Source organism: Nocardiopsis kunsanensis DSM 44524, from assembly GCF_000340965.1.
Lineage (GTDB): Bacteria > Actinomycetota > Actinomycetes > Streptosporangiales > Streptosporangiaceae > Nocardiopsis > Nocardiopsis kunsanensis.
The window spans coordinates 57,672-101,945 of the sequence record NZ_ANAY01000022.1 but is presented as its reverse complement, the minus strand read 5'-3'; the positions used below and the strand labels follow the sequence as shown (position 1 = coordinate 101,945).

Genomic DNA, 44,274 nt, shown 5'->3' with positions numbered 1-44,274 from the left:
CCGCACAGCTTGACCTGTACTCACACAGAGTCACCGATCATTACTCGGAAAGGCTCAGTAAGTGGCCGTACACTGCCCCTTTCCTGGAGTTGAGGAGCATCTGGAGGGAGAGGGCAAGCCATTCGAGTTGGCGCGCTCCGAACTCGTCGACGTACTCGTCGGGGATCTGGTACTCGAGGACGCCCTCATCGCCCGCGGCGTCCCCGTCGACGAGGACGTCGGCGCACCGGAAGTACTCGCGGACCCCGGCCAGGGCACGGACGCGGTCCGCGGTGGCGCGGGCGTTCAGCTCCGCCGCGACGAACTCGGCGAACCTGCTGCCTCCCCCGTCAGGGAGTACGGGGCACTCGTCGACAGGAACGTTCCTGCTGAGGTCGATCAGCGCGTCGACGCAGGTGTCCAGGAGCGTCTCGCGCAGCACGGCCACCCCGAGCGGCCGCTCCGCCGGTCCCGGGCAGGGCCGACTCGCAAGCAGGTACCGGTGCCCGTCCGAGCGCAGACCGCAACGGGCCGACAGTCCGTTGGCGTCCTCGACGAGGTCGAGTTCGAGCAGGCTCCGTCCCGTGTCGGTCACGGCGGCCCCTCCGGGCACGATTTCGTGGTCGCAGACGACTGGCGGGGACTCCCCGGGGCCGATGACGAGGAGGTCGTCGTCGCGAATGTCCAGGGCTCGCCACGCGCCGCCCTGGACGCACACGACGTGTCCGGCGTCGAGAAGGTATTCGACAATCGAGACGGAGAGCGGGCAGAAATCAACTCTGAAAAATAAAGAAAGCCGCCGCACGGCCACCCCTAGCGCAATGATTGCACATACTGAATTAATGCGCCCACGCCTGGGCACATTCGGGCGACAAACCCAGAGCATCAGAAGCTGATTGCCACTGAATCACATGGAACTTATTTCCCACAACCCTCGAGCATTTAATGCTAAAGATGCAGTCAAAGTTCGTGAATGAAGCTAACATGGGGAATGTCATGCGTCAAGGGTGAATTTGTTGCTTGTCTGGCATGGTTCGGATGCCCCTACGGCGTCCCGCCGGTTAGCCCGTTACGATAAGCACAAATTGATACGGTAATGAGCAAAAGGGCAGGTGGCGTCATATCGACGTGGCAATACCACAGGTCACGGCTTCGGCCATGGGGGCGTGCCGGACGCCCACCGCCGCCGAACACGGAGAGGCCGCGCTCGTACCCGCACGTGCAGAAAGGGGCGTGCCATAGACCAGGTACGGGTGCCGCCGTCCGCCGTTGGTCATTGATCGTTGGTCGGCATTCGGCGTCACGGTCGGACAGTGGTCGGGCGCGTCGAAGGTCACGTACCGGATGTTTCTGGTGCATGTCCTGAACTGACCACATGAACTGACCGAAAATGGTGCGGACCCCCCGAACGGGATGCGCGCGCGATCCGGTTGACCGAACCGATGGTGCCAGGGTGGTCTCGTGAAGCTCGCCCCCGGAGCCCGCCCAGCCCACGCACCCGGAGCCCCGACCAGCCCGAACTCCCTGATCAGGATCCTTTGTGCACCGGACCTGTACCAGATCGGCCCAACTCAGCTCGAAGCCCGACGCGCCTGTGAGGCCGCACGCAGACCAGCGCCGGCTTCGTCCGGCGGGTCCTGGTGGACTGCCGTCTCCCCTGCGGGCACCGCACGGGCCTCGTCCGGACACGGCTGTGCCTGTCGCCGCGCACCGGCGTTCGGTCACAGAACGGGAGTGAGGTCCAGAGCGGCCGGCAGGCGGAGCAGGAGCTCCGGTTCGGCACCGCGGTGACCGGCCTCGACGCGGGCCAACCAGGAACGGGCGCCCTTGGCCCGGGTCGCCGGAGCCGCCTGGCCGAGACCCTTGGAGAGCCGGATGCCGCGGACCGGCCCACCGGGCTTCGACCACCCTGTCAGGGTGGATTCTTCCGGCATCACACCTTCTCCGTCCTCGTCCGAGGACAAACGAAAACGGAATCCGGCTGGCAGAGACCGGATCCGGTCGCCCACGGATGGCTGCGGCGCATACGTGGTCGAGAGCTCAGCGCCCGGGGACCAGAGGGGGCGGTGCCGAGCCCACCCCTCGTGTCTCGTTCCGGGCAGGGGACGACCGGGGTCGAGGGCGGCCCCTGCCAGGCGCCAGGTCTGGCAGGGCGCACGCCGGCCGCTCTTCGTCCTCACCACAGACCACGTGCGATCGCCTCGTCCGCCACGGGGCGGAGCACGGGTCAGGGCTACCTCCCGGGCGGGAACGCATCCCGTGGCCGCACGCCCGCATGCGCCTCACCCCGGCTGTTCCCTCTGTGTCAGGCCAGTCCGGCGGTGACCCACACGGTTCCGTCACCGCCCGTTCGCCGTACCTGCACTTCCATCTCCGCGGCGCCGTACGGATCCACGGCCAGGCGCAGGCGTGCGGGGATGTCACCGAGCGAGAGCTCCGGTCCCACCGGCGCTCCGTCGACCACCACACGGGCCAGCCCCGTGGTATCAGCACTGGCACTCCCTGTGAGCAGTACCTCAGCATGGCCGCTCCCCTCCTCCCACCAGGTGTGCCCGACCGTCTCCCGGGTGTCGGAGGTGCTGCTCCACTGGTCGCGTCCACGGGCGGGGAGGATCGGACCGCCGACGGGCGGTGCGGCCCTCGGCCCGGCAGACCCGCGGAACAGCGCTGCGGCCTCACCCGGCTGGTGTCGGGACGCCTCCAGACGGGCCAACCGGCGACGCATGTCGCGTAGCTGGTCGAGGAGCGAGTCCGGACGGTTGACGCGGCTCACGGCGTCTCCTCCGTCGGTGTGACGGTGAGCCGGACCAGCTCCTCCTCGGCGTCGTCCCCCGGGGAGACCTCGTACTCCACGATGCGCGTCGTCACGTCGACCAGATCGGCGAAGAAGGGGGCGTCGATGATGAAGCGCGCGCGATCACCGACCCTGTAGGCGCCCAGGTGCGGCGGGTGGTCAGCCCGCACGGTCAGCTCCGGAAGGGTCACGGGACGTTCCAGGTTGCGTCGGCGCTGCTCGGCGAGTGCGCCCAGCAGGCTCCGATCGCTGATGTCGAGCGCGGACACAGCGCTCTCCAACAGGGGAACGGGCCGCGGACCGTGTGTGGTCATCGCCGAGAACTCAATCAACTGTTCGGCTCCGCTGCCCGCGCCCCGGGCGAACACCCGGCTCGCCGCGTCCGCGGCATCCATTGGCCAGTCGAAGTCGACCAGTCCGGCTCCGTACTCCCACAGGTGCGCGGCTCCCGACTGGTCCAGCAGGGGAGCGCCGAAGAGGACCGACCTCTCGGGAACGCCCCGCGCATAGCGGACGTCGGAGATGAAGTCGAAGCCGTCGACCGCGTCGGACAGGTCCGACAGGTCCGACAGCGCCTCCAGGACCGGCTTGAGGTCGAAGGGGTGGTAGGTGACGTCCCTCGGCGTGTGCGGGGCGCTGCCGCTGCGACGCACCCGGACACCCAGATCGCCGCCCGGGGGGCTCTGGGCGAGGTTGATCAGGGACTCGGCGATGGAGAGCTGGTCGACGTCCTCCTCCCCCTCGGCGGGAAAGCGCACTGGCGGTTGCTCCGCGACCGGAACCCCGGGCAGCAGCGGATAGCGCAGGACGAACCGGTGTTCGAAATAGGAGAGGAAGTCGGCGGCGCTCACCTCCAGCATGCCGTCCTCGGCCGTGTAACGGGTCGTCCAGATGCTCCCGCCCCACACCAGGACGCCGTCGCGGTCCACGTACAGCGCGGTCCGGCCCGGCTCGGTGAGCCGCCGGAGCGCCAGCGCCCGCACACGCGGATCACGGGTGAGCAGGTTGCCCCTGAAGGTGCCCGGGGCGTTGAGGACCCGGGTGAAACCCACCCCGGTCAGCGGGAGGTCACCGATGATCCTCCCGCTGAGCAGGTCGGTGACGTAGTAGGTGTAGGTGCCGCTCACGGTATCGCGGGCGGTTCATCGGGAAGGGTGCCCTCCCAGGGTGCGTCGGTGTGCCAGGACTCGTTCAGGTAGACCCACTCGCCTTCGGGTAGTGACCCGCTGTCGACACGCGGCAGCGAATCGAGCCACAGGAAGCCGTTGACGACGGCGAATCGCCTGATACCGAGATCCGTGCGCACGAGGGAGTGGAAGACACCGGAGGAGGGGAGGAAGGCCCGGTGGTCGGCCATGGAGGCCCGCCGCGGCCGACCCTCCCCCGTCGTCTTGGCGACGCGCCCGGCCAGGTGGACGGTGTCGTCGACCCGCCGGATACGCAGTGAGGACACCCCCGAACCGCCCCCGGCTGCACTGGTCGGTTCCCGACCCGGTGCGCACCGGCGCCGAGGAGGCGTTCGAGGACGCCTTCGCCCAGATCAGCGACCGCGTGGAGCGGCTCGCGCCCGCCTTGCACCCGGAAGGAACACCATGACCGTTCGGCCCCGCCAGTTCACCGTCGACCAGCAGTACTCCCTCAAGGTCGCCTCCGGCAACCTCGCCAAGGACTTCGCGGGGGTGTTCAACACCGAGACCATCGAGCGGTTCCTGCACTCCAGCTACGACCAGTTCGCGGCGCGCGCCACCATCGCCCAATTCTTACCGCTGCTGGCCGAGCGCTTCGCCCGCCAGCGGCTCAGCGCCCTGGCGCGGATCGAGAACAAGGTGGACGACGGCCGTCCCGTCGTGCTGTTCCTGTGCACGCACAACGCCGGGCGCAGCCAGATGGCGCTGGGCTTCTTCCAACACCTGGTCGGCGAGCGGGCGATCGCCTGATCCGGCGGTTCCGAGCCTAGCCAGGAGGTCAACCTGGCCGCGGTGGCGGCCATGAAGGAGATCGGCATCGACATCTCGACCGAGTTCCCCAAGCCCTGGACGGACGAGGTGGTTCGCGCCGCTGACGTCGTGGTGAGCATGGGCTGCGGGGACGCCTGCCCGGTCTTCCCCGGTAAGCGCTACGAGGAATGGACCCTGGAGGACCCCGACGGCCAGGACCTGGTCGCCGTGCGGTCGATCCGCGACGCCATCGCGGAGCGGGTACGCGCTCTGCTGGCAGAGCTGGAGATCGCCGTGTGAACGCGCTCGCGGGGCCCGTCCGGCCGCCAACGCGCTTCCAGGGGTCGCCGAAAGATCCGGTGGCGGCTGGGCGGTCCCGCCTCGGACCCATCGTCTTGGGGACTACCTCGGCGGCAGGGAATGCCATTGACCTCTTCGTGGAACCTGGAAGTCTGCCCCAGCGCGCGGAGCGCTGATCCTGGTTCGGGCGGTACCGCCCGTGTGCGCTACACCCATCCGACCTCGTGGGCGAGGACGGCCTCCTGGACCCTGTCGCCGCCGAGCTTTCCGGGGATGGGGCTGACGTGCGCCCTCACCGTCCCTCCCTGCATGTTCAACGCGGCGGCCGCTTCCGCGTTGGACATTCCGACGGCCCCCAGAGCCACCGCCCCGCTCGGTGAGCACTTCCGGGCGGCGGGTGATGCTGGCTGGGGGCGCGTGGGGCGTCCCCGTGGTCCATGGCGCGGACCGCGTTCATCGACTCACGTACCGGAGTGTCCTTGCGAGAGAATCCGCGTGCTCCCGCGCGCAGCGCCTGGTGAACGTACTCCTCCATGGCGAAGGTGGTCAGGACCACCACCACCGGCGCGCGGAAGAGGTACGGCGATTTCCGAGCCCGCGGCGAGCCCCATCCGTTCCGGGTACCCGGAGGTCAGGCGGGAGGACGTCGGGTCCCAGCTCCTGGGAGAGTTCGACGGCCTCGCGTCCGTCGCCGCCCCGAGCGGTCCCGGTCGGTGTCGAGCGGAAGCCGTGGTGGAAGGTCTCGCTGTACGCCCTGATCGGGTGCCTCGCCCGCATCGGTCGGTTGACAACCGGTGGCACCCGGGTTGGAATGACTCCTGTGTCGCGTGACGTCGGCCAAGTGGACGGCGACGGGTGGGCGGCACCGTACCCGGGATGATGCCGTGATCTCACACCGCACAGGCGCCGCCTGACTCCAGCGCGCTCGCGCCGCCCCGTACCGCTCACTCCCACGCGCTGCCGCGACGGTCCTTCCGCGAACCGGACCGGGCATGGCCGTTGTGCCGTGCCCCGGGCCGTCCGTGCCAGGCCGCGATGGGAGCCGAACGGGTGCGTGGCGCCCAAGCCGGCGAGCCTCCGCGTTCTTCGAACGCGCCATCGCCGTGCCGACCTTTCCGGAGACCGCCCGTACACGGCCGACACGTTCCTGGAGCGGGTCGCGGCCTGGACCGCCCGCGTGGACGGGGGCGCGGACCGGCGGGGCCGCCGGAGGCCGTAGCCGGCCAGGCGGGACAAGCCCCATGCGCGACTGCCGGGTGTCCGTGGGATGCGGTGGCGAACGATGATCCGGCCACGGTGCACGACTACGAGGAGGCCCCGTTCGTGAAAACACTCCCATGAGCCGTTGGTCGTGGCCGCGCCGGCGATGCGAGTGATCGGGCTACTGCGCCACGGGAGTGCCTCTCAGAGCCGCCGGCAGGGGTTCGGCATTGATGATGTGCAGGTGGCTGACCGCGCGGGTGAGGGCCACGTAGAGGCTGTGGAGTCCACGCGGCTCCGCGGCGACGATACGGGCGGGTTCCGCGACCACGACGATATCGAACCCCACTCCCTTGGGGCCAGAGCACTCCGTACGGTTCCACCGACGACAACCCCGACCAGGCCCGAGCGATGGCCTCGGGCATCTTCGAGCTACTGGCCGAACGCGAAGAAGACCTGTCCCTCCTCCTCGACGGGCTGCTCCAGCAAGGACGGGTCGCCCACATCGACGACAACTCCTGCCCCACCATCGTCTTGGAGGACAGGGCGGGCCGCGACATCCTGATCAAGGTCTTCTGCCGTGATCGACGCAGGACGGAGAAACCACTGCCCGGCTTCCCGGACGACGATCCCCCGGTTCGGCGACCTTCGCCTGGGGGCTCCTGGAGCTGCTGAGCGAGGAGATATCGGAGCTGGACGAGGTCTTCGAGGGGGCCTGGTCCCAACAGGCCTCGCGGTGACCGCAGGCTCGGTCCTGCTCCTGCCCGACGCCACCGGGTTCGACCTGCTGTTGGCCGTGGCGGTCCAGGAGCACACGCCCGAGAGGTCAGCGTCGGTCGACACGGCCCGTGCCTCCTGGCTGGAGTACAAGCGGGAACTCGAGGAGGACTACGCCACCTGGGAAGCAGACGACGGCCAGGACTGATCGGGACCCTGTCAGCCGTCAGCCCTGGCGAGGCGTTCGCCGATGATCTTTCTCGACCTCATCGCGGGTTCCGCCTCCAGCGTGCGAGCCAAGTCGAGTCCAGGCAACAAACACTCCGAACTGAGGTTTCGCCCGCAGAGCCGCGTGGGAGCCAACCGTTTCAGAAGGTTGGCCGCCTTTCACTGGATAGCGATGTCGGCCTCCACACCCGGCCACCACCCCGTCAGGCCGGGAGCGACGCGGACGTCGAAACCCTGTCGGCTCCACGTCCGCAGGCCCGCGTACCATCGCTGTACCGCGGTGGACCATTCCGGTTCAGGAGCGTTCCACCGTGTACCAGGGGTGAGCCAGGGTCCTGTTATCCGGCCAGCCCACGCAATCGCGGCGGGGCGCCTCTCGGGACGGCCATCCGGTGTTGGCCGGTGGGAGCAAGGGCTCGATCAGGGCCCACTGGTCATCGGTCAGGTCAGAGGGGTGGGTAGGGCATCGCGGTGTGGGGGTCATGCTCGCGGCCTGCCGGTATGCCAGAACTCAGATAGCCCGGATCCTCGCCGAGACACGGATCAACGTGTGATGAGGACGTGTCGAGGCACCTGACACATCCCGGGAACATGTTAGGTTCCTCCAGGATTCTTAACATGTGGTGCGGATATGTCGAAGGAGTTGACGCGTGTCCTGGAGTCCCGACGTTCCCTTCAACGATCTGCCCCCGTTGCCGCCGGCAGGCCTCGACCTGGAGCCCAAACCCGTGCTCAAGTCGACCGTCGAAGCCCGAACAGCACTTGCGACACTCGCCCAGGCCGGCCAGCTGCTGCCGAACCCCAACATCCTGATCCACGCTGTCCCGCTGCTCGAGGCGCAAGCCAGCTCCGAGATCGAGAACATCGTGACCACGGCCGATGAACTGTTCAAGCACGCCGACTCCGGCGGGGGAGACCACGCCACCAAGGAGGCGCTGCGCTACCGGAGCGCGCTGTTCGCCGGATTCGAATCGATCAGGAACCGGCCGCTCACGTCTGCGACAGCTGTCCGAATCTGCTCCGAGTTGCAGGGCCGGGAAATGGCCATTCGTGCAGTGGCCGGCACGCGCATCGCGAACCCGACCACACGGCAGGTTGTGTACACCCCGCCCGAGGGCGCCGACCTCATTCGCGAGAAGCTCTCGGCCTGGGAGCGATTCGTTCACGCTGAAGACGATCTTGATCCGCTGGTGCGCATGGCGGTGGCCCATTACCAGTTCGAGGCGATCCACCCCTTCCACGGTGGCAACGGACGCACCGGCCGCGTCATCAACATCCTGATGCTGATCGAGGCCGGTCTACTGCGCGACCCGATCCTCTATCTCTCACGCGCCATCATCGCCCGCAAGAACGACTACTACCGACTCCTGCGAGCCGTGACAGCTGACGGCGCCTGGATCGAATGGGTCCTCTACATGCTCGACGTTGTTCGCGACTCTGCAGTGTCGACGACTCGAAAGATCGAAGCCATCCGCACGTGTCAGGAGGACATTGCCGAGCGAGCTCGCGCTGCCACTACGGGAGGACGGGACGCACAGTTCTTGGCCGTCCTGTTCGAGCAGCCCTACTGCCGCATCAACCTCGTGGCCGACCGATGCGATGTCTCGCGCCAGACTGCGTCGTCCTGGCTGCACGCACTGGTCAAGGCGGGGCTCCTCCGCGACGTCAAGGTCGGTCGAGAACGCCTCTTCGTGAACCACGAGTTCCTGGACGTGTTGACGCGCCCCGAGTGAGCTGACACATCCACGATCGGCGATCTCGATCGAGCAAGTTGTCCGCGAACGCCTGTTTGTTGAGCCCGGCGAGGAGTCTCGCTGCCCGTTGGAGGGGCAGGCGCGCGGAGGGGGCCGCCTCAGCGGTCTGCACGTACTCGGCCGCATAGGAGAACGTGGGGTCCTCGTCGGGCGCTGCGCGTTCCAGGTGGCCCACGATCTCACCTGACAGCAGGACGGCCACACGCTCAGTCAGCGTCGGTCTCCTGGCGCTGGTGTTCGGCAGGCCCCAGGAAGCCCGACGCTCTTGCGAAGCCGTCCTCAGCTCGGCGCCGACGTCGTCCGTCGAGTCCTGCCGGGTACCCGACATCCGTGCGGGTACGGCAGGGGACATCCGTGCGGGTACGGCAGGGGCCTAATCAAGACTCGGCTGCCCCGGTGCCACGTCGCGGTTCGATCGCAGGGTGGGTGTGAGGTCCAGGGCGGCGAGGAGTCGCAGCAAGGGCTCCAGTTCGACACCGCGGTGTCCGGCCTCGACGCGGGCCAGCCAGGAGCGGGCGACACCCACCCGGTCGGCCAGGGCCGCCTGACTGAAACCCTGAGAGAGCCGCGTCTCGCGGACCAGAGCGCCCAGTTTGGACCACCCCGTCAGGGCGAACTCTTCCGGCATCGCGTGCTCTCCGTCCTCGTTCGAGAACATTGTAAGCATGTCCTCGAACAGGGACAGTAGAACCGACAGACAATGGACACCTTCAGGTGGGCCGATGAGCATGCGGGGTACGCCCACACGAAACCCTGCCTGGCCCTACCCGCGAGATTTTGTGGTTCGCATGCGACAAGACCAACGCAGCGGCGCAAGCCCATCCGACGTCCACCGTCTGACGCCGGTCATGGGACCCGAACCGGCCCCCATGGCCTGAGGGAGCTCAATGCCCGCAGAAGCCTCGGGAGCCGCCCTGGAGAGAGATTCTGGCGGCGTGGCGCATACGTGGATTTGTACAGCGAGGAGGCGCCACCACATGGACTCTGACCTGCGATTATTCATCGCATCATCCGATGACTACGGATCAGAAGGTTGGGGGTTCGAGTCCTCCCGAGTGCGCCACCTTGAGACAGTGGAGAGAGAACCGGTCCCGGACACCACACGGGCCCGGTTCTCTTTTTTGTGCGCGCCGACCCGCCGGGTCGGAAACCAGCGCGTGACGGGAGGGAACCCGTACCCCCTCCCGTGCGCACGGCCATCACTCCGCCTCGATGACCAGGGGCCCTTCCGAGGATCCGGTGTCCTCGATCTCGACACTGTCGAGCCCGGTTCCTTCCGGGACATCGACCACGACGGTCCCCGAGACCTCGTTCCCGGGGTTGATCTGTTCCAGGAACAGCGAGTCGTCCGTGAGCGTCGTGCTGGACGAATGGCGGTTCCCGTCCTCTCCTACGAGGTAGACACCCGACTCGTCGAAGTACGTCGCCTCATCACCGATGTTCTCGACCGTGAGCGCAATGAGTTTGAATTCGCCCTGGGCCTCCTCCATGGAGAATTCGTCACCGTGGGTGGAGGAGGTGTCGATGTTGTCCACCATGGCCTCCCACTGCCCGATCGTTCCGGGTTCTCCCATGCCGACCGTCTCGTCGGCCTCACCGGCACCGCCGTCCGTCCCCTCCCCGGACTCCGTCCCGGAGGTCCCTTCGGTTCCTCCCGAGAGCACCGCGACCGTACAACCGATGCCGAGCAGGAGCACGATCAGGGCGGACACACCGCAGCCCAGCAGCACCCACGGCCAGGCCTTCCTCTCCTGCGGCGGCTGCCGACCCCATCCCTGAGGCGGGTACGGCCCGCCCTGTTGCGGTTCCTGGCCGCTCGGATCCTGTGGGTACACAGGGCACCACTCCCGGCAAGAACCCGCCCCCGGTAACGCCCCGCACTTCCACCTCAAGTCTCTCTCCCCTGTACCGGAGGAGGGGGAAATACGGGGCAAGGGCTCGTTGAAATACCGTCTCGGCTCGACCGAGCCATGGGCACTCTCCAACGGTCGCCTGCGTGGGCGGTGTCCTCCAGCGGCTCAGAACAGCCGCTCGGGCCGGCGTGCCAGGAGATGGAGGTCCCCGCCGACGGCGGGGACCTCGCGCACCGACTCGAACCCCTGGTCCTGGTAGTAGCGCGCCAGTTCGGGGCCGAAACAGCTGAGCCGGACCCAGTCGCGTTCCTGGCGGGCGGCCTGGTCGACGGCCCAACGGGAGATGGTGGTGCCCGGACGCAGTCCCCGGTACTCGGGGTGCGTGACCGTGGAGAAGAGGTAGAGGGCGTCGTCCGCACGTTCTTCGGCGGTCCACCCTTCTGACGTGCCGCGGTCGAGCACCGTCGTGCAGCCGACGATCTCCTCCGCCGTGGAAGAGGTCCCGGGGTCGGTGCACAGCAGCCACATGAAACCGTGCTCGGCCTGGCCGGCGAGGTCGTCGGCGTCCTCCCGCAGGGAAGGCAGCCCGCGGTCCTCCAGCCAGGAGCAGCGCGCGCGGATCATGTCGGCCACGGCGGGGATGTCGGCGGCGGTCGCCTTGCGCATGCGGAACATGTCCTGCTCTCCAGGCGGTCTCCCTGGGGGCGGGAAGGTGCCGCCGTGTGTGGTCGTGCGCCTCACACCCGTTGGTTCCCGGGATCCGGGGGTTCATTCCCCGTGCCCTGTCGGCGCTTGACCCTCACGCGACGTGAAGCCCGACGCTGTTCCCATTCCATGCAGATGCTCATCGGGCGCACCTACGTCGAAGACCCGGGGTTCCGGAAGAACCACAAAGCCCTGGCACCGGGCCTGGAACAGTGGATGCACGAGGTGATCGACGCCAACGCCCGCCGTCACGGCGTCGATCCGGCCACCGCCACCTGGGCATGATCGTCCCCACCGACCCCACTGCGAAGGAGCCGCTCCATGGACGCCCCGAAGCGGTCCACACCCCCCGTATCCCCGCGCCGGACATCCCCGGCTGCCACGCGCGATCATCCTGTGCCTGCTCGCGAGTGTGCTGCTCGGTGCGCTCACGGAGTGGCCGGTCTGTGCCTGCGTCGCGGTCGCGGTGCCCGCGAGCGTTCTGCTGTCCGGGCTCGTGACCGGGTCTCTGCGGGGCGGCCGGCCCGCGGAACCCGGGACCTGAGCTTCACTCCGAACGCAGACCGTCCGGCCGCATCACTACGATTTCCACCGGCGCCGCACCTCGACACCGATCCGGTCCCGACCTCGTCGAATTCGTGTGCGACAGCACCCCGCCAAGCAGGGTCGGCTCACGCCGACCGTGCACGCCCCGGTCCGGGAGGCAGCGGCATTCTCCTCTCCCTACCCCGGCTACGCACTCTTCTTCGCCTGGAACCACGCCGAGGAGATCATGGCCAAGGAGCAGGGGTTCCGTGAGGCCGGGGCCAGTGGATCCTCTGCGTCCCCGGCGTCAGAACCGTGTGACCCGGCCGAAGGCAAGGGATCGTGTCAGATGTGGGATCGCCTCGACCACTCCCCTCCGGCAGCGGATCGGCGGGGCTCTTCAACGCGACGGTCACGGGCTTCGCGATCGCAACCGCGTGAGAGGTCGATGGTCTCGACATCCTGCGCGAGCAGGGACGGGGCTCTGCCTCGGACTTCGCCGCCCGGCACAACCTCCACCTTTTCGACCACGTCGCCCAGAACGAGCAGGGGTGGACCGACCACGTACACACCCGGGTACGACCACGTCGACCCCTCGGGCGACCTGCTCACCGACTGCACGGGCTTCTGCGGGCTGCTCGTCAACCAGTCCCTCGGCCTGGAGTTCGAGTCCTTCCAGAAGCTACTACCCAAAAACCGCACCGTCGTCCTGCGCGTCCTGCGGGAGGGACGTCAACGGCAGTGGCCCCTGTACCACCACCGCTATGAACACGGGTCGGCAGCGACCCGCATCGACCCGTCCGACGTCCAGCAGGAGTTCAAGAACCTCCGGGCGGGATCGAGGAGTCGGCGTCCCACCTCCCGGGCGGCCGCGAGCATCCGGGAACCTCCGTGAGTGAGCACTGCCCCTTCCCCGGCCCACGGCGCTGCAGCCATGGCGGCGGAAGAGTTCCATTCCTTCATGAGCTGCCCCTACGTCGGCATCGCAGTGGCGACATCGGCGACCCTGGCGGGATCCCGCTGATCTCTCCCGTGCACGGGGGTCAACTCTCCTCCTGGCCCCCGGCCTCGTTCCGGTCGTCAGCGGAGTCCCCGGCACCGGACCGTCCGGGTTCCGCCGAATCGTTCTCCTGCGTGACCGTCCCGGGCTGAACCGGGTGGGCCCTCTCCGGTCCGTGCCGGTCTCCCCCGGAGACTTCACCGGCCTCTTCCTGTTCGGAAGTGCCCTCCTGCGGGGCGGGTTCGGCAGCCGTGCCGGCGCTCTCGGGCTCTCGTTCGCCGGTCCTGCGGATCCGCCGCTCACGCCGGCTCTGTTTGGTCTCCTCCAGCATCATGTAGAGGGTCGGGACCACGATGAGCGTCAGCAGGGTCGAGCTCGCCAGACCGCCGATGACCACGATCGACAGGGCCTGGGCGATGAACACGCTCCCGCTGCCCACTCCGATGGCCATCGGGACCAGAGCACCCATCGTCGCCAGAGAGGTCATGAGGATCGGCCGCAGCCTGTGTCGCGTCCCCTCGACGACTGCCTCGGCCAGCGGCGTCCCCCCGGACCGATACTGGTTGATGAGGTCGATGAGCATGATCGCGTTGGTGACCACGATGCCGACCAGCATGAGCATCCCGATACCTGCGGACATACTCATCGCGGTGTCGGTCACGACCAGGCCGACCACGGAACCGGTCACTGACAGCGGCACGGACACCATGAGGATCAGCGGCTGGGCCAGGCTCCGGAGTGTGGCGACCATGATGACGAACACGATGGCGATCGAGGCGAGCAGTACGATCCCCAGGTCGCTCCGGGCCTCCTCCTGCGTCTCCGCATCACCCACGACCGTGTAGGAGACGCCGTCGGGCAGTCCGAGGTCCTCCATCTCGGCGGTCACCTCGTCCGAGATGAGCGGAAGGTCCATCGTGGAGCCCTCGACCCCCACCAGCGCACTGCGCTCGCCCTCGGTATGTGTCACGGCGGCCGGGCGCTCGACCTGTTCGACGTCGGCCACCTCCTCCAGGCGGACCGTGCCGCGTTCGCCCTCCAGTTCGAGGTCGCGCAGTTCGTCGAGGTCGGCAGGCGCGTCGCCCAGATCGATCATGATGTCGCGCTCGGTCCCGCCGAGCATGATTCGGCCCAGGTTCATACCGTTCATGGCGCTCTCGATGGACCAGGAGAGCTGTTCGTCGTCGAAGCCGTTCTCGGCGGCGCGCGCGGGGATGGGCGTCACGTCGATACCCGGGACGACCGTGTCCAACTCGTTGGTCACGTCGCCGGCGTTGTCGACGTCCTCCATCATATCGGCGACGTCGGCGGCGGCCTCCTCCAGGTCGTCGGCGTCGTCGGAGCGCAGTTCCACCTCGACCTGGTTGCCGCTGGACTCACCCGACTGGAACATGGTCCCGACCGTCAGGGTCCCCGCGTCGTCCAGACCGTCCAACTGCTCCTGGACGTCGCTACGTACCTCGGTCACGTCGCTCTCGGGGTCGACGGTCACCCAGAAATTGGCGGAGTGGGATTCGGTGGTGGCGCCGTCGCTGCCGACCGTGGCCTCGTAGGAGTCGACGCCGTTGACGTCGGCGAGCAGCTCTTCGACCTCCCGCGCGGCCTCGTCCGTGACTTCCAGGGCTGTACCGGGCGGGAGTTCCTGCTGGATGCTGAGCTGGTTCTGTCCGCTGTCCTCCAGGAAGACGAACCGCAGCCCCGTGGCCAGGACGATACTGGCGATGAAGAGCACGAACGCCGTGGTGAGGATGCCCCAACGGCGCCAGGTCCGCCATCCGCCGTTCCCGCGGTGGACCGCTCCCTTGATGAGGGGCAGGTAGGCGCGCTGGATCCAGCTCTTGCGTTCACGCTCCTGAGCCTGCCGGACGGCTTCCTCACGCTCCTCCTCGGGCACGGCTTCGTCCTTGAGGAACCAGTGGGCCAGGAGCGGGACGACGGTGAAGGCGACGACGAGGGAGGACAACAGAGCCACCGACATCGCGATACCGAACGGCTGGAAGAGCAGTCCCAGCTCGCCCCCGATGAACGCCAGTGGCAGGAACACCGCCGCCGTGGCCAGCGTCGAGGAGGTGACCGCGCCGGCCACCTCTCTCACTGCCGTGACGATGGAGCGCAACCGTTCCCCGCCGTAGGACAGATGTCGCTTGATATTCTCCAGGACCACGATGGAGTCGTCCACCACGCGACCGATCGCCGCCGTGAGCCCGGCGAGGGTGAGGATGTTGAGCGTGTTCCCGGTCAACCAGAGCACGACGAGGCCGGCCAGCAGGGAGAGGGGGATCGAGACCAGGGTGACCAGAGTCGTGCGCACAGACATCAGGAACAGCATGATGAGTGCGATGACGGCGACCAGACCGATGAGGCCCTCGTTCACGAGGCCGTCGATGGAGTCCTCGATGAAGGGCGCTGTCTCGACGGTGGCGAACAGCTCGCCTTCGGACCCGAGGTCCTCGGACAGGGCCGGCAGAGCCGAGTGCACCTGCTGAGAGACCTCGATGATGTTGGCGGCCCGCTCCTTGTACACGGTCAGGCTGACCGCGTCGGAGCCGTTGCCCCGGGTGTAGGACTCCTCCTCCTGCACAGCCCACTCGACGTCGGCCACGGTGTCGAGCCGCACGGTGTCGACAGAGGCGTCCGGGTCCGCGGGATCGGGTTCGGGGAGCATGTGGAGGGCCTCCAGGTCCTCCAGGGTGGCGTTGTCGCTGCCGACCGTGATCGCCAGGGTCTGCTCGTCCACCGTGAGGTCGCCTCCGGGCCGCAGGAGCCCGCTGCCCTCCAGCACGGAGGTGATGCTCTCCATACTCAGACCGCGATCCTCGAGCTCGTCCTCGTCCGGCGTGATCTCGATGTATTGGCTCTGATCGCCCCAGACGTCCACCTGGCGGACGCCCCCGATCTCCTCCAGGGCCGGTACGACGTGCTCGTCGAGGTTGGACGAGAGCGTCCCGGCGCTCTCGTCGGCGCCGGCGGACAAGGTGAGTACGAAGTCGTCGTCCTCACCGCCCCCCTGGTCCATGACCTCGACCTCGGTGTTCTCCGGGGTATTGGCCTGGGCCTCGTTGACGCGCTGCCGGACACCGTCGATCGACTGCTCGGCGTCGGCGTCCACCTCGAAGTCGGCCTCGATGACCGTCAGGCCCTGGGTGGAGGTGGAGGCGAGCTCGTCCAGACCGTCCAGTGACTCCAGGCTCGACTCGATCGGCTCTGCGATCTCCTGGCCCATCACCTCGGGTGAAGCTCCGGGGTAGGAGGCGTAGATGTGTGCGCTGGGCGGGTCCAGCGAAGGGAACAGCTCGACCTTCATCGCACTGATGGAAATGAACCCGAAAACAACGACAACGATACTGAGCAGGACCACCAGGATGCGGTTCACGATACTGAATCGGGTGAGCCCTACCATGGCTTTCTCCATCTACTTCGCGGCGAATGGATCAACATGATCCGTGCTTCCTCCTTGTTTCCTCGTGGGTTGCCCGGGGTGATATCTCTGGTTCCGAGCACCGTTCGGGAAGTTCGTGCTCCCTACTTGTCCGACCGGTTCGGGTCGAGCCGGTCGGACACGATCAGGACCGTCACCGCCAGGGCAGCGATGAACAAGTTCGCGTAGAGCTCGTAACCCTCCAGGAAGGGGATTCCAGGGATAACGAAACGGTTGAAGAAATTCAGGACCTGACTCAGGAAAGGCTGGACGAACAAATGGTCGATGGCTCCGCTGACACCCATGACCGCGACCACGAAAGCTACTGTCTGAATTGCTTTGATCATGACTCGACGCTATCGGTGGCGCCGCTTCGGCGAATCGCTCGTGGGTGCCGGCCCATCAGCTCATGGTCGCTCTCCGAGCGACCGTGGCGGCACGAAAGTACGAGAGCCCCGGACGCCCTCACGACTTTCGTACCGGTCCGTCCGACAGTCGATGGTCAGAGGGGGCTGTCCCGGGTAGTTTGAATGCGATGAAGCACACCGACAGCACGGATCCGCCCCGTCGCACCCCCAGGGACTGGGTCGTCGACACAGGGCTGTTCATCGCTGCCGCCGCGTACGGTGTGCTGGTCTCCGGGCTCCGGGTGGAGGATCCCCACACCGCCAGCACCATCCCCGTCTGGCTGTTCAACCTCGACCAGGCCGTCGGACTGCTTGCCTGCATCGCGCTGTGGTTCCGCCGCCGATGGCCGCTCGGCCTGGCGCTGGTCCTCATCGGGCTCTCGGTCTACCTGGAGATGGTCGTCGGAGCCATGCTGGTGGCGATGTTCACCGTCGGCACACGCCGCACGCCCCAGATCTGCCTGACCCTGCTCTGTTGCGGTGTCGTCGCCTCTTTCACCCACTCTCTCCTGCGCCCGGAGCTCCGCATCGGTTACTCCGTGGCCGAGACCGTCTTCCAGAATGCGATCCTGCTGGCCGCCACAGTCGGCTGGGGCCTGTACCTGCAGCACCGCAGGCAGCTCGTGGTATCGCTACGCGAGCGCGCTGAGCAGGCCGAGGCCGAGACGCGTCGTAGTGCCGAACTGGCCAAGCGCCAGTCCAGGGACGAGATGGCCCGCGAGATCCACGACATTCTGGGCCACCGCCTGTCCCTGCTCAGCCTGCACGCCGGTGCACTGTCCTACCGGCCGGACATGCCCCGCGAGGACCTGGTCAGCGCCACGACGGTGCTCCGTGAAGGCGCCCATCAGGCTCTCCAGGACCTGCGCGAGGTCGTCGGTGTCCTACGTGCACCGGTCAGCGAGCTGCCTCAGCCCACGCTGGAGGACCTGCCCGTCCTGATCGAGGAGACTCGCCAGGCCGGGATACCGGTGTCCCTGGAGACCGACATCCCGCAGGCCCCGCCGGACCGGGTGGCACGCGCCGCCTACCGGATCACCCAGGAAGCACTGACCAATGCACGCAAGCACGCGCCCGGCACCGAGGTGTTTGTGGCGGTGTCCGGTTCACCCGAGGAAGGACTGAGCGTCGACGTGACCAACACGCCCCCTGATCGCACAACGGCCGGGGAAGCACCCCAGAGCTCGAAGCAGGGCCTCTTGGGCCTCTCCGAGCGTGTGTCGCTGCTGCGCGGCCACCTGGAGCACGGCCCGACGGACGAGGGGGGCTGGCGCGTGAGCGCACGGCTGCCGTGGTCGCCATGAACAGCACCACGCCTGAGACGATCCAGGTCCTCATCGTGGACGACGATCCCCTTGTGCGTTCCGGGTTGCGCATCATGCTCGGCGGCGCACCGGACCTGTTGATGGTGGCGGAGGCCGCTGACGGCAGCGAGGTCCTCGATCAGATCGATCTGCACGAACCCGACATCGTACTCATGGACATCCGGATGCGCCGGCTCGACGGCCTCGCCGCGACCCGGGCTCTGCGGGCCCGGCCCGACCCGCCTCAGGTCATCGTGCTCACCACATTCGACGCCGACCACTACGTCCTGGGCGCACTGAGGGCAGGGGCCGCGGGGTTCCTGCTCAAGGACACCCCTCCCGAGGAGATCGTCACCGCGGTCCGGCAAGCCGCCCGCGGCCTGCCGGTCCTGTCTCCGGAGGTGACGCGGCGCCTGATCGCGCGCGTCACCGAACCCGAGGAGGACGAGCGCCGGACGGATGCGCTCGACCGGCTGGCCGGGCTCAGCGAGCGCGAGCAGGAGGTCGCACTCGCCGTGGCCCGGGGGCTGTCGAACGCCGAGATCGCCCAGCGGCTCCACTTCAGTGTGTCCACGGTCAAGACGCACACCTCCCGCCTCCTTGCCGCACTGGGCTTCAACAACCGCGTCCAGATCGCGATCCTCGTCCACGAAGCCGGCCTTCTGGAGGACTGAAGCGCAGTCGGTCTCCCTCCTCTGCACCACGGCCCTGCCACGGTCCTTACTCCGAACGCAGGCCGTCCGGGCGCATCGTGCGCAGCAGTACGGGCAGCGTGAGCAGGGTCGTCAGGGCGATCGCGCCGGCGCCCGCAGCCGTGATGGCCACGATCTCGGCGGTGTCGAAGGCCAGCGGCAGGTCCACCGCGTGCAGCAGGACCGCGCCCAGCGCGGTACCGAACACGAACGCGATCGCGGTACCGAGCGCCACCGGTACCGTCGTCTGCCACAGCACCGCTCCCACGAGGGTCGTGCGCCGTGTCCCGAACGCGGTGAGCACGGCGTGGACCCTGCGGCGTTCCCTGATCTGTTCGACCGTCCCGACCGTCACCCCTGCCACGACCATGGCCAGGCAGGCGATCGCACCCGCGAGCAGCATGAGCTTCATGGTGTCGAGTGCGGTGTGGTCGGCGTGGGCGGGGGTCGGCTCAACGAGTGCGGTGGGGTCGGTCTCGGCGGCGGCAGCCAGGATCTGTTCGCGGGCCTCGGGGGTCTTCTCGTTCACGCGGACGAGGACGACCCGCCGCATCTCCTCGACGGCCTCGGCCCCCGCCGCGGCCTCGGGTGTGATCAGGAGGCTGTTCTCGCCGTAGCGCGTCCCGGCCACGCCGGACGGCAGCTCCGTGTATTCGGGGATCGTCCAGGTCGAGGGGGGCTCGGTACTCGTCACCCCGGTCACATCCCCCGGTTCTACTTCGGTTTCCCGGGTGGCGAAGGCGTCTCCGGGCGCACAGTGGGGCAGATCGGCGATCCGTGCCAGTGCAGCACAGTCGGCGATATGCACCTGTGTACCGCCGTTGTCACCGGCCGTCGCATACATCCGGCGGACGACGACGGCCTCGTCGATCGCCGGTTCGCTCTCGAAGAGGGTCACGGGGTCCTCCACCCGGGGTTCCCTACGCAGATCCACCCGCTGATAGGGGTCGTCGTCCGTGCGCGCCCCGACGGACAGGGCCCCCTGTTCGGGAGCGCCGTCACGGTCGTGTGCCTCGGCCCCGTTCAACAGGGTCATGAGCGCGATCGCTCCCGCCACGGTCACGACGATCCCGTTCACGGCTCTGGTCGGCCCGTCCCCATCGGCGGCCAGCCGCCGTCCGGCTATCTGGAGGGAGAGCGGGACCGACGGCAGCACCCGCACGGTCCTGTCGAGCAGCCACGGGAGCACGGCCGTGGTTCCGAAGAGCACAGCGAGAAGGCCGGTCGCGACCAGCACCGTCCAGTTGACCGCTCCGGTCACGAGCATGTAAGGGCCGAGACCGGCGTAGAGCAGGACGGCCCCGAGCGCCGGCAGGAGGAGCCGCCACCACGAGCGGGGCCGACGGCGCTCGGTACGGCGCACCACACCCAGGGGTTCCGCGGCCGCACCGCGCACGGCGACCAGTATCACCCAGAGAGCGAGCAGGGGAACGACGAACACCACCAGGGCGGCCAGGGCCGGCGAGGGCACCACGTCGGAAGCGAACACCCCGTCGTCGATGGGGACCGTCTCGACGATCGGCCGCCCCACGACGAAGAACCCTGCCCCGAGCAACATCCCGAGCAGCACACCGGCCAGGCTCTCCCCGGCGGCGATCCTCCGTGTGGCCGCGCGGTCGGCGCCCACGAGCCGCACGGCCGCCAACCTGCGGTCCCGTGCCTGGCCACCGAAACGTACGGCGGCGCTGAGGAAGACCACCACGGGGGTGACCATCACGACGGTGCCGACCAGGCCCAGGAGCAGAATGACGGGATCGTCCGGGCGGTAGGGCTCGCCGTCGACGAATGCGTCCATCCGAACGGTGTCGGCTCTGTCGGCCTCCATGTCCTCCTGGCCGAGGTAATAGACGAGCTCGTGGGGCCCGCTCAGACCTTCTTCCCCGATCTGGCCCGTCACCGGGTGGTCGAGCCGACGTCGGAGGAGGTCGTTGTCCGGATCGGCGAGGCGTTCGGCCAGGGCCGGGGAGACCACCATCTCTCCGGGGTCGGGAAAACCCGCGACACCGGGCGGCAGGGGGGCCTGGTCCCCCTCGGGTTCGATCACCCAGCCCGTCACCGGTGTGCCCCGGTGGTCGGCGTTGGCCAGAGCGGAGCCGAGCAACACGGTCTCCTCACCGGGCGGGGGTGGCGGGTGCTCGGCGTTCCTGAAGAAGGAGAGGCCGCTGGAACGCTCCCCGGCCTCGTCCAGAATCGTCGGCAACGACGCAGCCAGAAGCAGCATCGCCGTTGCGGTCCCCACGCCGACAGCGGTCAACAGCGTACGCGCAGCGCTCTCCCTGCCCCCGGACACGGAAAGGCGGGCCCCGATCATCAACTCGTTCCACCACGACGACCGGGAGCGCGCACTCCCTTCGTGCGGCGGGGTGTCCCGGAAGCTCTTCACCGGCCGCCCCCGATCTCGGGGGTGCGTCCGTCGCGGACGACGACCTCTCGGTCGGAGTAGGCGGCCACACGCGGCTCGTGTGTCACCAGCAGTACGGAGGCCCCGCTCTCGCGTGCGGTGTCGGTGAGCAGGCGCAGCACCTTCTCACCGTTGAGCGAGTCGAGGGATCCGGTGGGTTCGTCAGCGAAGATCACGCGGGGCCGGGTGACGAGCGCTCGTGCCGCGGCGACCCTCTGTCCTTGTCCACCGGAGCACTCCCCCGGGCGTTTGCGTGCCACATCGCCCACGTCCAGGCGTTCCATCAACCGGGCGGCCTCGCGTTCGGCCGTGCGCCTCCGTCGGCCGTTCAACCGGAGCGGGAGCGCGACGTTCTCCAGGCAGGAGAGTTCCGGTACGAGCTGCCCGAACTGGAAGAGGAAGCCGAACTCGGTGCGGCGTAGCGCGCTGAGCCTGGCGTCGGGGGCGCGGGCGAGGTCGGTCCCTGCGTAGTCGACCCGTCCGGCGTCCGGTCGGACCACACCGGCGAGGCAGTGCAGGAAGGTCGATTTCCCGGAGCCGGAGGGCCCCATGAGCGCGACGATCTCGCCCTCTTCCATGCTCAAGGATGCCGTGCTCAGAGCCTGTGTGAGTCCGAAGGACTTTCTGAGCCCGTACGCCGCGAGCAGGGGCGTCCGCTGCTCCGGGGTGGCGGGGTCCGTACTGGGTGTGGGCCGTGTCATCGGTCGCGGACCTCCCCGGAGAGCTCGTCGAGGCGTGCGGCGGTGAGGTCGAGCCAGCGCAGGTCGGCCTCGAGATGGAAGAGCGCGTGGTCGCAGATCAGCTGGTCCCCGAGGTCGCCGTCAGCCTTGCGACGGGTGAGTGCGCGCATCTGCTGCAGGTGTTCGGCCCGCTGCACGTCGAGGATCTCCTCGGCGGGACGGCCGGTGAGCAGGGCGAGCACGACCTTGGTGTAGAGGGTGCTCTGGAGATAGGGCTCGGGGCTCTCAGGGCGGCCGAGCCATTGTTCGACATCGGTGACGCCGGCGTCGGTGACGGCGTAGCGCTTGCGTTCGGGACCGCTGCCGGTTTCGGTGGCGGCGACCTCGACGAGTCCGTTCTTGAGGAGCCGGGACAGGGTCGCGTACACCTGTCCATAGGCGAGCGGGCTCTTGGTGGCGAAATGTTCGTCGTAGGCGCGTTTGAGGTCGTAACCGTGTTGGGGTCGGGTCTCGAGCAGCCCCAGGAAAGCGGGTCCCAGTGAAGACATACCTTCGACTATACATGGTGAGTATACTCGCCGTGCATAGCAGTGTGGGGCCCTCCTCCACGCACGACGGAGGGCGCCGGACCGTGCCCGGCGCCCTCCGTCCCGGATACCCGTCCGGCGGCGGGGGAAGTGGGTCAGGTGACCGGTTCGGCCGAGGGCCGGCCTCGGCCGTCGTCGTCCCGTGCCGGGGTGTCCTCGGCGGCAACGGCCTCCGGTGCGCCGTCCTCGGAGACGGTGATCCCCGGGCCCTCGGCCTCGGGGTCGCCCTCCTCTGCGGGGGCGTGCCCCTCCGTGGTGTCCGCGGCGACCGCTGCGGTGTAGCGCTCGTGGCCGTCCAGCCAGCGCACGAGGGAGACCGCGACCAGGGCCAGGACGGCGATCAGCGGGAACGCCGTCACGACCGACAAGGTCTGCAGTGCGTCCGTACCGCCGGCCGACATCACCGAGACCGACACCGTGGCCAGGACCAGCGCCCACAGCACACGGTTGGCGCGGGTCGGCTCGACCTCGTTGGGCAGGTCCTTCGAGGTGGCCGAACCCATGATGTAGGAGGACGAGTCCAGGGTCGTGGCCAGGAAGAGCAGCAACAGCACCAGGAACAGCGCCGTGACGAGGCCGCTGAGCGGGAACGCCTCGAGCGTCACGAAGATCGCCTGCACGCCGCCCTCCGTCTCGAGGGTGTCGGCGATGGGCGCGGTCCCGTCCAGTTCGAAGGCCATGCCGGAATTGCCGAGCAGCGCGAAAGCCAGCCAGCAGCCGAGGCTGCCGAACCCGCACATGCCGATGATGATCTGGCGGACGGTGCGCCCCTTGGAGATCTTCGCGCAGAACATGCCGACGAACGGCCCGTAGGAGATCCACCAACCCCAGTAGAAGACCGTCCAGGTCTCCTCGAAGCCGGAACCGCCGACCGGGTCCATGTAGGTGCTCATGCGCACGATGTTCTGCGCGAGCATGCCGACACTGTTGGTGAAGGTGTCCAGAATGAACACCGCGGGGCCCAGCACGAGGACGAGCAGCCCCAGGGCGGTGGCCAGGTACAGGTTGAGGTTGGCCAACCGTTTGAGGCCGCGGTGCAGGCCGAAGAAGACGCTGAGGCCGAACAACAGGGTCCACAGGCCGATGACCACCGTGTTCAGTCCGGCTGTCGCCTCGATGCCGAACATGCGGGACGCACCCTCGGAGATCGCGGGCACGGCCAGGCCCAGCGAGGTACCGGCAGCGCCGATCATGCCGAGCACGAAGAGGACGTCGATGAGGCTTCCCACCCAGCCGTCGACACGGTCGCCGAGTACGCCGCGACAGGCCTCGCTGAGCCGCAGCCGACGCACCTTGCGCACGTGGTAGGCGTAGGCGAGCGCCAGGGAGGGGACGCAGAAGACCGCCCAGGCGGTCAGTCCCCAGTGGAAGAGAGGGTAGGTCGCGGACCATTCCGCGGCCTCGGTACTGCGGGGTTCGAGCCCGTAGGGCGGGTCGGTGTAGTAGTGCGCCCATTCGCTGATGCCCCAGTACATGAGGCCACCGCCGATGGCGGCGGTGAAGAGCATGGCCAGCCATGTGGGTGTGGAGAACTCGGGGCGGTCCTCCGGTTCGCCCATCTTGATGTGGCCGAAGCGGCTGAAGGCGAGCCAGAGCAGCAGCCCGGCCAGGCCCAGGACGAACCAGATGTAGACCCAACCGAAGCCCGACTCGAGCTGTGACAGCACACTCCCGAGTAGGCGTTCACCCGTTTCGGGGGCGATCACGAACGGTGCGGTGAAGCCGATCACGAGGACCAGTGAGGGCCAGAAAACTTTGGGGTCGATGTTCCAACGGATGATTCAAGTCACCTCCGACGACGGGAGCACAACTTCACCAGTGCTACTTGCTTGCGACTGACTAATCAACCAGTCAGCAAGCGCATCGTTGCGATCCTGAACACTCGAACAACCCCCGACCATGGAGCGATATCCCCTAACCACAGGGGGTTTCATCGACAGGACACCGCCACGACAGCGACCTGAATAACGAATCAACATACGACTTCACGTTGCGATAATCGCTATGGCGCTGCTACGTTCTCTGCCGTGAACGGCGAAGCAACCGACGATGTGCGCGACAGGGCCCGGGAGGCGATCCACCGGTCGGGGTTCTCCCAGCGGGAGTTCGCGGACCGGCTCGACATCGACCCCACCAAGCTGTCCAAGTCACTGACGGGCAGGCGGCGGTTCGCCCCGGAGGAACTGGCGGGCATCGCCACCGAGGCCGGGGTGACCGTGAACTGGCTGCTCAACGGCGACGACGACGCCGTCACCGTCGCGGCGGCCCCACGGGACTCCGCGGTGGCTCCCCCACCGGAGGGCCCGGTCGGCCGCCCTCTGGCGGCCAAGGAACACAACCGAAGACTGCAGATCATCGAAGCCGCGTGGACCCTCATCGCCGAGCACGGTTTCCACTCGGTACGAGTGGCCCACGTGGCACGGGCGTGCGGGACCTCCAACGCGGCCGTCCACTACCACTTCCCCACCCTGAACCACCTGCTCGAGGACGCACTGCGCCACTCGGTCAAACAGGCTTTCGACCGACAGGTCGCCGGGCTGCACGAGATCGAGGACATCCACGAACGCCTGCTCAACCTGATCGAACTCCAGCTCCCGAACTCCGAGAGGCTGCGGCTGGAGTGGTCGATCTGGATGCAGGTGTGGACCTCGGCGGCGCTCGACCCGAACATGCGTGAGATCCACGCCGACTCCTACCGGCGTTGGCACGAGACCATCGCACGCACCCTCTCCGAGGGACACGAACGCGGGGTCTTCGCCGGCTTCGACGTCGAGGAGATGACCAGGAGGCTGACCGCACTCATCGACGGCATGGGCATCCAGGTCATGACCGGTATGCCCGGCCGTTCCGTCGACCACATGCGACGCACTCTCCACGAGCTCATCGAACGCGACGTCCTGAAGAGCGTGTAGCACCCCTGCAGAACCGGAACCCGGCGGCGATCCCGACCGGGTGCGATCCTCGACGCCGCAGAGAAAGGCGAGACCCGTCGTGAGCGACACCATGAACAACAACGTCATCCTCACAACGGCCCTGACCGGGGCCGGTGACACCGTGGGCCGCAGCGAACACGTGCCGGTGACCCCCGCGCAGATCGCCGCTTCGGCGGTCGAGGCGGCCGAGGCCGGGGCGAGCGTGGTGCACATCCACGTGCGCGACCCCGAGACGGGCGCGCCCTCGCGCGACAACGCCCTCTACCGCGAGGTCGTCGACCGCATCCGCCAGACCGGCGTCGACGTGGTCATCAACCTGACCGCGGGCATGGGCGGCGACCTGGTCATCGGCCAGGAGGACCCGCTGAAGTTCGAGGAGGGCACCGACCTGGTCAACGGGCTCGACCGCCTCCCGCACGTCGAGCAGATCCTGCCCGACATCTGCACCCTCGACTGCGGCAGCATCAACTTCGGCGACGGCAGCAACGTCTACATCTCCACCCCGGACATGCTCCGTGCCGGCGCGAAGCGGATCCAGGAACTGGGTGTGCGCCCCGAGCTGGAGATCTTCGACACCGGCCAGCTCTGGTTCGCCAAGCAGATGCACGCCGAGGGCCTCATCGACGACCCCTCACTGTTCCAGCTGTGCACCGGTATCCCCTACGGCGCCCCGTCCGACCCGGCGGTGCTGCAGTCGATGGTGAACATGCTCCCGGGAGGCGCACAGTGGGCCAGCTTCTCCATCGGCCGCAAGCAGATGCCGTGGGTGGCGCAATCGGTGCTCATGGGCGGCCACGCCCGTGTGGGCCTGGAGGACAACCTCTACCTGCGCAAGGGCGTGAAGGCCACGAACGGCCAACTCACGGAGAAGGCCGTGAACCTCATCGAGCAGCTCGGCGCCCGTGTGGCCACCCCGGGCGAGGCGCGCAAGCAGCTGAACCTGCGCAGCCTGAACGCCTGAGACGACCGAAGCACCGAGAGAGGCCTGACATGACACACGCCAAGACCTCACCCGAGTCCGTGCGCACGGTCGCCTGCATCGGCGCCGGGGTGATCGGCGGGGGCTGGGTCGCCCACTTCCTGGGTCGCGGTTACCAGGTGGTGGCCTGGGACCCCGCCCCCGGCGCCGAGGAGAAACTGCGCTCACTGGTGGCCTCCGCCTGGCCGGCGTTGGAGAGGCTCGGCCTGGCAGAGGGCGCGTCCATGGACCACCTGCGTGTGGCCCCCACGTTGGCCGAGGCGGTCGCCGAAGCCGACTTCGTCCAGGAGAGCGCGCCCGAGCGCCTGGACCTCAAGACGGACCTGCTGGCGGAGATCGACGCGGCCCTTCCCGACGGTGTCGTGGTGGGCTCCTCCACGTCCGGATACAGCATGTCCGAAATGCAGGCGAAGGCGGCCGACCCGAGCCGTCTGGTGGTCGGGCACCCCTTCAACCCGCCCTACCTCATGCCGCTGGTCGAGGTCGTGGGCGGTGAGAAGAGCGCACAGTGGGCCGTGGACTGGGCTTCGGAGTTCTACCGTCTGGCCGGTAAGTCCGTGATCACCATGGACCGGGAACTGCCCGGGTTCATCGGCAACCGGATCCAGGAGGCCGCCTGGCGCGAGGCCCTGCACATGGTCGCCGAGGGCGAGGCGACCGTGGCGCAGATCGACCGGGCCATGACCGACGGGCCGGGGCTGCGCTGGGCCTTCCACGGTCCGTGCACCACCTTCCACCTGGCCGGAGGTGAAGGAGGGATGGCGCACATGCTCGACCATTTCGGCCCGTCCCTCGAGGCGCCGTGGACCCGTCTGGAGGCACCAGAGCTCACCACGGAGCTGCGGGACCGGATGGTCGCGGGCACCGACGAGGTCGTGGACGGCCGTTCCACGGCGGAGCTCATCGCCCAGCGTGACCGCCGCATGATCGCGATCATGCGGGCGCTGGAGGAGGTCGAGCGCGAAGAAGCCGCTGAGTACCAGGGGAAGCAGGCATGAGCACGACACTGACCGAACGGGTGCGCCCGGAGTGGATCGACTACAACGGCCACCTCACCGAGGGCGGGTACGTGTTCGTGTTCGGTCACGCCACGGACGCGCTCATGGACCACGTGGGGCTGGGCCCCGAGTACCGCAAGAGTTCCGGCTGCTCGCTGTACACGGTGGAGGCTCACGTGCGTTACCTCGACGAGGTGCGTGAGGACGTCGAGCTGCAGGTCCTGACCCGGGTCGTGGGCGCGGGCAGTAAGAAACTGCGGCTGTGCCACGAGATGCGGGTGGACGGTGCGCTGGTGGCCACCGAGGAGATCATGGCGCTGCACGTCGACCAGCAGCAGGGTCGCGCGGTCGCGTTCCCCAAGGATGTGGCCGCCTCGCTCGCCGCCGAGGTGGAAGAGGTCCCCGACTACGCAGGCCGTGCCATCTCGGGCTGAGGCCGCTCGTGCCGTCGCGGCCGGTCAGCCCGCGAAGAACCGGCCGTCGGTCTCGTGGCGCAAGGCGCGCCAGGCGGCGATCCAGCGTTGGCACACGGGCTCGTTCGCACCGACACAGGCGGTGACGAAGGCGAGCAGCATGACGTAGCGGGGCAGGTGGTCGCTCTCGAGCGCCCCACGGAAAGCGCGGGCGCTCACCGTGCCCCCGCTACGGTATTCGAGCTCCTGGTAGGAGAGGCCCCCGATCCGGGTGAGGAAGCTCCGCATCGTCCGCGTGAACTCCGCGGGGGTGCGTGCGTGCAAGGGATCGGGGCAGGTCCCGGCGGACAGGGAACGGTTCGGCCCTGTCGGTTCGAGGACGCCCGTGGCGGACAAGAGAAAGCTCCCTTCACGAAACTACTCCGGGTTTCGGCGGCGCTTCCGACCGTGTTCCGGCGGGTGCGCTGGGGCGAGAGGCTCGCCTGGAGCGGGGTGGACCGAACGAGATGAAGAAGATCCCCGACTGTTCGTCTTGAGAGAAATCTACCGGACGATACCGACCCGCGAAAGCTTAAGCCTCTCTGTACGCGGGAACCCGGCCCCGCAAGGGGAGGGAAAGCATGAGTAATTCATGTTCGGCGTCGGCCCCGATCACCCTGTGAGGGTGCGACTACCGGGAGAAATGCCCGAGGGACCGCGATCCGCCCCCGCTGTTTCCGTAGGACGGGTCTTCTGCGGATCGCGTTGTCAGGCAGCGATAAATCGCTGACCGGAATAGGGTTTTCAACTTCGACCGAAATCTGGGGTCCAGGTCAGAACGGTCGCGTCGTCGCTACTCTTGCCCCGCGGGAAACCGTCTCCGTCCGGATCGGCCGTTTCCAAAGCCCTGACCTGCTCGATCAGTGCGAGTGGTCCGTGGTTCAACGCCAGGTCGACCGCGGAGGACCAGTCGTGGGCACCGAACACGTCGACGGCGCGTGAGGCCCCGTCGGTCATCGCCGCCCATCCCCGCACGTGCTCCAACGGTATCGACCCGACGAGGGCGGCATCGGCCGCACGCGGGTCGGCGCCGGCCGTCCAGAACCCGCCGGCGACGTTACGGCGGGCACGTACGGCGTCGCGGCGGCGGCGCTCCTCCTCGTCGCGTTCCGGGGTGTCCGCAGCGCTCCCGTAGGGAACGCGGGCCAGCTGGTCGCGCACTTGCTCCAGTCGGGTCTCGGCCAACAGGCGTACGCCCGACGGATCGGACACGACCAGCACCGAGTCCGAGAGCACCAGGTACTCCAGGTGGGCACCCACCGTCCGGGCCACGACCACGGTGGCTGAAGGGGTCTCCTGCAGGGTGAGGTCGCAGTCGTCGGCGTGCAGGGAGGATGCCGCCCCGATCGCCTCGGCCAGGGCGGTGCGCAGCGGGGCACCGGAGTCGGCTCCGGCCAGCAGCAGTCCTCCGAGCCGGCGGGTGTACCAGGCCACACCGTGCACGCACCCGTTGCCGGGTTGTGCGCTCACACCGTCGAGCACGACGGCGGTGCGGTCGGTCGCGGCCGCGAAGTCCTCGTTCGCCCGGTCTGCACGCCCGGGCCGGGTCGCAATACGGAACGGCAACGGCACTCCTCTTCCCCGAGCGGTTCCTCCGCCCGCCGGACCCATCCTCCCCGACCCCCACGCACGGCCGGGGCCGGGGGCGAGCTCGCCCCCGGCCCCGGCCGGTCCTGTGTCCGTGGGCCTGTACGGGTCAGTGCACGACGACGGTGGTGTGGACGTCCAGGTGTCCGTTGTCCCAGAGCCAGTCCATCGCGCCCAGACTCACTCGGGCACAGCCCTTGGAGGCGGGCTGGGCGGGCACACTCGGGTAACCGTGCACAGCGATTCCGCCGTTGAAGTACTTGGGCTTGTACAGCGCGCCGTAGGGGCCCGGGTCCCAGGAGTCGACCTCGCGGAAGACCTGGTAGGTGCCGGTGGGGGTGGTGGCGATGCGCTCGCTGCCGTCATCGCCCTCGTAGGTGTCACCGGAACCGGTGGAGGTGTGGATGGTCGACTGCACCTCGCCGTCGGAGACGACCAGGAGCAGCTGGTTGTCGAGGTCGATCTCCACGACCGAGCCCTCGGACGTGGTCGCCGAGGGCACCGCGCCTTCGTCGAGCGCCTCGCGGGTGTTGGGACCGACGATGCCGTCGCGGCCGATACCGGCGGCCTTCTGGAGAGCGATCACGGCGTGCTCGGTGTGCAGACCGAACTCGCCGTCGACAGCACCGACCCAGTAACCCAGTTCGGACAGGCGTTCCTGGAGCGCGGTGACCTGGGAGCCGCTGTCACCGGAACGCAGGTCCTCGGTGACGCCGGTCTCGGCCGGGGCGGCGGGTGCCGGGGCCCCTGTGCTCGGGGCCGAAACGGCCGGGGCCGACGGGGCGGCGGTGGCGGGGGCAGGGGCGGGAACCAGGGCCGTACCGACCGCGAGGACACCGGCGGTGGCCACGGCGATCAGGGCGGATCGGGCGGAGAAACTGGCGGGGATCCTTGCGGGGGGTGACACGGGGGTAGCCATATGTTCCATTGTGCCCCGAACATCGGATCCATGTCCCCCGGGGGAGAGAGAAACGGGGACGAACGTCCGCCACCGGAACCAGGTGCCGTGCCGCCCACGAGCACGGCACCCGACCGGTCCGCACCGCCCTCACCTGCCTGCGCGCGTGCGTCCCGCGTACACACACCTGCGCATGAGGGCGTCCAACGGCCCGGGACGCCCGGTGCGGTCCAGCCAGGTGGCCAGGGCCAGGGACACACCCCAGACCAGGACCGCCGTGACCAGCGCACCGAACCCGCCCAGCGTGGTTCCGAGACCCACGAGGTCGGGCTGCAGGACCACCGCGACCAGCACCGAGTTCAGGATGTAGAACGTCAACGAACGCTGCCCCATCGCTGCGACCGCCCGAGTGAGGGGCCCCTTGCGGCGTTCCAGGACGATCGCGAGCAGGGTGAACGCGGCCGCGTACCCGGCACCTCCGGCCACCCCGGTCAGCACCTGCAGGCCGAGCAGCAGACCACCCTCGACCACGCCGGGCTCCATGGCACCGAGCGCCATGAGGGCGGAGGGCAGCGCCCCGGCCACCGACACCGCGATGCCCACGACAGCGACACGGACCAACAGCCGGCGGTGCGCCTGCGGGTCGTCGAAGATGCGGGCACGCCCGGCCCGGAACCCGATCACGACCAACAGGAACAGCGGGTAGGTCACCGCCAGGAACACCGGACCGAAGGGCAGGCCGACGAACCGCTCCACCCAGTCCTGCGCGGTGAGGTAACCGGGGACGGCGAAAGAGGCCCCAGCGCCCTCCATCTGCATCGCTGCCTGCATCCCGATCATGCCGAGGGGCACGGTCACCACGTAGAACACCGCGAAGACCACGGCGGCACGCACGATCGCCCGGTTCGAGCGCAACAGCAGCCACCCGGTGACCAGGGCGGCCAGACCGTAGGAGGTGAGGATCTCCCCGGGGAAGACGAACAGGGCGTGCACGAAGCCGAAGAGCAGCAGGAACCATCCGCGGCGGCGCAACAAGCGGCGGATCTCGCGGTCGTCGGTACCGCGTCCGGTCTGACGGCTCACCATCCACGCCATCCCGTACCCGAAGAGGATCGCGAACATCGGGAAGGCACGGTTGTCGAGCAGCAGGTGGGTCACTGCGGAGGCGGTCCGGTCGAGGAAGCCCTCCCCCGAGACGTCGGTGCCGAACCCGACGCCGACGTACACCCCGGCGTAGGCCATGGCGATGAGCAACAGCATGAACCCGCGCGCGAGATCGGGCGCGAGCACACGTTCCCTCCGTGTCCGGGTGTCCGGTGTGGACATCTGGGTCTCCTCCGGTGTTTCGGGGTCGGAGGCCAGGATCCCGCGGACGGTCCCGGACACGGATCGGCCGATCGGTCATCCGTCCGGCCGAGTTCGGCGTGCCCGGCTCACACGTCGGCGGCGCTCGCGAAGAACCAGGCGATGGACAGGGCGCCGGGGTCGACCACGTCGGCGGCACGTTCGCCCAGGTAACTGGCGCGGCCCTTGCGGGCGACCATCCCGCCGGTGGAGTCGGCCCCCGCGGATGCGGCCTCGGCCGCTTCCCCGAGTGCCTCGCGCCACCCCGGCCGCGCGGTCCCGGCGAGGGCCTGCACCGCCGGGGCCATCGCATCGACCATGGTCTTCTGTCCGACCTGCGCACCACCGAGCCGTTGGACCGCGGCCGTGGCGGTGTCGAAGGCCATCGCCAGGTCGGCGACGGTCCAGGGCTCCTCGGGCCCGTGGGCCACACGGCCGAACCAGAGCCCGAACAGGGGGCCGCTGGTACCGCCGGAGGCGAGGAAGGTGTCGGAGACCGTCCCGAAGACCTCGGCCGGATGGACGGCGTCGATGTCCTGCAGGGCCGAGCGCGCCCGGCCGAGGGACGTGTCGATGTTCCAGCCGAAATCACCGTCGCCGGCCCTGCGGTCGAGGTCGGTGAGGTCGTCGGCGCCCCGGGAGATCCGGTCGGCGAAGGCGAGGAACCACGCTCTCGCGTCGGGTCCGCTCAACCGGGCCGTGTCACCTGTGTCGGTCATGGTGTTCCCTCTTCCCGTCGTGCACGTGGGGGTCAGCGCAGGGCCGGCGTGTGCACCGGTGCGTCCCAGAGTTCGGTCAGCTCGTCGTCGAGGGCGGTGAGTGTGATGGAGAAACCCTTCATGTCGAGCGAGGTCACGTAGGGGCCGACCAGGGTGCGTTCCAGGCTCAGACCCTTGCCCTCCAGGAAGCGGCGGAGCTCGAACGCGGCCACCGACAGTTCGAGGCCGTGGGTGGCGCCGAGCCCGTTGACGACCGCCAGGACCGGTGCCCCGCGGTCGAGCCCGAGGGCCTCCACCAGCGGCGAGGCCAGGCTCTCCACGAGGTCGGCGGCCTCACCGGAGGGACGGCGGGTCTCGATGCCGCGTTCGCCGTGGATACCGACACCGAACTCGACCTCGCCCTCCTCCAACTCGAAGGAGCGCAGCCCGGTGAGCGGGTTGGTGGGCGCCCGGAAGGACATCCCGAGGGTCGCCGAGCGCGAGACGACCTTCCGGCCCAGGTCACGGACCCGGTCGACGGAGGCGCCCGCCTCGGCGGCGGCGGCGCCGCAGACCTTCTCCGTGACGACGACCGCTGCGGTACCGCGCCGCCCCGGACCGCCCTCCTCCTCGCTGCTGGTGGCGAGGTCGTCGTCGACCAGCACGGTCTCCACCGTGTGCGTGTTCGAGAGCAGGTCGGCGGCGATGGAGAAGTTGAGCACGTCGCCCGTGTAGTTCTTGATGATCAGGACGGTGCCCCGCCCGGTGTCGGTGGCCTCGATGGCGGCCCGCACCTGGAGCGCTGTCGGGCTGGCGAAGACGTCACCGGGGACGGCAGCGTGGAGCATGCCCCGGCCCACGAAACCGGTGTGCAGCGGCTCGTGCCCCGATCCGCCACCGGAGACCACCGCGACCTCGTCCCGCGCGGGTTCGGCCCGGGTGACGAAATCCGGGTCACGGTTGAGGCGGACCAGATCGCCGTCGGAGACCTCCAGCCCCTCCAACGCCTGCTGCACCAAGTTCTCACGCGCGTTCATGACGAATCTGCCCATCCTCGCGCCTCCTTCCTGGGTCGTGGCCGTGGTGGCCCGGACACCCAGTGGATACCCGACCGTCCACCACGGGAACGCACCCCGGGAGCGGGACCTGCATCCACAGAAAACAGGCCCGCTCAACCGCACAAGAGGCTTCGTCCCAAAACACGAGCACGGTGCAAGGTCTCCCCCGCCACACGGAACAGAGTGCTCAGCCACGTGAAGGGCTGGGCCCCAGAGCACATGCACGGTGCTGGGCCTCCCCGGCCATAAGAAACCGATGTGCTCAGCCACATGAGGGGCTGGGCCCCAGCGCAGGTGCACGGTGCTGGGTCTCCCCTTCCCACGGGAGACAGGCCTGCTCAGCCACAGTCTTCGCGGGGTGCGCGCCCCCGGTGCCACAGAAACCCCGGAGTCTCCGCGCGTACCACGCGGTGGCCTCACATGCCATCCTTACGCGGTCTCTGGACGCCCGGAGCCCACCAGCCATGTGGGCACAGAAGCGCGTGAGCCCGCACCGTGTCTTTGGGCTCAACCGGGGGAAGGCCCCTCCCCCAAGGAAAGGGAAGAGACAGAAACAGGCCCCCGCCCCAGGGGGTGTCCGCGCTCAACCACACAAAGAGCCGAGCCCCAGCGCACCTGCACGGTGCAAGGCCTCCCTCCCTTCAGACTCTTCTTCTTTTTTCAGGGTGTGTTCGTGGTTTTACGTCTGCGGTCCCGTGCCCCGTTCCTGGGGCCGGGCTTCGTCTGTGGCCGGGGTCCACACCCCCTGACGTGCGGCTCTGCGCAGGCCTTCTCCCCCTCTTGTGGGGAGGGGCCTTGCCCCGGCCGAGCTCAAGGGCACGGCGCGGGCTCACGCGTCCCCCGTGCGTTGGTGGTCGAGGGGCTCCGGGCGTCCAGAGACCGCGTAAGGAGGGCTCGGGAGACCACCACGCGGAACGCGCATGGGGGACTTCGGCCAAGGGGCGACGCACCGCGCGCCGACTGTGGCTGAGCAGACCTGTCGCTTATGGGGGAGGGGAGCCCTTGCACCGTGTACGTGCGCTGGGGCTCGGCCCTTTGTGTGGCTGAGCATCTGGATTTCTTGTGGCGGGGGAGGTCTTGCACCGTGCACGTGCGCTGGGGCTCGGCCCCTCACGTGGTTGAGCACGGAGACCCCCTGGGGCGGAGGTTCGCTTCTGTCTCTGGCCTGTTTCTTGTGGGTGGGGACGAGGGTGGACGGCCCCGTGATGTCCGGCCCGGTGAACCCCGACGAAGATGAAGCGTTCTTCATGTGCGTTTCATCCTGTGTGTGTCTTCGTCCGGGAGAATCCGGGCCATGAGATCTCCGTTCGTCCTCGCCGTCGCCGGTGCGCTGGCCGCTCTGGCCGCCGGGGTCCTGGCAGCGCTGGCCGCCGGGGCCATGGTCTGGGTCCTGTGGAACGGGGAGACGCGGGTTTCCCCGCCGGTGGAGGTGGTGGTCGGTGAGTCCCCGGACGCCACGCCGGCCCCGCCCTCGGAGGAGGACACCGTGACGCCCCCGCCCCCGGTCGTGGACCGTGACGGCGACGGGGTGCACGACGACGAGGAGACGAAGACACCCGAGGCCGAGCCGAGTCACACGCCGGCCCCGAACACCCCCGGCGAGGTCGACTGCGACGAGGACGACGATGACGACTGAGGGACCCCGCGGGCCCAATGACACCACCCAGGACCTCGGCGCACACCCGGACGTCGTTCCGGACCGGGGTTCGGGACACACCCTGCTGTACCCGACGATCGTCATGCGCGAGCCGATGCCCGAGCCTCCCCGGCGCCGGCGGGTCTCGGCCCGGCTCGTCATCACCGCGTGGGTGTCCTCCCTCATGGGACTCGTGCTGGTGCTGGTCAACCTCATCACCTGGAGCGCTCTGACGGCCCGTGACAATGAGCAGGTCGACCAGGCGCTGTCGCAGGAGATCGGCGAGTTCCAGGAGTTCGCGGCGGTCGGTGTGGATCCCGGGACCGGGGAGCCCTTCACCGACGTCGGTGAGCTCATCCGGGTGCACCTGGCGCACCAGTACCCCGCCGACCACGAGATCCTCTTCGGCCGGGTGGACGAGCCCTCCGCGCCCCCGGGCGGAGGCAGCACGCCGGACCCCGGGGACGGCTCCGGAAGGTTCCGGCAGGGCTCCGAACCCCGGCTGGACCTGTCGGCCGACCCGGAGGCGACCGGGCAGATCCTGGACTCACCCGATGCCCGCGGCACCCTCGACACCGAGGAGGGCCCGGTCCGGTGGGAGAAGATCCGGGTGCGCCTGCCCGACGGCCAGGACGGCTCCGCGGGCTGGTTCGTCATCGGTTACTTCACCGCCGAGGACAGCGGGGCCGTCGCCTCCACCATGTTCACCGTCATGCTGGTGAGCCTGCTGGGCCTGGCCTGCGCCGCCACCGCCGCGTGGTGGGTGGCCGGGCGCATCCTCCTCCCAGCGCTGCAGGTGCGGCGTGCGGCCGCCCAGATCACCGAGGAGGACCTGACCCGGCGTATCGACGTTTCCGGGGGCCGCGACGACATCGCCGCGCTCGCCGAGCAGTTCAACAGCATGTTGGACCGTTTGGAGGGCGCCTTCACCGAACAGCGGCGTTTCGTCGACGACGCCGGGCACGAGCTGCGTACACCCATCACGATCGTGCGCGGCCATCTGGAGCTCATGGGCGACGACCCGGAGGAACGCCGTGAGGTGGTGCGGCTGGTCACCGACGAGCTCGACCGCATGGGCCGTATCGTCGAGGACCTGCTGTTGCTCGCCAAGGCGCAGCAGCCCCACTTCGTCCACCCGTCGACGGTGTCGTTGGCGGAGCTGACCAGCAACATCGACGCAAAGGTGCGCGGGTTGGGCGAACGCGACTGGCGTCTGGAGGCGATCGGCGACGCCTCCTGGAAACTGGATCCTCAACGCGTCACCCAGGCGATGGTGCAGCTGGCCGCCAACGCGGTGCACCACACCCGCACCGGGGGCACGATCCGCCTCGGGTCGGCCGTGCACCGGGACGCGGCTCTGTTCTGGATCACCGACGACGGCCCCGGCATCCCGCCCGCCGAGCACGGCCGTGTCTTCCAGCGGTTCTCGCGCGGGAACGGCACCTCCCGGGCCGAGCGCGGCGCGGGTCTCGGTCTGGCCATCGTGCGTGCCATCGCCGAGGCTCATCACGGACGTGTGGACCTGCGGTCGACGCCCGGGGCGGGTTCGACGTTCACCCTGGTCGTACCCCGCACGCCGTCAGGAAAGGAGACCACGTGAGCCGGATCCTCATCGTGGAGGACGAGGAACGTATCGCTTCGTTCGTCCGTAAGGGCCTGACCGCCGGCGGGTTCACCACGACCGTGGTGGGCACCGGGGCGGAGGCCGTCGATTACACCGTGACCGGCGGTTTCGACCTGGTGCTGCTCGATCTCGGTCTGCCCGACACCGACGGCTTCGACGTGCTCCGGCGCATCCGGAAGTTGGGGGTGGACGTGCCGGTGGTGATCCTGACCGCCCGCGACGGGGTGCACGACACCGTGACGGGCCTGGAGATCGGCGCCGACGACTACGTCACCAAACCGTTCCGGTTCGAGGAGCTGCTCGCCCGCGTGCGCCTGCGTATGCGCACCGAACGCACCGCCGACCTCACCGTCCTCGACGCGGGCGGGCTCTCCCTGGACCTGCGGACCCGCCGGGTCTCCGTGGAAGGCTCGACCGTGGATCTGACGGCGCGGGAGTTCGCATTGCTGGAACTGCTCATGCGGCACGAGGGGCAGGTGCTCTCGCGGCAACAGGTGCTCTCGCACGTGTGGGGTTACGACCACGATCCGGGTTCGAACGTGGTGGACGTGTTCGTGCGGGCACTACGGCGCAAGGTCGGTGCCGAACGTATCCGCACCGTGCGCGGCATGGGGTACCGGCTGACCGGGTGAGCACTGCGCCCCGGAAGATGAACGACCCTTCATGTGGACCTCATGGGCGACTCACCCGGGCTGCACAGGATGGTCACCATGTTGTGGTTCGCCCTGGCGGTCGATCTGGCCGCGATCTTCGTTCTCTCCTACGTCCTCTACTTCCGCCGCCACGGTCGCCGGGACCTCGTGCTCGCCTATGCGGCGCTGAACGTGGGCATCTTCTCCGTCGTTGCGATGCTGACCACGAAGGAGGTCGGTCTCGCGGTCGGTTTCGGGCTGTTCGGTGTGCTGTCGATCCTGCGGCTGCGCTCGGACACGATCAGCCAGGGCGAGATCGGTTACTACTTCACCGCGATCGCCCTCGGCCTGGTCAACGCTGTGGCGGCTCCCGCACCCTGGACGATGCTCGGTCTCAACGCGCTCCTGCTCGGCGTGATGTACGTGGCCGACCACCCGGGCCTGCTGTCGCGCTCGCGTCGCACGCTCCTGACCCTCGACGTCGTGCACGAGGAGGAGGCGGATCTGCGCCGGGAACTGGAACAGCGGCTGCGCGGACGGGTTCGGCGCGTGCTCGTCCAGGAGGTCGACTACGTACGCGACATGATGGTCCTGGACGTGCGTTACCACGAATCCGGGCCGTCGCCGACGGCCGCCTCGGGCGGCCAGAACACGGCCTTCTCGCTCCCGGCGTGGATGGGTGGGCGATGAGTACCGGCCTCGTCAGGGAGCTCTCCCCCACCCCGGTGTCACTCGAGGAGCTCAATGTCCGCGCCCGCCTGGTCACCCGGGTCTGCCGCAAGTACCTGGTGCCGGCGCAGATCCTGTCCGGGATCCTGTCCGGGATCCTGGCCGTGCCCGGTGAGCGGCTGGGGGTACTGACCATCGGGGGGCGGGACTCCTTCCGTTACTCCTCCACCTACTTCGACACCCCCGAGCTGGGGAGTTTCCGTGCCCACCGGCAGGGGCGGCGGCGCCGGTACAAGGCGCGCGTACGCACCTACGTCGACACCGGCACCCGGCTGTTCGAGGTCAAGCTCAAGGGGAATCGGGGCCTCACCGACAAGGTACGGATCGGCCACGAGGGGCCGTCGCACGTGCTGCCCCGCGCTTCCCGGGCCTTTTTGGACTCGACCCTGGAGGGGTACGGGCTGGTGGCACCGCCGGTACTGGCGCCCAGCGCGGTGACCGACTACCGACGCTCCACCCTGGTCAGCCCCTCGGGCACCGAACGCCTGACCCTGGACACCGAGCTGGTGGGCCGCCGCGACGGACGCGAGGTACGTATGCGTCCCGATCTGGTGTTGCTGGAGGTCAAGACACGCGGCGGGTTCACCCCGACCGAGCGGCGCCTGCACGCTCACGGGTTCCGGGAGGTGACCTTCAGCAAATACGCGGCGACCCTCGTCTCGTTGGTGCCGCAGCTGAGCGGGAACCGGTGGATCCGAGCATCGAGCGCCTGTCTGGAGCGGAGCGTCCTCCGGGCCCGGCCGTGTTTCACGTGAAACATCGTCCACCCTGTATTCGCAGGAGGGCCACCGTCCCGTATCCGTTCGGGACGGTGGCCCGGCCGCAGGGCCGCCTCCCGCCACGAAAGGCCACACCCGCGACGGCAACGGTCTTCCCGCTGAGCGCCGGATCACGCCCGAGCGGCGCCGATCAGTCGGTCGGTCTCAGATCCACCCGGCGCAGGAGTTGTGCGTTGAGCGCCACGATGATCGTGGACAGGCTCATGAGCACCGCGCCGACGGCGGGCGCGAGCACAAGGCCGATCGGGGCGAGGACACCGGCGGCCAGCGGCACGGCGAGGACGTTGTACCCGGCCGCCCACAGCAGGTTCTGCACCATCTTGCGGTAACCGGCCCGGGAGAGGACCCGGACCGACAGGACCCCGCGCGGGTCGTCGGAGGCCAGCACGATCCCCGCCGACTCGATGGCCACGTCGGTTCCTGCGCCGATCGCGATACCGACATCGGCGCGGGCCAGCGCGGGGGCGTCGTTGACCCCGTCTCCGACCATGGCGACCCGGTTTCCGCGTTCCTGCAGGTCGCGGACGACCGCGTCCTTCTGGTCGGGCAGGACCTGGGCGAAGACCTCGTCCAGGCCCAGGCGGGCGGCGACCGCGTCGGCGACATTGCGGGCGTCTCCGGTGACCATGGCGACCCGAACCCCTTGGCCGTGGAGCTGCCGGACCGCTGCGGCCGATTCCGCTCGTTCCTCGTCGGCCAGCGACAGAGCGCCAACGACGGTGTCGCCGTCGATCACGTGCAGCACGGTGGAGCCCTGCGAACGCCAGGATCCGGTCCGTTCGGCCAGGTCGGCGGGTTCCGAGAGGCCCAGGGACTCCAGCAGCGCCGGGCCGCCCACCTGAACGGTGCGCCCGTCGACAGCGGCGCGTACCCCCTTCCCGGGCAAGGACTCGAACCCGTTCGCACGCGGCACATCTGCCACTTCGGCGGCGGCGCGGACCACGGCCCGGGCCAGCGGGTGCTCAGAATCGGACTCGACCGCCCCGGCCAGGGCGAGGACGGTGTCCTCGGAGCTCGCGGCCACGGCAGCGGTCCCGGTGACGGCCGGGGTGCCCTTGGTGAGTGTTCCGGTCTTGTCGAAGAGCACGGTGTCGACCACGCGGGTGCGTTCGAGGGTCAGGCGGTCCTTGACCAGGATCCCGTTGCGCGCGGACATGGTCGTGGAGATGGCGGTGACCAGCGGGATCGCCAGCCCCAGAGCGTGAGGGCAGGCGATGACGAGCACGGTCACGGTGCGTTCGACTGCCGATCCGGGATCGCCGAGGACGGTCCACACCGCCGCGGTGATGACGGCTGCGCCCAGGGCGAACCAGAACAGGAGTGCGGCGGCGCGGTCGGCCAGGGCCTGGGAGCGCGAACGTGATTCCTGGGCCTGGGTGACCAGGCGTTGGATCCCGGCGAGGGTGGTGTCCTCGCCGACGGCGTCGACGCGCACGCGTACGGAGGAGTCGGTGGCGACCGTGCCGGCCACGACCCGGTCGCCGTCGGTGCGGGTGGCTGTGGCGGACTCGCCGGTGATCATGGACTCGTCGAAGGCGGCCCGCCCGCTGACCACGGTGCCGTCGGCGGGGACCCGGCCGCCGGAGCGCACCAGGACGGTATCGCCCGCACGCAGGTCGCCGGCGGCGACCTCGGCCACCTCACCGTCGTCGGTGAAGCGCTCGGCCCGGTCGGGCAGGAGCGCTGCGAGGGCCTCCAGCGCTCCGGAGGCCTGGCCGAGCGCCCGCATCTCCACCCAGTGGCCGAGCAGCATGACGACGACCAGCAGGGCCAGTTCCCACCAGAAGTCGAGCTGTGTGCCGACGATCCCGAGGCTCGCGAGCAGGCTGGAGACGAAGGCGACGGTGACGGCCATCGCGACCAGGGTCATCATCCCGGGCCTGCGGTCCTGGAGTTCGGGCCCTGCCCCGGAGAGGAAGGGCCAACCGCCGTAGAGGTAGACGACGGTACCCAGGACCGCCGGCACCCAGGTCAATGCGTCGGGGACCTCGTAGCCGAACCATCCGGCCACCATCGGGCTGGCGAGGACGACGGGCAGGGAGAGTACGAGGCTCCACCAGAACCGCACACGGAACACGGCCGCGTGGTCGCCGTGGTCGTGACCCCCGTGATTCCCGTGCCCCCCGTTCCCTCCGTGGCTGTGGTCGTGGTCGGTCCGCTCGTGGGTCGTGTGTGCCTCATGGTCGCTTGCGCTCATAGGTGTCCCCCTACCCGGAGACCACGGCTCTCAGGGGCCTGGAGGAAACAGAACCGATTCATGAGAAGGGCGCCCGCCGGAACACTCCGGCGGACGCCCGTCCCGGGATCTTCACAGGTCAGGCGGCCTGTTCCTCCGCCTCGGGCCTGCGCCCGTACCAGGGCCACCATTCCACGGTGCGCCCGTGCGGGATCATCCGGTCCAGCCGGATGGTCAACCGCAGGGCCAGACCACCGGCGAACATACCGGTGACCAGGTCGGAGAACCAGTGGAAGTGCAGGTAGATCGAGACCGTCGACTGCATCAGGGCGATGACCACGATCGTGTACGCCAGACGCCGGATCACGTGCGGCCGTGCCGCACCGAACCGGATGATGAGGAACAGTACGAGGCCGTAGATGAGGATGGCGTTGGCGCCGTGCCCGGACGGGAACGCGACGTTGCCCGCACCCGAGAAGAACTCCGTCTCGGAGTACTTGGCGTGTCCGCGGCTGATCGCCAGTTTCATCACCGACACCATCGACATCATGCCCACGACACCGACCGCGCTGAGCACGATCGGCCGCCAGCTGCGGTGCCAGTAGGCCAGCTGGAGCGACACCACCCCGAGTACCGGCAGGGCCACGTAACGGGAGGCCAGGTTGTCCAGGGAGTAGATGAGCGGCTCGCGCAGGAGGTCGTAGGCGGGTCGCTGGAAGTCGTTGAGGAAGTGGTCCACCGGATGCAGCGGGCCGGCGGCCAGCATCGTCATGACGATGAGCCCCACGGCCAGGATGATCGCGGTACGGTCCGAAGCCATGCTCCAGGCGATCTCACTGACGCTGGGCCACTTGACGGCGCGCACGATCGGGGGCCCAGGGGCGAACTCGGTGGTCCGCACGACCGGGATGGGGCCGCTGTAGGGCCCGGGGGCGGGACGGCGCCTCGCCTTGTCGTGTCGTCCGGTGGGCTGTGGGGACCGTGTATGTCGGGTCCGCGAAGAGTTCGTCATGTACTCGGTGCTGTCTCACACGTCGTGGGCCGGCCTGTGGCGCAGGCGTGTGGGGGGATGGGCCGGCCGCGGCTTACGGTCCTGGTCTGACATCCTCGGGGCCGACTGTGCGGGGGCGCGGGACGAGGACCCGCTCCCTTCCTTTCGACGGCCGGGTCCGGCGACCGGTTCACGTCGGTTCCGGCGCCCGGTCGTTCTGCCTTCCGACCCTGCGAGGTTCTTCTCTGGTGCCGAGTCGCGCCCGCGTGCGCACCTGGCACACTCGTGGTGCCATATGCACAGGTCAACACGTTCTCGCCTGTTGCACAGCCGTTGTGTAGGTCACATTCCGCACGGCTTTGTGTGGGTATTGCCGACGACCGAGACTACCCGGACACCCCTGTTCTGCGACGGCGCCGTGCGTCACGTACCGCCCGCCGATCCCTGCAGGCGGGCCGTGAAGCGCCGAAGCACGGCACTGCATTGACCATCACGATACCTTTCCGTGATTCGTCCGTGAGAATCCTGCACCCGGACGTCCCCTGGACACGCGACCGTGTGGCACTCTTCAGGGAGCTTGTACGACACTCACCCAACCGGCCCCCGCGTGGCCCGCGGGCGTGCCGCGCGACAGAAGGGCCCTGGATGGTCGACCTCCCACAGTTGCCGGACGACCCCTCGAAACTGGCCCGGGAGCCGTTGCGGGAGCAGATCCGCCAGGTCTTGGTCGAGGGACTGCTGTCCGGCCGGTGGAAACCGGGGGAACGCATCGTCGAGCGCCGCGTGGCCACGGAACTCAGGGTCAGCCAGGCTCCGGTCCGTGAGGCGCTGCGCGAGCTGGAGACTCTGCGCCTCATCGAGACCGTGCCGAACAAGGGCGCGAGGGTCCGCGCCTTCGGTGTACAGGACATGGCGGAGATCTACCCCGTGCGCGCCGGTCTAGAGCTGGTCGCCGCACAGTTGGCCGCCGACCCTCTCGCCGAGGACCCCTCGGCGCTCGAGCGCGAGGTGGAGGCGCTGCAACGGGCCACGGCACGCGGGGACGTCGCCGAGCAGATCCGGCACAGCGTCGAGTTCCACCGCGAAGTCGTACGGGCCGCCGACAACAGCGTGCTCATGCACACCTGGGAGTCGCTGGGCGTGGAGGTGTGGACCGCCCTGTCCGTGCGCTGGCTCGACATGGAGCTGCACGCCAAGGCCGCCGACCACGCGCAGATCGCCGAGGCCTTCCGTTCCCGCGACCCGGCCGTGGGCCAGATGCTCAGCGACCACGTCCTCAACTACGTCGAGGCCGCAGTGCACTCCACGGAGAAGACACCCTGAACCGGGTACCCGCGCTCATCAGCCCGAAATCGTTCCATCTGCCGTAAACTTGTATTGATCGATCATCGATCAATCATTAGAGTGTGCGCGACACATCACATTGGCATAGGGCACCGGAGACCGGGAAGCAATGCGAGCACGGGTCCGGTCAGACAACAGCACACCGACCCGCGTCCGCTCGCCGGGGAAGACACCAGCCACGGTTCCCACGGCGCGCGCCCACACCTGCCACACCGTGCCGCCGCCATCTGAGCCAGGCGGCGGCACACGCCACGGCCATGAACGACAACAGGCCACGGCGAACCTGGATCCTCGGCCCACAGGACGGGGCGCCAGGTCTTCTCGTACGAAGAAAGGCACACCATGGCTGACACGGCCAAGCCGAAGGGCGGCTCCGCCAAGGCCTCCGGGTCCCGGCGGCGCACCCGCAAGGAGACCTCCGGCGTCTCCAACGAGAAACCCGAACTCCTCCTCGACTACTACCGCCGGATGCTCTTCATCCGCCGTTTCGAGGAGCGCACCTCCCAGGCCTACACGCAGGCCCGGATCGGCGGTTACTGCCACCTCAACCTCGGCGAGGAAGCCACCGTCGTCGGCCTGATGTCGGCCCTGCGCGAGACGGACTACCTCTACACCAACTACCGCGACCACGGTTACGCCATCGAGAAGGGCATGGACCCCAACCGGGTCATGGCCGAGCTCTACGGCCGCCAGGACGGGGTCGCCAGGGGTTGGGGCGGCTCCATGCACATGTACGACACCGAGACCCGGATGCTCGGCGGATACGGGATCGTCGGCGGTCAGCTGCCCCTGGCCGCCGGTGCAGCGCTGGCCGTCTCCTACCGGGACGGCGACGACGTCGTCATGTGCCAGATGGGCGACGGAACCACCAACGTCGGCGCCTGGCACGAGACCCTCAACATCGCCAAGCTGTGGAACCTGCCGATCGTGTTCGT

46 protein-coding genes and 2 pseudogenes (1 of these 48 cut by a window edge) are annotated in these 44,274 nt (G+C 68.7%); 23 read left to right on the top strand and 25 right to left on the bottom strand.

Annotated elements, in window-relative coordinates:
• Window positions 1-40: 40 nt before the first annotated feature.
• From D456_RS26870 to D456_RS0115595, 5 genes are all read right to left on the bottom strand, one after another.
• A complete protein-coding gene (locus tag D456_RS26870) occupies window positions 41-574 on the bottom strand; it encodes a hypothetical protein (protein ID WP_204366780.1) in 534 nt (177 codons plus the stop codon).
• 1,126 nt (window positions 575-1,700) lie between these two features.
• Window positions 1,701-1,913 (bottom strand): helix-turn-helix transcriptional regulator, encoded by a 213-nt coding sequence (locus D456_RS27540; RefSeq protein WP_239643855.1) that lies wholly within the window; start codon window positions 1,911-1,913, stop codon window positions 1,701-1,703.
• Window positions 1,914-2,284: 371 nt separating this feature from the next.
• The gene (locus tag D456_RS0115605; protein WP_017577120.1) at window positions 2,285-2,752 is read right to left on the bottom strand and encodes a hypothetical protein; all 468 of its coding nucleotides are present in this window, start codon (window positions 2,750-2,752) and stop codon (window positions 2,285-2,287) included.
• Window positions 2,749-3,900 carry a hypothetical protein gene (locus tag D456_RS0115600; RefSeq protein WP_017577119.1) on the bottom strand — a complete coding sequence of 384 codons (1,152 nt, stop codon included), beginning with the start codon at window positions 3,898-3,900 and terminating at the stop codon, window positions 2,749-2,751. Before D456_RS0115600 ends, D456_RS0115605 begins: the two co-directional genes overlap by 4 nt.
• Entirely contained in the window at window positions 3,897-4,226 is a 330-nt protein-coding gene (locus D456_RS0115595; RefSeq protein ID WP_017577118.1) for a hypothetical protein, read from the bottom strand. Before D456_RS0115595 ends, D456_RS0115600 begins: the two co-directional genes overlap by 4 nt.
• Between D456_RS0115595 and D456_RS25725 the strand changes: the two genes are divergently transcribed.
• From D456_RS25725 to D456_RS27535, 3 genes and pseudogenes are all read left to right on the top strand, one after another.
• On the top strand, window positions 4,217-4,369 hold the full coding sequence (locus D456_RS25725; protein WP_017577117.1) for a low molecular weight phosphatase family protein: 153 nt from the start codon (window positions 4,217-4,219) through the stop codon (window positions 4,367-4,369). The two genes, D456_RS0115595 and D456_RS25725, sit on opposite strands and share 10 nt — an antisense overlap.
• Window positions 4,366-4,710, top strand: coding sequence for a three-helix bundle dimerization domain-containing protein (locus D456_RS27925; protein ID WP_017577116.1), 345 nt, complete (start codon window positions 4,366-4,368; stop codon window positions 4,708-4,710). Before D456_RS25725 ends, D456_RS27925 begins: the two co-directional genes overlap by 4 nt.
• 12 nt (window positions 4,711-4,722) lie before the next feature.
• Window positions 4,723-5,010: pseudogene (locus D456_RS27535) on the top strand (arsenate reductase/protein-tyrosine-phosphatase family protein); the annotation flags it as partial.
• A gap of 206 nt (window positions 5,011-5,216) precedes the next feature.
• Here the strand turns inward: D456_RS27535 and D456_RS26865 are convergent.
• Entirely contained in the window at window positions 5,217-5,354 is a 138-nt protein-coding gene (locus D456_RS26865) for a hypothetical protein (protein WP_160166732.1), read from the bottom strand.
• A gap of 1,037 nt (window positions 5,355-6,391) precedes the next feature.
• Window positions 6,392-6,541 carry a hypothetical protein gene (locus tag D456_RS26860; protein WP_160166731.1) on the bottom strand — a complete coding sequence of 50 codons (150 nt, stop codon included), beginning with the start codon at window positions 6,539-6,541 and terminating at the stop codon, window positions 6,392-6,394.
• Between the two features lie 80 nt (window positions 6,542-6,621).
• Here D456_RS26860 and D456_RS0115570 point away from each other — a divergent pair, with 80 nt between their 5' ends.
• The 3 genes from D456_RS0115570 to D456_RS0115560 all read left to right on the top strand — a co-directional run bounded on the left by D456_RS0115570 (window position 6,622) and on the right by D456_RS0115560 (window position 8,888).
• Window positions 6,622-6,885, top strand: coding sequence for a hypothetical protein (locus D456_RS0115570; protein ID WP_017577112.1), 264 nt, complete (start codon window positions 6,622-6,624; stop codon window positions 6,883-6,885).
• A 61-nt stretch (window positions 6,886-6,946) separates the two neighbouring features.
• Window positions 6,947-7,135, top strand: coding sequence for a hypothetical protein (locus tag D456_RS0115565; protein ID WP_017577111.1), 189 nt, complete (start codon window positions 6,947-6,949; stop codon window positions 7,133-7,135).
• A 670-nt stretch (window positions 7,136-7,805) separates the two neighbouring features.
• On the top strand, window positions 7,806-8,888 hold the full coding sequence (locus D456_RS0115560) for a Fic family protein (protein ID WP_017577110.1): 1,083 nt from the start codon (window positions 7,806-7,808) through the stop codon (window positions 8,886-8,888).
• On the opposite strand, the gene D456_RS25720 is transcribed toward D456_RS0115560, so the two are convergent.
• The 4 genes from D456_RS25720 to D456_RS0115545 form a co-directional block, all read right to left on the bottom strand.
• Window positions 8,821-9,237 carry a HipA N-terminal domain-containing protein gene (locus D456_RS25720; RefSeq protein WP_083904603.1) on the bottom strand — a complete coding sequence of 139 codons (417 nt, stop codon included), beginning with the start codon at window positions 9,235-9,237 and terminating at the stop codon, window positions 8,821-8,823. The two genes, D456_RS0115560 and D456_RS25720, sit on opposite strands and share 68 nt — an antisense overlap.
• 45 nt (window positions 9,238-9,282) lie before the next feature.
• Complete coding sequence (locus D456_RS24280) at window positions 9,283-9,567, bottom strand: helix-turn-helix domain-containing protein (protein ID WP_017577109.1); 285 nt, start codon at window positions 9,565-9,567, stop codon at window positions 9,283-9,285.
• Window positions 9,568-10,108: 541 nt separating this feature from the next.
• Window positions 10,109-10,639 (bottom strand): DUF4352 domain-containing protein, encoded by a 531-nt coding sequence (locus D456_RS0115550; RefSeq protein WP_017577108.1) that lies wholly within the window; start codon window positions 10,637-10,639, stop codon window positions 10,109-10,111.
• A gap of 288 nt (window positions 10,640-10,927) precedes the next feature.
• A complete protein-coding gene (locus D456_RS0115545; RefSeq protein WP_017577107.1) occupies window positions 10,928-11,437 on the bottom strand; it encodes a GNAT family N-acetyltransferase in 510 nt (169 codons plus the stop codon).
• 45 nt (window positions 11,438-11,482) lie between these two features.
• Here D456_RS0115545 and D456_RS25715 point away from each other — a divergent pair, with 45 nt between their 5' ends.
• From D456_RS25715 to D456_RS27780, 4 genes and pseudogenes are all read left to right on the top strand, one after another.
• Window positions 11,483-11,752, top strand: coding sequence for a TipAS antibiotic-recognition domain-containing protein (locus D456_RS25715; RefSeq protein WP_338036327.1), 270 nt, complete (start codon window positions 11,483-11,485; stop codon window positions 11,750-11,752).
• A 332-nt stretch (window positions 11,753-12,084) separates the two neighbouring features.
• A pseudogene (locus D456_RS25710) lies at window positions 12,085-12,313 on the top strand (SAM-dependent methyltransferase); the annotation flags it as partial.
• Window positions 12,314-12,440: 127 nt separating this feature from the next.
• On the top strand, window positions 12,441-12,887 hold the full coding sequence (locus D456_RS0115535; protein ID WP_026115922.1) for a tryptophan 7-halogenase: 447 nt from the start codon (window positions 12,441-12,443) through the stop codon (window positions 12,885-12,887).
• Complete coding sequence (locus D456_RS27780) at window positions 12,888-13,016, top strand: hypothetical protein (RefSeq protein ID WP_275040486.1); 129 nt, start codon at window positions 12,888-12,890, stop codon at window positions 13,014-13,016.
• 19 nt (window positions 13,017-13,035) lie between these two features.
• On the opposite strand, the gene D456_RS0115530 is transcribed toward D456_RS27780, so the two are convergent.
• A complete protein-coding gene (locus D456_RS0115530) occupies window positions 13,036-16,392 on the bottom strand; it encodes an efflux RND transporter permease subunit (RefSeq protein ID WP_017577105.1) in 3,357 nt (1,118 codons plus the stop codon).
• A gap of 122 nt (window positions 16,393-16,514) precedes the next feature.
• Window positions 16,515-16,757, bottom strand: coding sequence for a hypothetical protein (locus D456_RS0115525; RefSeq protein WP_239643851.1), 243 nt, complete (start codon window positions 16,755-16,757; stop codon window positions 16,515-16,517).
• Window positions 16,758-16,945: 188 nt separating this feature from the next.
• Between D456_RS0115525 and D456_RS0115520 the strand changes: the two genes are divergently transcribed.
• Together D456_RS0115520 and D456_RS0115515 are read left to right on the top strand one after the other, a co-directional pair.
• The gene (locus D456_RS0115520) at window positions 16,946-18,121 is read left to right on the top strand and encodes a sensor histidine kinase (RefSeq protein ID WP_017577103.1); all 1,176 of its coding nucleotides are present in this window, start codon (window positions 16,946-16,948) and stop codon (window positions 18,119-18,121) included.
• Window positions 18,118-18,795, top strand: a complete 678-nt coding sequence (locus D456_RS0115515; RefSeq protein ID WP_040699444.1) for a response regulator — start codon at window positions 18,118-18,120, stop codon at window positions 18,793-18,795. Before D456_RS0115520 ends, D456_RS0115515 begins: the two co-directional genes overlap by 4 nt.
• 46 nt (window positions 18,796-18,841) lie before the next feature.
• Here the strand turns inward: D456_RS0115515 and D456_RS0115510 are convergent, their stop codons facing one another.
• The 4 genes from D456_RS0115510 to D456_RS0115495 all read right to left on the bottom strand — a co-directional run bounded on the left by D456_RS0115510 (window position 18,842) and on the right by D456_RS0115495 (window position 24,247).
• On the bottom strand, window positions 18,842-21,124 hold the full coding sequence (locus tag D456_RS0115510) for an ABC transporter permease (protein WP_017577101.1): 2,283 nt from the start codon (window positions 21,122-21,124) through the stop codon (window positions 18,842-18,844).
• Between the two features lie 68 nt (window positions 21,125-21,192).
• Window positions 21,193-21,915, bottom strand: coding sequence for an ABC transporter ATP-binding protein (locus tag D456_RS0115505; protein WP_017577100.1), 723 nt, complete (start codon window positions 21,913-21,915; stop codon window positions 21,193-21,195).
• On the bottom strand, window positions 21,912-22,442 hold the full coding sequence (locus D456_RS0115500) for a PadR family transcriptional regulator (RefSeq protein ID WP_017577099.1): 531 nt from the start codon (window positions 22,440-22,442) through the stop codon (window positions 21,912-21,914). Before D456_RS0115500 ends, D456_RS0115505 begins: the two co-directional genes overlap by 4 nt.
• 134 nt (window positions 22,443-22,576) lie before the next feature.
• Complete coding sequence (locus tag D456_RS0115495; RefSeq protein ID WP_275040489.1) at window positions 22,577-24,247, bottom strand: BCCT family transporter; 1,671 nt, start codon at window positions 24,245-24,247, stop codon at window positions 22,577-22,579.
• Window positions 24,248-24,508: 261 nt separating this feature from the next.
• Here D456_RS0115495 and D456_RS0115490 point away from each other — a divergent pair, with 261 nt between their 5' ends.
• The 4 genes from D456_RS0115490 to D456_RS0115475 all read left to right on the top strand — a co-directional run bounded on the left by D456_RS0115490 (window position 24,509) and on the right by D456_RS0115475 (window position 27,825).
• On the top strand, window positions 24,509-25,393 hold the full coding sequence (locus tag D456_RS0115490) for a TetR/AcrR family transcriptional regulator (protein ID WP_017577097.1): 885 nt from the start codon (window positions 24,509-24,511) through the stop codon (window positions 25,391-25,393).
• Between the two features lie 79 nt (window positions 25,394-25,472).
• Window positions 25,473-26,375 (top strand): BKACE family enzyme, encoded by a 903-nt coding sequence (locus D456_RS0115485; protein WP_017577096.1) that lies wholly within the window; start codon window positions 25,473-25,475, stop codon window positions 26,373-26,375.
• A 29-nt stretch (window positions 26,376-26,404) separates the two neighbouring features.
• A complete protein-coding gene (locus D456_RS0115480; RefSeq protein WP_017577095.1) occupies window positions 26,405-27,391 on the top strand; it encodes a 3-hydroxyacyl-CoA dehydrogenase NAD-binding domain-containing protein in 987 nt (328 codons plus the stop codon).
• A complete protein-coding gene (locus D456_RS0115475) occupies window positions 27,388-27,825 on the top strand; it encodes a thioesterase family protein (protein WP_017577094.1) in 438 nt (145 codons plus the stop codon). The genes D456_RS0115480 and D456_RS0115475 overlap by 4 nt, the downstream gene beginning before the upstream one ends.
• Window positions 27,826-27,849: 24 nt before the next feature.
• Here the strand turns inward: D456_RS0115475 and D456_RS0115470 are convergent, their stop codons facing one another.
• From D456_RS0115470 to D456_RS0115445, 6 genes are all read right to left on the bottom strand, one after another.
• Window positions 27,850-28,200: a hypothetical protein gene (locus D456_RS0115470; RefSeq protein WP_017577093.1), complete on the bottom strand. Its 351-nt coding sequence runs from the start codon at window positions 28,198-28,200 to the stop codon at window positions 27,850-27,852.
• A 387-nt stretch (window positions 28,201-28,587) separates the two neighbouring features.
• Complete coding sequence (locus D456_RS0115465; RefSeq protein WP_026115921.1) at window positions 28,588-29,409, bottom strand: hypothetical protein; 822 nt, start codon at window positions 29,407-29,409, stop codon at window positions 28,588-28,590.
• Between the two features lie 130 nt (window positions 29,410-29,539).
• Window positions 29,540-30,358, bottom strand: coding sequence for a L,D-transpeptidase family protein (locus D456_RS0115460; protein ID WP_026115920.1), 819 nt, complete (start codon window positions 30,356-30,358; stop codon window positions 29,540-29,542).
• Window positions 30,359-30,478: 120 nt separating this feature from the next.
• A complete protein-coding gene (locus D456_RS0115455; protein ID WP_026115919.1) occupies window positions 30,479-31,654 on the bottom strand; it encodes a DUF418 domain-containing protein in 1,176 nt (391 codons plus the stop codon).
• 107 nt (window positions 31,655-31,761) lie between these two features.
• The gene (gene dhaL / locus D456_RS0115450; RefSeq protein ID WP_017577089.1) at window positions 31,762-32,391 is read right to left on the bottom strand and encodes a dihydroxyacetone kinase subunit DhaL; all 630 of its coding nucleotides are present in this window, start codon (window positions 32,389-32,391) and stop codon (window positions 31,762-31,764) included.
• A gap of 32 nt (window positions 32,392-32,423) precedes the next feature.
• Window positions 32,424-33,422, bottom strand: coding sequence for a dihydroxyacetone kinase subunit DhaK (locus D456_RS0115445; RefSeq protein ID WP_026115918.1), 999 nt, complete (start codon window positions 33,420-33,422; stop codon window positions 32,424-32,426).
• A 1,300-nt stretch (window positions 33,423-34,722) separates the two neighbouring features.
• Between D456_RS0115445 and D456_RS0115440 the strand changes: the two genes are divergently transcribed.
• The 5 genes from D456_RS0115440 to D456_RS0115420 are packed head-to-tail and all read left to right on the top strand — an operon-like array spanning window position 34,723 to window position 38,804.
• Window positions 34,723-35,064 carry a hypothetical protein gene (locus tag D456_RS0115440; RefSeq protein ID WP_017577087.1) on the top strand — a complete coding sequence of 114 codons (342 nt, stop codon included), beginning with the start codon at window positions 34,723-34,725 and terminating at the stop codon, window positions 35,062-35,064.
• Complete coding sequence (locus D456_RS0115435; RefSeq protein WP_017577086.1) at window positions 35,054-36,664, top strand: sensor histidine kinase; 1,611 nt, start codon at window positions 35,054-35,056, stop codon at window positions 36,662-36,664. Before D456_RS0115440 ends, D456_RS0115435 begins: the two co-directional genes overlap by 11 nt.
• Complete coding sequence (locus tag D456_RS0115430; RefSeq protein WP_017577085.1) at window positions 36,661-37,320, top strand: response regulator transcription factor; 660 nt, start codon at window positions 36,661-36,663, stop codon at window positions 37,318-37,320. The genes D456_RS0115435 and D456_RS0115430 overlap by 4 nt, the downstream gene beginning before the upstream one ends.
• 42 nt (window positions 37,321-37,362) lie before the next feature.
• Entirely contained in the window at window positions 37,363-38,010 is a 648-nt protein-coding gene (locus D456_RS0115425; protein ID WP_373295722.1) for a DUF4956 domain-containing protein, read from the top strand.
• Complete coding sequence (locus D456_RS0115420; RefSeq protein WP_017577083.1) at window positions 38,007-38,804, top strand: VTC domain-containing protein; 798 nt, start codon at window positions 38,007-38,009, stop codon at window positions 38,802-38,804. The genes D456_RS0115425 and D456_RS0115420 overlap by 4 nt, the downstream gene beginning before the upstream one ends.
• A gap of 154 nt (window positions 38,805-38,958) precedes the next feature.
• On the opposite strand, the gene D456_RS0115415 is transcribed toward D456_RS0115420, so the two are convergent.
• Window positions 38,959-41,025, bottom strand: a complete 2,067-nt coding sequence (locus tag D456_RS0115415; protein ID WP_017577082.1) for a heavy metal translocating P-type ATPase — start codon at window positions 41,023-41,025, stop codon at window positions 38,959-38,961.
• Window positions 41,026-41,143: 118 nt separating this feature from the next.
• Entirely contained in the window at window positions 41,144-41,905 is a 762-nt protein-coding gene (locus tag D456_RS0115410) for a phosphatase PAP2 family protein (protein WP_026115917.1), read from the bottom strand.
• A 735-nt stretch (window positions 41,906-42,640) separates the two neighbouring features.
• On the opposite strand from D456_RS0115410, the gene D456_RS0115405 reads away from it, so the two are divergent.
• A complete protein-coding gene (locus D456_RS0115405; protein ID WP_017577079.1) occupies window positions 42,641-43,318 on the top strand; it encodes a GntR family transcriptional regulator in 678 nt (225 codons plus the stop codon).
• Window positions 43,319-43,681: 363 nt separating this feature from the next.
• A protein-coding gene (gene pdhA / locus D456_RS0115400) for a pyruvate dehydrogenase (acetyl-transferring) E1 component subunit alpha (protein WP_017577078.1) crosses the window boundary here: on the top strand, window positions 43,682-44,274 show its 5' portion. Its footprint extends 511 nt past the window's final position; 593 of the gene's 1,104 nt are visible here — the first part of the coding sequence; its start codon is at window positions 43,682-43,684; the stop codon falls past the right edge of the window.

Coding starts and splice junctions, on each gene's coding strand:
- D456_RS27540 (WP_239643855.1), bottom strand. CDS start 1,913: ATGCCGGAAGAATCCACCCTGACAGGGTGGTCGAAGCCCGGTGGGCCG.
- D456_RS27925 (WP_017577116.1), top strand. CDS start 4,366: ATGACCGTTCGGCCCCGCCAGTTCACCGTCGACCAGCAGTACTCCCTC.
- D456_RS26865 (WP_160166732.1), bottom strand. CDS start 5,354: ATGTCCAACGCGGAAGCGGCCGCCGCGTTGAACATGCAGGGAGGGACG.
- D456_RS0115570 (WP_017577112.1), top strand. CDS start 6,622: ATGGCCTCGGGCATCTTCGAGCTACTGGCCGAACGCGAAGAAGACCTG.
- D456_RS25720 (WP_083904603.1), bottom strand. CDS start 9,237: ATGTCGGGTACCCGGCAGGACTCGACGGACGACGTCGGCGCCGAGCTG.
- D456_RS24280 (WP_017577109.1), bottom strand. CDS start 9,567: ATGTTCTCGAACGAGGACGGAGAGCACGCGATGCCGGAAGAGTTCGCC.
- D456_RS0115545 (WP_017577107.1), bottom strand. CDS start 11,437: ATGTTCCGCATGCGCAAGGCGACCGCCGCCGACATCCCCGCCGTGGCC.
- D456_RS0115535 (WP_026115922.1), top strand. CDS start 12,441: ATGGTCTCGACATCCTGCGCGAGCAGGGACGGGGCTCTGCCTCGGACT.
- D456_RS0115530 (WP_017577105.1), bottom strand. CDS start 16,392: ATGGTAGGGCTCACCCGATTCAGTATCGTGAACCGCATCCTGGTGGTC.
- D456_RS0115525 (WP_239643851.1), bottom strand. CDS start 16,757: ATGATCAAAGCAATTCAGACAGTAGCTTTCGTGGTCGCGGTCATGGGT.
- D456_RS0115520 (WP_017577103.1), top strand. CDS start 16,946: ATGAAGCACACCGACAGCACGGATCCGCCCCGTCGCACCCCCAGGGAC.
- D456_RS0115515 (WP_040699444.1), top strand. CDS start 18,118: ATGAACAGCACCACGCCTGAGACGATCCAGGTCCTCATCGTGGACGAC.
- D456_RS0115510 (WP_017577101.1), bottom strand. CDS start 21,124: ATGATCGGGGCCCGCCTTTCCGTGTCCGGGGGCAGGGAGAGCGCTGCG.
- D456_RS0115505 (WP_017577100.1), bottom strand. CDS start 21,915: ATGACACGGCCCACACCCAGTACGGACCCCGCCACCCCGGAGCAGCGG.
- D456_RS0115500 (WP_017577099.1), bottom strand. CDS start 22,442: ATGTCTTCACTGGGACCCGCTTTCCTGGGGCTGCTCGAGACCCGACCC.
- D456_RS0115480 (WP_017577095.1), top strand. CDS start 26,405: ATGACACACGCCAAGACCTCACCCGAGTCCGTGCGCACGGTCGCCTGC.
- D456_RS0115475 (WP_017577094.1), top strand. CDS start 27,388: ATGAGCACGACACTGACCGAACGGGTGCGCCCGGAGTGGATCGACTAC.
- D456_RS0115460 (WP_026115920.1), bottom strand. CDS start 30,358: ATGGAACATATGGCTACCCCCGTGTCACCCCCCGCAAGGATCCCCGCC.
- D456_RS0115455 (WP_026115919.1), bottom strand. CDS start 31,654: ATGTCCACACCGGACACCCGGACACGGAGGGAACGTGTGCTCGCGCCC.
- dhaL (WP_017577089.1), bottom strand. CDS start 32,391: ATGACCGACACAGGTGACACGGCCCGGTTGAGCGGACCCGACGCGAGA.
- D456_RS0115445 (WP_026115918.1), bottom strand. CDS start 33,422: ATGGGCAGATTCGTCATGAACGCGCGTGAGAACTTGGTGCAGCAGGCG.
- D456_RS0115440 (WP_017577087.1), top strand. CDS start 34,723: ATGAGATCTCCGTTCGTCCTCGCCGTCGCCGGTGCGCTGGCCGCTCTG.
- D456_RS0115435 (WP_017577086.1), top strand. CDS start 35,054: ATGACGACTGAGGGACCCCGCGGGCCCAATGACACCACCCAGGACCTC.
- D456_RS0115425 (WP_373295722.1), top strand. CDS start 37,363: ATGGGCGACTCACCCGGGCTGCACAGGATGGTCACCATGTTGTGGTTC.
- D456_RS0115420 (WP_017577083.1), top strand. CDS start 38,007: ATGAGTACCGGCCTCGTCAGGGAGCTCTCCCCCACCCCGGTGTCACTC.
- D456_RS0115415 (WP_017577082.1), bottom strand. CDS start 41,025: ATGAGCGCAAGCGACCATGAGGCACACACGACCCACGAGCGGACCGAC.
- D456_RS0115405 (WP_017577079.1), top strand. CDS start 42,641: ATGGTCGACCTCCCACAGTTGCCGGACGACCCCTCGAAACTGGCCCGG.